The following is a 47876-nucleotide window of genomic DNA, read 5'->3' on the forward strand; positions in this document are numbered from 1 at the left end:
GTGCTGAAGTGGTCGACGACGGTTGGAGAGACTGAGTCAAAGCTTGCGGGGCTTACAAGGAATATAGAGGATATCCAGTACAAGTGGACGGAGTATTTCGAACCGTATCTGCCGAAGTCTGAGAATGCGGGAGTTGCTGAAAATACAGATGGTGCAGGCGTGGCTGCTGCGGCATGGCAGGACGGAATACCGGAGGAATACAAGGAGACTTTGGACATTTCAGATGAACGGCTTGAACAGGAATTTATGGCTATGCTGGCGGTTTCAAAGGAGCATGCGCCGGATCTTGAGGACAAGAAGAAGCTCATGGATGCGCTGAAGAAGTCAATGGACAGAATACAGAAGACCATAGAGAAGAGAGGCTTTGACATGGCGGTATTTGCCGGGGCAGGAGAGCTCTATCCGACGTCTGAGGACAATCTCAGGGAGATGGACGATGAGCTGGCAAGGCTCACGTTGATAGAGGCGTCGCTGATGCAGCAGCAGAAGGCTGACCAGAAGGCGTATAGCAAGCTTGAGGGAAGCATAGAGTATGCGATAGAGAACATCAACCGCACATACGGCGATGGCAGCTATGTACGTGAGGAGGTATCTGCAGCCGATGCAGATACAGCCATAGCCAATGGAGATGCGGTGCTTGCGGATATGAACCGCATATTCAAAGAAGCTGAGAAGGCGTACAGCGATTACTATAAGCAGTATGGTTTCATGGTGGATCTGTACAAGGATGTAAAGAGAATAGTCGATACAAATGACATAGATGTGTCCGGTGGAAATGTACTGGATGAAGACATGGATACCCTCAGACAGTTATTTGAGACAAGTCTCATGAAGTACGACAGGAGCATGAAAGCCCTTGACCGCGCGAAGAATGAAATCATGAGATTCAAGGGACAGACGGCGGATACACTAGTGGAGATGGGTGTATTCGAGATGGCCAATACGATCAGACAGGATGTGCAGGTTCCGGATACCTACAGTCAGACAAAGGAACTTCTGGCAAATCTTCTTCAGATTATTGAGTTCATCAAGCTGGAGAAGGAGCGCGTTGAGAAGGGTATCGAGGATATGGTTGCCATCAAGGAGAACTTCGAGAATCAGTGTGTACAGAGATGTATGGATGTGAAGACTGAGCTTGAGAAGCTTCCAAAGCTGTCACGTATCACGGTGGGCGATGATGTTATCAAGATGGTCGATCTCACCATACCTTACGTGAAGGATGAATTTGTAAAGCAGAGGATGTCTGATTATATAGATGACATAGTGAAGGGTGCGGATGCCTACGAGGATGAACGAAAGAGGATCAAGTACATCCGTGACTGTCTGGGACTCAAGAAGCTGTTCGGTGTCATGGTCACAGATATGAATGCCATCAGACTCAATCTCTACAAGAGGGAGAGGATAAAGGAGCAGAGCCGGTATCTAAGGTATGAGGAAGCTGTTGGAAGTACAGGACAGTCCCAGGGTATCTACATCCAGTTCCTGGTTGCTGTCATCAACTATATTGCAGGAATGTACAGCCTGGCACCGGAGGAGTCGGTACAGTCTAAAACAATATTTATTGACAACCCGTTTGGTGCGGCGAAGGATATATACATATGGGAGCCTATATTTGCCATGCTGGCAGCCAACCATGTGCAGCTCATCGTACCTGCCCGTGGCGCGACCCCGGCCATCACAGGACGCTTTGATGTGAACTATATCCTGGGACAGCAGATGGTGGGCGGAAAGCAGCAGACGGTAGTGGTGGACTACACCAGTAAGACGGATCAGGAAGAACTGGAATATCAGGAACTTTCCTATGAGCAGGCGACCTTCGACTTCATCTAGGGGGATTCAGGTTATGAGTTTCACAGTTTGCCTGAGTGATGTGACATTAAAAATGCGGTATATAGACGTAAGATGATAACATTTAAAATTCTATAAGGGAGAATGTATTATAATGACTTGGAACAGGAAACAGCTTAGAAAAGGAGCGTGGAACACGGTATTTAAGCGGGGACTTATGGCTTGGATGGCTATGGTCGCTGTGTGTTTTATTTTCTCTTATCTTGGGGTAGATGATTCTTCCCAGACAAAATTCGTGAAGGGAATAGATCAGGTGCTTGGACAGGAGACCGAGCATGAGGCTGACAATGTGACCATACTCAAGGAGTATGTAAAGAATATGCCGATGATTGAGCATATGTCGGAGAAAAAAGCCGAGACAGTAGCCCGTGTGATAGACTCGGTGACGGCGAAGCAGACCTGGATCATCAAGCTTTTAGGCGCCAACACGGCATATGTGGAGAGAAATCCCGGCGAGGTCATAGTGATGCTCCTGATATCTGCTCTTATCATGGCTGTTGTCCATTTCTTTATACAGAGTGCGGCGATAGTGGGCAAATGCCGTTATGCCATGGAGTGCAGATACAGTGACAAGGTGTCCGTCAACCGGATGTTTGCACCTTTCCACAGACATTATTTACTCAGACTTATGTGGGTCATGTTCTGTTACAATGTTGTTATGACACTCTGGTGGCTCACGATAATCGGTGGTGTGTACAAGTATTATCAGTATAGGATGGTTCCATATCTCCTGGCGGAGAATCCAAGACTCAAGTGGAGAGATGCGAAGAACATGTCAAGGGAGATGACGAGAGGCTATAAGTGGAAAATGTTCCTGACGGATCTGTCATGCATCCACGTGTGGATGATCAAGGCTATACCGGTTGCAGGACTTCTGGTAGCATTACCGTTTCAGATGGAGCTTGATGTGGAGATGTACTTCTGGTTCAGACAGAATATAGGTGTGGAAAATTTTGTCGAGGAAGCATTCAATGCTGCACCATATAACAAAAAAGCTATCGAGGCTGCTTATCAGTCGGCAGGAGACGCGGGAGTTGCTGAGGTATGGACTAAACCGGCCTATATTCTCCAGGATGTCGCGGTCGAGGTGCCTGAGGGAATGAAGGTGAAGAGTGAATACAGTCTCAGGGACTTCATTTTCTTCTTCTTCGTGTTCTGTTTTATAGGATGGCTTTGGGAGGTCTTGCTCTATATAGTTATGGATCATGTTCTTGTAAACCGTGGGACCATGTATGGACCGTGGCTGCCTGTGTACGGAGTCGGCGGCGTTGCTATTATATTCCTGCTTGACCGCTTCAAGGCAGATAAAGCAAAGCTGTTTGCTATGGCTATGGTGGTATGTGGAATCATAGAATTTATAGCGAGCTGGGCACTGGATTTCTTCTTTAACTCACAGTATTGGGACTACAAGAACGAGTTTCTTAATGTAAATGGAAGAATATGTCTGGTGGGACTTCTTGCATTTGGTTTGGGCAGCCTGTTTGGAGTGTATATAGCGGCACCGAAGCTCAGTGAATTTCTGAATTCCAAGAGCAAAAAAGTGCAGAACATTATATGTATCACATTGTCGGTATTGTTTATCATAGATCTGATATGCTGTGCCATCTTCGGATTTAACAAGGGCGAAGGAGTTGGCGGCACATTATAAAGAGAAGGAACCAATATGACGAAGTCATATAAAAAGGAGGAACCAATATGACGGATATACAGAATGGTAAAATGATTGATCCGGGGAAAAAGTCCTGGAATATAAAGGCAGGAGTATTCAGCTCCTGTATGCTGCATATCATTGCGATGACATGCATGCTCAGTGATCACATGTGGGCAACGTTGTTTCCGTATGTGGATATACTTACGTGCATAGGAAGAATAGCATTTCCGATATTTGCGTTCATGATAGTTGAGGGATTTTACCATACCAGTAATTTCCGCAGATATCTGTGCAGAATGCTGATATTTGCGGTGATATCTGAAGTTCCATTTGATCTTGTGTCCGGAGACAGTGTCCTGTATCTGTTTCATCAGAATGTACTTTGGACATTTCTCATAGGATTACTGCTGATAGCATTGATAGACAAGGTAAGGAAAACGGGCAAGGTATGGCTGTGGATCCCGGTTGCGATTGTTGTGACTCTTGTGGGATATGTGATAGGAACGATCACCATGGTTGATTTCTATGGAGCGGGAGTTGTCATGGTTATAATGTTCTATCTGTTCCGGGGCAAGGAACCATGGAAATTGATAGCACAGCTCGTGTGTATGTATTATATCAATGCACAGCTGCTTAGTGGATATTGTTATACATTTAGTATAGCGGGACATAGCTTTGAATTCCCGCAGCAGGCGTTTGCGCTCATCGCATTGCCGGTGATATGGCTATACAATGGAAAACTGGGATACCATAAGAAGTGGTTTAAATACTTCTGTTATGCATTTTATCCGGGACACTTGCTTGTATTGTACATAATCTGGCAGATGGTGATGTAGACATGGTATGAGCAGAGAATCGGTGGTTTTTGCAGATATTGGGGAAAAGGAGAAATAAGATGAATGCAGCTCATAAGATAGTGGTTTTGGTTGGCAGTATATTCCTTGCTGTCGGTGTTTTCGTGGGAATTATATTTGCAATTGTGGCGGAGCCTGGCAAATTCCCCCTGGCTATGCTGAGCCTTCCGGGAAGTTTCTTACTGATCGGTGGGGGAATGGACATAGTGGTGGCGATATTGGTTCACAACAAGAAGATGATAGTGAAAAAGGGCGTGAGGTATCCTGCAAAGATATATGGATACACGGAGAATACTTCTGTCAGGGTGAACAATACATATATGATGGACACAATCGTGCATTATTTTGACAGCTACCATGTTGAGCGGGAGGCTATAATACCAACTGGATTCACAAGGGGTGCCGGCATGTACCCGATAGGTCTGACGATAGATATATTTGAGTACAACGGCAAATACGGCTATGATCCGGATTCAGTAAGGGATGAGAGGCTTCCTGGTGAGGAAGAGCTCATGGACGACAAGCCGGTGGCACCGGATAAGCTGAGACTTGTGGCGGTCAGATGCCCGAATTGTGGTTCGAGTTTCCGTGCAGCGACTGGATATTCCAGCAAATGTCCTTATTGTGGAAATTACTTGAATGTGAATATGTAAGCCTGAAAAGAGCGTGGGTGAGTCGAACCCACGCTCTTTTTTGCTTGCGTGGATTACTGTACATGACCATGTTTTAGCATGAATTGCTCATCGCCATAAATGTGCAGTGACGCGAGAGGCTTGTGTTATGCTGTATGTGCTATGCGTTGCAAGTGTTATTGTGTCATGTACTATTGCGGTATGTGCGGTTGTGGCATGCGTTATTGTAACATGTGCTGTTGAAACATGTACTGTTGTGTCATGTGCTATGTGAGGAAGGCAGCTTGCTTTTATGACTATACGTAAAAGAGCACAAAATTGTATCTTTTTCCTTAAAATAAGTTTATTAGATACAAAAATTCTAAAACTTGTATCTATTTGCATATTCTAAGTTAAAGAGGGATAATTTTATGCGCAAAACAGATGGAAAACAACCAAAAGATAAAAACAAGCTGTTATAGGAAGTGCCACTAAAACGCCGCTAAGCCACCGTATAGAATATGTTATCACAGACCATTCCGCCCTCCAAACTTGCCGGTGACAGGTGAAAATTGCCCAGTAAAGCAAGCTAAACCATCACTATTAAGTCAAAAATATCCTAATATATAACTATTAATCAACCGCTATTGGTAAAAATATCTATAAAAATTTTGATAAATCACAAAATTTTGCTAATTAATCCAAAAATATTCTATTCTTTCAAATCCCGTATCAACTTATAATGAGTACAGTCAATGAGGCAAGACGAAAAAATAAAACACACAAAGCCAAAGGATGTGTTAAGTTTCAGAAAACTTAACATGCAGCATCAGCCCTTGCCGAAGGCAATTACAAATGGGCTGATGTTCAAAGAACAGGAGGGAATGTAATATGAGAAAAAGAAGAATTTTAGCTGTAGCAGCAGCTGCAACACTTGCTTTATCAATGGTAGGATGTGGATCAGGCGGAAGCTCAAGTGGCGGAAGCTCAAGCAGTGGAGTAGCCAACAAGGACAAGCCACTTTGCTGGTTCAACCGTCAGCCATCTAACAGTTCAACAGGAGAGCTTGACAAGGACGCTCTTAGCTACAACAAGGACACATATTATGTAGGATTTGATGCTAATCAGGGTGCTGAGCTCCAGGGCCAGATGGTTCTTGATTACATCAAGGCAAATGCAGCAACGATCGATCGTAACGGTGATGGAGTCATCGGATATGTACTTGCAATCGGTGATATCGGACACAATGATTCAATCGCACGTACAAGAGGTGTTCGTTCAGCACTTGGCACAGGCGTTGATGCAAGCGGAGCAGTTGATTCAACACCAGCCGGAACAAACGTAGATGGTAAGGCAACAGTAGTACAGGATGCTAAGCTTGATGTTGATGGCAAGACATATACGATCAGAGAGCTTGCATCACAGGAGATGAAGAACTCAGCAGGAGCTACATGGGATGCAGCTACAGCTGGTAATGCAATAGGAACATGGACAGCATCATTTGGTGATCAGATCGATGTAGTTGTTTCAAATAACGATGGTATGGGAATGTCAATGTTCAATGCCTGGGCAAAGGACAACAAGGTTCCTACATTTGGATACGATGCTAACAGCGATGCAGTTGCAGCAATTGCAGAGGGCTACGGCGGAACAATTTCACAGCATGCAGATGTTCAGGCTTACCTGACACTGAGAGTTCTCCGTAACGCACTTGATGGTGTAGATGTTGATACTGGTATCGGTACAGCAGACGAGGCTGGAAACCAGCTTGAGGAAGGTGTTGACTACAGATACAGCGCAGACGAGAGATCATACTACGCACTGAATGTGGCAGTAACAGCAGACAACTATCAGGATTTCACAGATTCAACAAAGGTTTATGACAAGGTTTCAAAGCAGCTTGACTCAAGCAAGAGCCCAAGCAAGAAGGTATGGCTTGATATCTACAACGCTTCAGATAACTTCCTGAGCTCAACATACCAGCCACTTCTTCAGAACTACGATGACCTTCTTAACCTGAATGTAGATTACATCGGTGGTGATGGACAGACAGAGTCTAACATCACAAACCGTCTTGGTAACCCAGGCGAGTACGATGCATTTGCAATCAACATGGTTAAGACAGACAATGCAGCATCATACACATCAATTCTCTCTAAGTAATATAAGTTACCTGGATGATTGATCAATAGGAAATGATTTAACTCAGAGGGGTGTCAGACTAAACATTTGATACCCTTCTTTTACGAAGAAAAGGAAGTAGAGATATGGCAGAAGATAAGAATAAATACATCTTATCGATTCAAGGCATGAGCAAATCATTCGGCAGAAACAAGGTCCTTAACCATATTAATTTGAATGTTAAACCTGGTTCGATCATGGGACTTATGGGTGAGAATGGTGCCGGTAAATCGACAATGATGAAGTGTCTCTTCGGAACCTATCAGAAGGACGAAGGCACAATAATATTAGATGGAAAAGAAGTAAATTTCTCTGGCCCTAAGGATGCACTCGAGAATGGAGTTGCGATGGTTCATCAGGAATTAAATCAGTGTCTTGAGAGAAGCGTTGTTGACAACCTGTTCCTTGGACGTTATCCAAAGAACTCTCTTGGAGTCATCGATGAGGGCCGTATGAAGAAGGAAGCTTCAGACTTGTTCAGAAAGCTGGGTATAACGGTCAATCTTACACAGCCGATGAAGAGAATGTCAGTTTCCCAGAGACAGATGTGTGAGATCGCAAAGGCTATCTCGTACAATTCCAAGGTAATCGTACTTGATGAGCCTACATCATCGCTGACAGCACCTGAGGTTGCAAAGCTTTTCAAGATGATGAGACAGCTCAAGGAGCAGGGAATTTCCCTGATCTACATCTCACATAAGATGGATGAGATATTCGAGATCTGTGATCAGATATCAGTTCTCCGAGACGGTAGTCTGGTCATGACAAAGGACAGCAAGGACACCAACATGAATGAGCTTATATCAGCCATGGTTGGTCGTTCACTTGATAACAGATTCCCACCGGTCGACAATACGCCGGGTGAGACGATCCTCTCAGTACAGGGACTCTCCACAAAGTATGCACCGAAGCTCCAGAACATCACATTTGATGTGAAGAAGGGTGAGATATTCGGTCTCTATGGTCTGGTTGGCGCAGGTCGTACAGAGCTCCTGGAAACTATATTTGGTATTCGTACAAGAGCAGCAGGAAATGTAATGTATGGTGGCAAGATCATGAACTTCACCGGTCCAAAGGATGCTATGGATCACGGATTTGCCCTCATCACTGAGGAGAGAAAGGCAAATGGTCTCTTCCTCAAGGCAGATATCACCTTCAATACCACCATTGCAAATATGAACCACTACAAGAGCGGCGTGGCACTGTCACATGACAGCATGGTTCGTGCCACAGCTGAGGAGATCAAGGTCATGCACACCAAGTGTATGGGACCTGACGATATGATCGCCAACCTGTCCGGTGGTAATCAGCAGAAGGTTATCTTCGGAAAATGGCTTGAGCGTTCACCAAATGTATTCATGATGGATGATCCTACAAGAGGTATCGATGTAGGAGCCAAGTATGAAATATATGAGCTTATAATCAACATGGCAAAGCAGGGCAAGACTATCATAGTTGTCTCCTCTGAGATGCCGGAGATCCTGGGTATCACAAACCGTATAGGTGTTATGTCAAATGGACACCTTGCCGGAATTGTAAATACCAAGGAGACTAATCAGGAAGAATTGTTAAGACTTAGTGCTAAATATTTGTAATAGAGAGGAGCATGGATATGGCAGATAAAAATATGATCCTTTCGGCTGATGCAGAGGAAAAACTCCTTAAGCCGATTGATGAATATGTTGGAAAGATACAGGCTCAGATCGATGAACTTCGAGTTGATGGATCTGACAAGGTTCGTAGTTTGAAGAACCATATAGCTATCGCAAAGGAAGATAAGAATTTATCAAAGGAAGAAAAGGATAGCATAATCGCAAAGGATAAGGCAGCCCTGGAGAAGGCAAAGGCAGTTGAGGCAGCCAATAAGGATAAGGTTGCAAAGCTTATCGCTGACGCAGAGGGATACCTTAAGGAGCATTATGACAGCGAGTACTACAGCAAAGTAGTGGCAAGCTGCGAGACTGAGAAGGCAGCAGAAAATGAGTCCTATGAGAGAGTAAAGGCAACACTCAAGACAGAGCATGAGCAGACACTTGCAAAACTCTCTGATCCGGAAGAGATCAAGGACGAGAAATATGTATACAAGAACAAGCTCTTTGATGCACAGATGACACATGAGTCAAGACTTCAGGAGATTAAGGACAGAAAGCATGATGCATTTTCACACAAGTATCATCTGATAGATCTCCTTAGAATGTCCAAGTACACATTCATGCAGAGCAGAGCACAGAAATTTGAGAATTACAAGTACACATTCAACACAACACAGTTCCTTTACAAGAACGGTCTGTATATAGTAATCGTGTTGATATTCATTGCACTTTGTATCATCACTCCAATTGTGAAGAACACACAGCTCCTCACAGTTACCAATATACTGAACATACTTCAGCAGGCATCACCTAGAATGTTCCTGGCACTCGGCGTTGCGGGACTTATCCTCCTGACCGGTACCGATCTTTCGATTGGACGTATGGTTGGTATGGGTATGGTTACAGCTACCATTATCATGCACAATGGTGCAAATACAGGTGGTGTGTTTGGACACATATTTGATTTCTCAAGTATGCCGGTTGTAGGAAAAGCATTATTTGCACTTGTTGCATGTATTATCCTCACAACAGTATTTTCAAGTATTGCAGGTTTCTTCATGGCGAAGTACAAGATGCATCCGTTCATTTCAACAATGGCGAACATGCTGATCATCTTCGGACTTGTAACATATGCGACAAAGGGTGTTTCATTTGGTGCTATTGATTCAGCAATACCAAATATGTTCATCCCAACAATAGGAAACTTCCCAACTATTATCATTTGGGCAGTAGTTGCAATCGTAGTAGTATGGTTCATCTGGAACAAGACTACATTTGGTAAGAATCTGTACGCTGTAGGTGGAAACCCAGAGGCAGCAGCAGTTTCAGGTATATCAGTTTTCAAGGTAACACTTGGCGCATTCATCCTTGCCGGTATCCTTTACGGATTCGGATCATGGCTTGAGTGTAACAGAATGGTTGGTTCAGGTAGTGCAGCTTATGGACAGGGCTGGGATATGGACGCCATAGCAGCCTGCGTTGTTGGTGGTGTTTCATTCACAGGTGGTATCGGTAAGATCTCCGGTGTTGTAACTGGTGTTCTTATCTTCACATCACTTACCTACTCACTTACCATTCTTGGTATTGATACAAACCTTCAGTTCATATTCGAAGGTATCATCATCCTTGCCGCTGTAACTCTTGACTGTCTCAAGTATGTACAGAAGAAGTAAGGAACAACAAATTTAACTCTCACAAAACCTTTATATAAAAAGCCGCTCGGATCGTCTACAGGATGGATTGAGCGGTTTTTTTCATAAGGAGGGGCCCGCATAAGCGGGAGGATTCCTTGTGAAGTGCACGAAGTGCACGCATGACGCAAGGCATGTGGATTGATGGACGCTGTATCTGCCCGGCTGATGATGTCTGCATTTATATACTGTGGCATCACGTTCCCCTTCCCTCACTTCAGCTTGCTTTTATCTGCACACTGCTTTGACCGCGATAAGGGCAATGCGGTCTCCGCAGTGGCAAAAAGCGCTGAAGCTCAGTCGTGTTCACTATCGATGTCGCAGTATATAAATGCAGCCATGCATGCAGCCGGGCAGATACAGCTGTTCGTGGTGGAAGGAGAAGAAATTATCAGTCGCGTCTAGCTATCGATTAGGTGGTATGCATAAAAGTGGCAGGCGCATGCAAGGAAGGCTGGCCTGTGGAGATATTTATATATTGTGAATTTCTGGACGAGTGTTCCGCTTCCTTCGCTCTATTTTCCTGCAAGGGTTATATGTGGGGGAAGTTACAATTTTATCCTACAGCAGCTATTTTGTTGGAGATAGGGAAAATATTCCAGATTACGGGAGGGCAAGATGTTCAGCCATAAACAAGCTGGATCCTAAGCTGGAAACAGGCAAGGTTTCGAGTCACGGACAGGTGAGGAAAATTTCTTGACGGTATAGATGAAGAAATAATAATAAAAGTACAGATATTCTCTGCGGTATTTGATATAATTACACTGCTGGAAAAGACCGGTGAACCGGGTGGCATTTGATATATAGAAAGGATTTCTGTTAGATGGATAAATACAAGGTTATCCTTGTCGATGACGAGGAAGAGGTTATAGATGTTATAGAGAGAAAGATCCACTGGGATATGCTTGGGTTTGATGTTGTGGGAAGTGCCAACAATGGTGTGAAGGCTCTTGAACTGGTGGAGAAGCAGCAGCCGGATGTGGTCATAACGGACATCAAGATGCCGTATATGGACGGTCTTGAGCTATCTAGACGGCTCAACAATGATTATCAGAATATACACATCATCATATTCACAGGATTTGATGAGTTTGAGTATGCCAAGGAGGCGGTGCACCTTGAGATAGAGGAGTACATGCTCAAGCCTATAAATGCCTTAGAACTCTCGGACTGTCTGAAGAGGGTCAAGAACTCTCTGGACAAGGAGAGGGAGGAAAAACTGAATGTAGAAAAGCTTGCAAATTATTTCAATGCATCTCTGCCTGTTCTTCAGACAAATCTGTTTGTATCACTGATAGAGGGCAGAGTGAGCGAGTCGGATTATGAGAAATTTCTTGTAGCATACCAGATCGATATGAAGGGACCGCTTTATTGCTGCGCGGTTTTTCATACATCGGAGCATCACGTTCCAGATGGAATGAACCCGCTACTGTTGTCAATGTCGGTGGAACAGCAGATCAAGGACAGAATTGCTGATACATGGAAATGCAAGGTATTTACATATCTGGGCAACTCAGTGCTCATCATCGAAATAGCCTCAGAGGATGCCATGGCAGAGCTGACGGATGCCTGCGACAGATTCTGCAGATGGGCTTACCGAGTCATGGGTGCCGTGGTGACTGCCGGTATTGGCAGGGTGTGTGACAGTCTCCTGAATATCAATAATTCATATGAGGGTGCCAGGGAGGCGGTATCATACAGGGTCTTATACGGAACCCAGAGGGCTATAAATATTGCTGAGATCGCACCGAAGGAGCAGAAGGCCGCAGTACAGTATGAAGATGCAAATATGCATGAACTTATCAAGTCAATATATCTTGGCAAAAGAGATGCCATTGAGGGAGCGGTACATGATGAGATAGAGAAGCTGCACAGATCTGCACAGACCATGAACAGGTACAAGCTGACGCTCATGGAGATGGTAGGAACGTTCTACAGATTCTGCGCAAATAATTTTATAGATTTTGATAATTTTTCAGGTGGGATCAGCAACCCATACGAGAAGGTTCCTGAGATGGATGAAGTTACCCTCACAGCATGGCTCATAGACACATCGATGGCGATCGGCGAGGAATTGAAAAATGCCAGAAATAACACGTCCAGAAGAATGGTAACGGATGCCCAGAATATGGTAGTTGACAGGTATATGGAGCCCGATCTGTCGCTGGATACGGTGTGCTCAGAGCTTGGTGTGTCCAATTCGTATTTTTCATCAGTGTTCAAGAAGGAGACAGGCAAGTCATTTATCTCGTATCTGACGGATTACAGGATGGATCACGCAGCCAATCTCATACTTGAGACAAATGAGAAGAGCTATAAGATAGCAGAGCAGGTGGGATATCAGGATGCAAATTATTTCAGCTATGTGTTCAAGAAGAGATTTGGAATGTCGCCATCAAAGTACAGAACTGAACATACGGGGAATAAGTAGAGCAGAGAAAGTATAAGGGGAGTAGAATTGTTTTGAAGATTAGAGAGAAAAAGGATGCTCAGGGCAAAATGCAGAAAAATAAATATTCTCTGCGCACGAGGCTGCGAGGCTGGTTTCATCATGGCAGATTTATAGGATTTGACATACAGTCAATAATAATGGCGGTGCTCACAGGACTGACGATAACCACAACTGTTGTTATGGGATTTCTTATTTACAATAGATTCAAGCTTGCGATAAAGCAGACTGCAGTGTCAAATGCAGAAAGCATGATAGAGAGTACTGTGGATAAAGTGGATACAGACCTGGCAGGCATTAGACAGATATCTAATGGAGTGAATTATAACATTATCCAGGAATATGACATCTCCAGTCAGGAGTTCAGCAGACAGTTCAGCCTTTTATATGAGGTGAATGTTGACAAAGTGCAGAGTATGGCGTTGTACGACAATTCCGGGAAGCTTGTTGCTGCGGAGCCGGTTGCAGTGCAGAAGGATAAGGTTAATGTCGAGGAACAGGAATGGTACAAGAATGCATCTGAAGATATAGAGAATATGCACTTTTCTACACCTCATATACAAGATCTGTTTCAAGATGGCGCCAATAGGTATTATTGGGTCATATCCCTCAGCCGTTCTGTTGATATCAATGATGGAGATAAGCCGGTAAACGGCGTGCTTCTGATAGATATGAAGTATTCCGTGATCGAGGAGGCTCTTTCAAGGATCAATGATTCTTCAAGTGAAACTTATTATTATCTGTGCAACCGTGACGGAGATATCATATACCATCCGCGAAGAGCAGAGATAGACAGAGGCTTTTTCACAGAGGAAAGTACAGAGGCAGCGGTATACGATGACGGTACATATGAGATCAAGATGACGGATGGCACAGAAAATGTTGTTGTCAGCAGTATAGCCTACACTGGATGGAAGATCATAGGAGTTGTCCCGGAAAGTGTTCAGACTGCTAGCATCAATCAGTACAGATATTACATCATAACTACGGTTGTAATATTGCTTATGATGCTCTTGTGGGTGAACAGGATCATAACAAAGAAAATCTCAAAGCCTATACTTAAGCTGAATGAATCAGTAAAGTCATATGAGACAGGTGGAACCACGGATATATATATTGGAGGATCTTCCGAGATAAGACATCTGGGATATTCGGTCAAGAAATCCTATGAGCAGATAGAGATTCTGATGCAGGAGATAATCAGACAGCAGAATGAGCGGAGAAAGAGTGAGATGGATGCGCTCCAGAGTCAGATCAATCCGCATTTCCTGTATAATACACTGGAGTCCATAACATGGATGGTGGAGGCGAACAGAAATACAGATGCAGTATTTATGATATCTGAGCTTGCAAAGCTGCTGAGGATAAGTCTGTCAAAGGGCAGAACTGTCATAAGGATAGCGGACGAGATCCAGCACAGCACGAGTTACATGAACATACAGAAGGTAAGATATAAAGAAAGATTTGCTACAGAATTTATCATAGACGAAGAGATAAATGACTATTGTACAGTTAAACTTATCGTGCAGCCGATCCTGGAAAATGCAATATACTATGGTGTGGGCAACATGGATGAGGACGATGGCGGCAAGATAACTGTCCGCGGTGAGAAGAAGGGCGACGACATATACATTTCAGTTGAGGATAATGGTATGGGTATGTCGGAGGATATTGCCCGGAACATCCTTGTGGACAACAATAAGGTGCCAAAGCATGGCTCCGGAGTGGGTGTTATCAATGTTCACTCCAGGATAAAGCTGATGTTTGGCAGCGAATATGGATTAAAGGTTTACAGTGAGCCGGACGAGGGAACAAAGGTTGTCATTCACATTCCAGCCATTCCTTACACGGAGGAGAACAGAGAGAGACTTGAGAGGCAGGATTTTGGAAGGGGGATGGCGACAGATGAAGAAGAGTAAGATAACATTCCTGATCGCGGAGCTGTTTCTGGTGGTTATAGCCGGATTCTTTATACATCAGATATTCCGGGAAAATGTGCCTCAGAAAAGAGTAGCGGTCATACTTTCAAATTCCGGTGATAAGAGGTGGGATGGACTTATAAATGGACTAAAACAATCAGCAAATGTCAATGATGTCCATCTTATCATATGCAACACCGATGATATCGAGTCAGCCCAGGATGAGAAGGAGCTCATAGATGAACAGCTTGAAAATGATGTAGATGCATTCATAATTTGTCCTGCACCGGGCGAGGATACATCGGATATGCTGGGACAGCTTGGCGATGTACCATTTGTACTTATAACCCAGGATGCATACAGTGAAGATGGCGCCTCGGGATTTGTCACAATAAAACCTGATAACTACAAGATAGGATATACCCTTGGAGAACAGATCAGGGCAAATGATGCGGACGGACTCCGTGGCAAAAGCATAGGCATTATAACCGGATATTCCCAGACAGAGGGAAGTGTGAGCGGAAAAGCAGGACTTATGGATGCGATAGAAGAAACCGGATGCGAGGTGAGCTGGGCGTACAGCCGATGTGGCAATCAGAACATATGTGACATTGTGGATATTCTGGGAAAGGTGGACTACATGGTTGTGATGGACACATATGCGATTGATGAGATAGGAGAGAATGCGGATAACGGTATGTACAATGGCGCCCAGATATATGGAATGGGGACCAGCGTAAAATCTGTGGCGCTGCTTGATGCGGGCAAGATAAAGTGCCTTGTTATTCCGGATGGATACGGTGTTGGCTATGCCAGTGTGACAGAGGTAGTAAAGGGTCTGAATAGCAGATTGTATACGATGAAGAGTCGGGAGGAGGGCATAAAGATAATATACAGTGACGATTTGTTCTCCGATGATGTAGAGAGGTTTTTATATTCATATGAGTAGACAGAAACGAAGAAAAATATATGTGCTTTTGCTGGCAGCTGCGATGATAGTCTCGCTTATGGGCTGCGGCAGCAGCAATAAAAAATCAAACAAAACCATGAGAGTCGGGGTGGTCACTTATACAGCAGATGATCCATTCATAAATGCCATGATTGAAAAGGTGAAATCTCAGCTTAAGACTATGGAGACCACAAACATGAATGTGATAGTATCGGTGAGAAGTGGTGATAATGATCAGCGTGAGCAGGATGAGATAGTTGATGAGATGATAGATGCAGGCTGCGATGTGCTGTGTGTAAATCTTGTAGACAGAACCGCACCGGCAAATATTATCAAGTCAGCAAGGCAGAGTGATATACCAGTGATCTTTTTCAACAGAGAGCCGGTGCGTGATGACCTGATGCAGTGGGAAAAGCTCTACTATGTTGGCTGTGACGCAAAAGAATCCGGTGATATGCAGGGGGAGATTGCGGCAAATTATATAAAGAAGCACAGCGAAGTGGATCGCAACGGTGATGGCAAGATACAGTATGTTCTTCTGGAGGGGGAGGCCGGACATCAGGATGCCATAAGCAGAACCGACTGTTCGGTGAAGACCATCATGGATAAGGGAGTGGATCTTGAGAAGCTCAGTTATCAGTTTGCAGACTGGAACAGAGGTCAGGCGGAGAACAGAATGACTCAGCTTATAAGTCAGTATGGCAGTCAGATAGAGCTTGTCATATCCAACAATGATGAGATGGCACTGGGCGCAGTTGAGGCGTACGATAACTCAAGTATAAGCCGGGACAAATGGCCTGTGATCTTTGGAATAGACGGACTTGATGATGCTCTCCAGGCGATAAAGCAGGGAAACATGCAGGGAACAGTTTACAATGACAAGGAGGCCCAGGCGGGAGAGATAGCGCGGTTGGCAGTTGATCTCTTCAAGGGAAACAGCCTTGATGGTCATAATCTTGACGAGGGCAAATATTACGTGTCGCCTTACTGGAAGGTCGATGTTGACAGCGTGGATGATTTCCTGCTCAGATAAGTACAGGAGCGTTAAAATAAGAGCCTGAAATAATGAACTAAAATAGCTGACTAAAGTTACAAACTGATACATGAGTAAACAATCGTGAATTAAAAGCATATATAATTGGAGAAGATCTGTCTGGAAAAATTATCAAGAATTGATGTAGAGATATAGATCCAATTATATATTCGGGAAGGATGCATATGGAAAATAGCTGGATAGAAGAATTTTACGGAGAGACGGATGCAGATAAGAGACTTGAACTGCTGGAAAATAACAGCACGGATATGGATGGTGACAGCGCCGGTTCGTCTACTGTCTTCCGTCAGAGATTGTGGACGGCGAGATATGGCAAGAGAAAGCCGAAGAATGATGCATTTGTGGGTTGCCTTATGGAGCTCAAATACATATCGGAGGGCGGTTCTGTTGACATCGGAGGTCAGAAAAAGAAACAGGCTGTGGAGATCATAAGCAAGCTCTGCCTGTTCGACGCAGACAGGAGAAGTGCCGAGGAACAGGAGATACTGCTATATGAACTCAAGAATGCGTTCCTCAAGTTCATCGAGGTGAGCAGAGGCGGCAGAGGCTTCACATCCATAGCATTTGGCATGGGACAGCTCTCAGACGAGGGCGTGGCGAAGAAGATCGCAGATCAGATAAGCTCCATCGCATTTGACGCGCCGCACATGCTGCACATGGACAAGGAATTTGCCATACTTCAGAGTGCCGCACTGGCGGCATTCAGGCAGGAGTATCCTAACAGGGAGCATTTCTTAAGAAAATGATAGCATAGACGGAATGGCTATGCGTGAACAGATCAAAAGACCATCATGTATTTAGTGTTAAAATGCATGATGGTCTTATCTATTGTACCTGTTTTGGCATTATCTCATGAATGTATGGATTCGAAGATAGAATATGTATCATCAGAATCCCTGGTGTTCAGAAATATCACTTCGTCCCTCGTCTTTATCATGATTATGGGATAGCTGTCTGCGTATACATACATTTCACATTTGCCGTAGGTGCTGCTCTTGAAATGGCCGATCAGGTATTCATCGGTGGCACCTCCGTTTGTGCGAACAAAATCGTCGTCTGGCAGTTCATTCAGAAGCTGAACCTCCTCGATGGCATCAAAATATATCTCCGATGAGTATATGGCAGCAGACACTGTGAGTTTGTTGGAGTCAAGATGAGTGTCAATATGCACGTTTATGAATGGCACAAGCACGCCTATCGTCCAGACAATGCAGGCGGTGATAAGGATATATGTAAGTCCTGTAAAAATCTTTGCGCTCCTGGTGGCATAGTTAAATGTATAATTTCCACTTTGCAATCTGTTCTGAACCAGCACATGCGGGTCGGAAGGATTGTAGTAATATCCGGTTTTCCAGTATTCGTCGTCATCCACGTAGAGAGGCTGGGTGTCGGCTGCCAAGAGTTCACGTTTTCTGCTCTGAGCCATGAGTAGAGGCGTAAACAATCCGATGGCTGCGAGAGTCTGGATAAATATATAGACATAGAGTGCGGAGCTGCACAGCGAGACATCGACAATCGCACCCTTGAAATTTAGGATATCAGAAAGCGAAATTTGCCGGGACTTATTGGCTGATGATATGCAATGAATCAGGGTGTCAATAGCGATATATACCCATGCGACAGCATTTGTTGCCGAAAGAATCAGCATTGCAAGTCCCTTGTATATCTTCATGGTTCTGTTGACGGTCTGGTTGAGCTGGGTATCCGAGCTGTACACAGTTCGCTCGTGCCGGTTTACATATATGTGGAATATCATGGGTGTAAGTGACATCAGGACGGAGCAGAGTCCCATTATTATCATTGTGGTTGATATGACCGCACTTTTCCCTATCACAAATGGCAGCAGGCAAATGAGTTCTACAAGGATTATTATTCCATGATAATTGAAACTGATCTCACTTTTGCCGATCTGGGTTGACACATTTGTATCAATGTAACGTTTTCTTCTTTGATCAGGGACCACCCAGTCATTTTTCATCTTTAGGGCATACATTTTCCTGTGCGCGGAGTTGTTTGCATATGTTATCCAGAAACAGAATGCGATCATCCAGACAGTGTATGCCAGTATGAATATAATGATCTCCCAGAACACGACAAAGCACAGGGCTGTTCCAAGTATGAGATTTATCCAGATAATCCGGTTCATCTTACGTTTGGCTGCAGCAACAATATTCAGGACGGTTTCGTCTTCAATGTGTTCCTTTGGAATGTGGACACCCAGGAGCATTCCTTCGGTATACGAATAATTACTTGTATATACGAACTTCATTATGAGCAGTATGAAGAAGTTCATAAACAGGAATATGATAAATAATGCTATGCTCATATGTTGCTCCTTTCTAGTAATTTAAGTGGATATTTGGATTGGAGAAGACTTCATTTTGGAATATATTTCATCGCACAACTTGAGGAAATCATCCCGGTTCATTCCGGTTATGCTTGCCTCGGCGGACAGAAGTTCCAACTCTGACTCCAGCTTGTCACGGAACTCGGCGTCCATATTGATATTTTCTGATACAAATGCTCCAAGCCTTCTGTCAGTTCTGATATATCCCTCATTTTTTAGTATCTGGTATGTCTTATTCACAGTCATTGTGTTCACGCCGGCATCCGCCGCAAGCTGTCTTACAGTGGGAAGCTTTTCGCCTGGCTGTATCTCGCCTTTGCCGATTCCCTTTACTATCTGATTGCGCAGCTGTACGTATATGGGTGTGTCACTGCTCATGTCAAGCTCTATGATCATGTGGTGACCCTCCTTCTTGTATTATCTGTATTATAATATATAATACAGATTCCGCAATAAGTCAACTATGAAAAACCGCCGTATAAATAAAAATCATCCGTGAGCAAGTTGATTACCCACAGATGATCCTTATATCTTGTTAAATTTTATTTTTGTGTAGCTGATTTTTGCAGTTCCAATAAACGTTCATTTGAAATGGTATGAAAATACGAGTTCAATACTTTTGAATAGTTTATAGTTATTTAATTGTATTTCTAAAATCAGCGTGTTATATTTCGTTTATCATGTTATGTGTAATTCCGAAATTGATCTTTGCAGTACTTCACTGCGATTATCACAAAATAATTCAAATTAATATGGAGACGGTAGAGGTGTGTTGCCGCTCAGGTTTTGCTATAGTATAATTATAAAAAATATGGCTATAAATTCATGCAACTATCCTCTATTGGTTTCTTTACTTTTCATAGAAACAAGAGGAGGAAGGTTTGTATGGGAGAAAAGGATATAACAGAAAAGATACTGGCAGATTATAATGATGTATTTGCAGATATAGTAAATGTATTGTTGTTCGGTGGAAAAACAATTGTTGACGAGGTGTTAAAGCTCATGAGCGTATTGACGCAGGACGAAAGATTTGAACAGGCGCAGGCTAACGGAAATAAAGGAGGTTTAAAAAATATGTGTGAAGTACTTGATAGGGCGGAAGCCAGAGGAGAAGAGAGAGGAATATCTATAGGCGAGGCGCGAGGAGAATTAAAGGGTGCAGTGAGGGCATATTTGGATGTGAAGGTTCCTATAGAAGAGATAGCGAAGAAACTGAACATATCAGTGGAGGAAGTCCAGAAGATAGCCGACACACTATAGGAGATGAAAAACATGCAGGTACACACACTTATATCTTCGGAAAATGGTCCGATCATCCTCTGGGTCATGTACCCACACAGGGGAGATGAACTGGAGCACACAGCGGATTCTATCAGAGAACTGGTGGGAGAAGAACAGTTTACACTTGTTGCGATACAGATAGATGACTGGAACAGGGATCTCTCACCGTGGAGATCGGATGAGGTCGATGGATCATTTGCCGGAGAGGCAGGACGGACACTGGATTATATAGAGCAGCAGGTCGTACCGCAGTTGGATATTCAAAGCCGGGCGAACAGACCTCTTTATATCATGGGATATTCGCTTGCCGGGCTTTTTGCACTTTGGGCAATGTATCAGACTGATATATTTGCCGGGTGTGCCACATGTTCAGGTTCAATGTGGTATCCGGGATTTGTGGAATATGTAAACAGCCAGCCAACACTAGCGAATAAACAAATATACATCAGCCTCGGCGGCAAGGAATCGCGGACATCCGACAGGCTGATGTCAACTGTTGCGGATCGGACAAAGGAGATTTGCGACCTGCTGAAGAAGGACAACGATGTGATATATGAGATAAATCCAGGTGGGCATTTTGCCGATTCCGGGAAGAGGCTGGCGAAGGCTGTGAAGTGGATAGAGAAGGCAAAAGGATAACAAAAAGCACAGGAGAGCACATATATACAATCGTTCACTGGCAGAACGATACGAGGCATAACATATACCGGATAGATATATATTTTTATCGGAATAGATGATAATATATGGGGCAGACATATGGAGTAGATAGATTAATGGCAGACACGATCCGGTAAGTATATGCAGCGAAAAATCAGATCGTGGTAAGCTGGAAAGAAGGGCAACATGGGTAAACAGACAAAGAAAAAGAAAAGCACAGGAGCAGCAAAGGAGATATTTGCAAAGCCCCCAGGAAGGCTCGGCAAATGGAATGCGATAGCATTTGCAGTGCTTGTTGTGGGAGAGCTTATATACTATTATGCGGCAACACCGGCGATCAATATACAGAGTACAAGTTTCTGGGTATGGATGGTCATTTCAGTTGCGCTTGTTGGCTTTTGTACGCTTGATTTCACGGTGGAGAGTAATGATACCAGAAGTGTCGCAACGAAAGCAACGAAACCGGCAGCATGGATAGTAGTAATAATGATAGCGGTCGGACTCATTATGGTGGCGGCGTCATCCAAACTGTTTTGTGCATCAAAGTATGCAAGTCTCATCAATATAGAGGATGGAGATTTCCAGACAGATATCCCGGAGAGCAGGCAGATAAATGACATTGCGCTGATGGATACAAGCACAGCGAGGATCATAGGTGAGAGAGCCGTCGGTTCACTCTCGGATGTGGTCAGCCAGTACGAGGTCAGCGGCAATTACAGCACTATAGATTATAATGGCGCGCCGATGAAAGTCGCAGCACTCAATTATGCGGGCTTCATCAAATATATGAACAACAGGAAGAACGGAATCCCGGGTTATGTTCTTGTCGATCCGGTAAAGAATGAGGCACACTATATACAGACTGAAAAGCCTATAGTGTATTCACCTTCAGCGTATTTCAACAAGAACCTGTACAGACATGTCCAGATGGCTTATCCGACATATATATTTGAAGGTTTCTATCTGGAGCTCAGTGACGATGGCAATCCATATTACATCTGTCCGGTTCTTGAGTCGCATGCAGGACTCTTCGGTGCAAAGGATGTAAAGGGCGTGGTTATATGCGATCCGTGTACGGGCGATACAGAGTATCATGAAGTCAGTGATGTTCCACACTGGGTGGACCGTGTATATGATGGCGACCTGGTGTGCCAGAAATACGACTGGTACGGCGAACTCTCAGGCGGCTACTGGAACAGCGTATTTGGCAATAAGGGCTGCAAGAGGACTACGGATGATTATGGTTACAAGGTTATGGACGGCGATGTGTGGGTATATACAGGTGTCACATCGGTAAATGGTGACGAGTCCAACATAGGATTTGCTCTGATGAATCTCCGGACAGGAGAGAGCAAATATTATAAGGTGGCAGGTGCAGAGGAATACTCAGCCATGTCATCGGCAGAGGGACAGGTACAGCATCTTGGTTATAAGGCATCCTTCCCATCACTCATCAATATCAGCGGAATACCAACCTACATCATGGTCTTAAAGGACAACGGTGGCCTGGTAAAGATGTATGCACTTGTCGATGTGGAGAAGTACAATATTGTAGCTACAGGCACTACCCAGAAGGACGCACTTGCGGCATACAACAAGCTGCTGGCAGAGAACGGACTTAAGAGTACGCAGAGCATGACGGACGATATACCAAACAGACAGATCACGGTAGCTGATATCAAATATATCAACATGGATGAGACGACATATGTGTATATCACGGATGAAAATGGCAATGTATACAAGCAGGATTTCTCAGAGAACGAGGAACTGATATTTATACAGAGCGGGGATAAAATAAAAGTATTTTATCAGGAATCAGACAACGGCATAAATGACATAATATCTGTTGAGAGATAGATTTATTCACTAAATAAAAGCTCTCCCTGTGATAAACAGGGGGAGCTTTTTGCATGATAATGTGGTATTATAGAAATATCTTATTGAGAATAAATCTATATAACTGATTAATTATGATTGACAAGGAGGTTATTATCATGGATAAAAAGGCGATCTACAGTTTATCATACGGGATTTTCATGTTGTCCACAAAGCTGGGCGACAAGGCAAATGGCTGCATCATCAACACCTGTATACAGGTGGCGAACAATCCAACGCGGGTTGCGATATCGGTTCTCAACACGAATTACACATGTGATCTGCTCAAGGAGAGTGGTGTGTTTGCCCTTAGTGTACTTGACGAGCAGTGTACATTTGACTCGATAAAGCACTTCGGTTTCCAGTCGGGAAGAGACGTGGACAAATTCGAAGGAATAAAGATGCCGGAGGATATCAACGGAATCCCATACATGGGCTGGTATGCCTGCGCGGTCATCAGTGGCAGGGTGGTTGAGCGTCATGACCTTGGAACACACACGTTGTTCATCGCGGAGGTGGTAGACGCAAAGACATTGTCAGACAAGGCGCCTCTCACATATGCTGATTATCAGGCACATGTAAAGCCAAAGGCAGACAAACCTCCTAAGACAGATAAGAAGATAGTGGGATGGCGCTGCAAGATATGTAACTATGTATATGAAGGAAGTGAGCTCCCGGCAGATTATGTATGTCCTCTGTGTGGACACGGAGCAGACGACTTTGAACCTATATATGAGTAATGTAAGATATGCCGTTATCGGCAAGAAATGAACGGCTTCAAATCTTGAAAAAGTTGATTTCTTGCCGGTAACGGCATATACTATCTATATACAAAACACTGTGCAGATGATAAAAGCCCATTGCGTAAAAGGAGGGATTTTCATGGGTTATATTTCAGTTGCAGAGACTGCAAAAAAATGGAATGTGTCAGAACGAACCGTTAGAAATTACTGCGCTCATGATAAGATTCCTGGGGCTTTTCTGACGGGAAAGACGTGGAATATACCGGATTCTGCGCAGAAACCAATGCGTCAATCTGCGGGAGAAGAGAACCGGGATCTGCTGACTGTGCTGAGAGAAGAGAAAAAAAATGGAATTAAAGGTGGTATTTATCATAAGATACAGGTGGATCTAACTTACAATTCCAATCATATAGAGGGCAGCAGGCTCAGTCATGATCAGACACGGTATATATATGAGACAAATACTATAGGCGTGAGTGATCAGGCGATAAATGTTGACGATATAGTCGAGACGACCAATCATTTCAGGTGTATAGATCTGGTGATCGATGATGCAAAGAACTTATTAAGTGAGAAAATGATAAAGGAATTGCATTTGATTCTCAAGAATGGAACTCAGGACTCACGAAAAGAATGGTTTGCGGTGGGAGATTACAAGAAAGTTCCGAATGAGGTGGGCGGTCATGATACGGCTTTGCCGGAAGAAGTTCCAGAGAAAATGAAAAATCTCCTTGCAAGATACCGCAAGCTCAATGAAAAGACACTAGATGATATTCTGGATTTTCACCATGAATTTGAAAGTATTCATCCGTTTCAAGATGGCAATGGCAGGGTTGGCAGGCTGATATTGTTCAAGGAGTGTCTGAAATATGATATAGTTCCATTTATCATAGATGAAGATCTCAAATGGTATTACTATAGAGGACTTTCAGAATGGAATAGAGAAAGAGGATATCTGCGGGATACCTGCCTTACTGCGCAGGATAAGTTTAAAAAGTACCTGGACTATTTCAGGATACAGCACAGAGATTAAAATAATGGAGGAAATTATGGACAGAGAAAGAATGATGAAGAACGTAGCAGAGATATTCAGCCGCGGTGCGGTGGAGAAGAATCTTCCGGCATGGGTAAATATGCGCCACGCCTGGAAAGCAAGTGATGCGGCGAGAGACAGAGGGCTTGAATATCCGGCAAATGTTGTACAGATAAAGAATCTGGATTACAAAAAGGAGCTTGATGAGGTCCGTTTCAATGAGCTGATTGAAACATGGGACAAAGGTGTAGAGAGGAACATTATATTCTTTGCCGATTCCGGGGATGCCGCAGACGTGGATTCTGCAAGCTATACATCCAACAGCTACATGGATATCTGCGTTCCAATATCGTATATGACAGATGAAAACAGAAAATATCCGGTGATAGTGAGCGTGCATGGCGGAGGTTGGTTCTATGGTGATAAGGAACTGTACAGCCACTATTGCTGCCTTCTTGCGGAGCACGGGTACGTGGTGGTGAACTTTAACTATAGATTGTCACCGCAGAACAAATATCCTGCGGCCATAGAGGATGTGGCGTATCTCATTCGGTATATCCATGAGAATGCGCAGACACTTGGAATAGACATTGATAATTTCTATATGGTCGGTGATTCGGCGGGGGCACAGCTCACGGCAAATTATTGCATCATAGCATCAAACAGCGATTACAGGGCAAAGCTTGATTTCTTCACATATGATCTACTGCCTAAGAAGGTATGCCTTAACTGTGGTGCATACAAGATGGCAGAAAGAAATGACAATATATCCGCATGGTATCTGAGAAATGATGTGGATGATGACCAGAATAGTGACGGAAAAACAAGTTCACACGACAAAGCTGAAAAATGTGAAAGTAAGAAAATAAGCCAGGCATATGCTGTGACTGAGGAACAATACAAGCTGTTTATGGATCAGCTTGATTATATAAATGCTGATTTCCCGGAGGCGTACCTCATGTACAGTGTAAATGATGATCTGGCATCACATACAAAAGCGGTGGATGAGGTGCTGAACAAAGTTGGAGTTGCACATATCACAAAAGCGTATGGACAGAACAATCCTGACAGCGGCCATATATTCCATATGAATATGTACAATCCAGAGGGAATACTCTGTAACGAGGATGAGTGTGCATTTATGAAATAAAAAAACTGTTTGACAACACGACATCAGAATGCTATCCTAAAAATCAGATAAAGGCAAAGACAGGAAGGAGTACTTAAGTCACTGTCACTTCAGAGAGTAGGCGTTTGGTGCGAGCCTATAGGACACCTTAAGGAAGCAGTCCCCGAGCTGTGACCGCGAAAGTTTTCCGGGTAGTGGTCAACGGAAGGTTCCACGTTATAGGAACAACGATAGTGATGGCTGTCGGCTGAGAGCAGGAACAAGTTCCTGAATTTAGGTGGTAACACGGACAAGAAAGTTCGCCCTAAGCATATTATAAGTATGCTTAGGGCTTTTATTTTGCGTTTTCAGGGTGACAAGCGGCTGCGATGCGCGAGCTTGCTCGCGGGCATCGGCAGATGCGGAGTAATCTCGAAGAAAACGCAAGTTAAAACCAACAATCAGCAAACACAGACAACAAGGGATCAAGAGATATAAAGGAGTGTGTATCATGAGAAAATTCGAAAAATCATCAAAGCTTGACAATGTGTGTTACGACATAAGAGGTCCTGTTATGGACGAGGCAAACAGAATGGTGGCTGAAGGGGTAAATGTCCTCAAACTGAACATAGGAAATCCTGCACCGCACGGACTTATGGCACCTGATGAAGTTGTAAGGGATATGGCATATAACCTCAGAGATACTGAGGGATATTCAGATTCAAAGGGACTTTTCTCTGCAAGAAAGGCGATCATGCAGTACTGCCAGCTGAAGAATATTCCAAATGTGGGAATCGATGACATATATACAGGAAATGGAGTCAGCGAGCTTATCACCATGTCCATGCAGGGACTGCTTGATTCGGGAGATGAGATACTTGTCCCGATGCCTGACTATCCGTTGTGGACGGCTTCTGTTAACCTGGCAGGAGGAACAGCGGTTCATTATCTTTGTGATGAGCAGTCCAACTGGTATCCGGATATAGAAGATATCAAGAAGAAGATAACCTCAAGAACAAAAGGAATCGTAGTCATCAACCCTAACAACCCGACAGGAGCTCTCTATCCAAAGGAGGTTCTTGAGCAGATAGTTCAGGTTGCAAGGGAGAATGAGCTTATCCTTTTTGCCGATGAGATATATGACAGACTTGTCATGGATGATAAAGAGCATGTGGCTCTGGCTTCACTGGCACCTGACCTTTTCACCATAAGCTTTAACGGACTGAGCAAGTCACACCGAGTTGCAGGTTACAGAGTTGGCTGGATGTGTCTGTGCGGAAACAAGAGCAATGTGAAGGGATACATAGAGGGACTTAACCTCCTGTCATCCATGAGACTTTGCTCGAATGTTCCTGCTCAGAGTATAGTTCAGACCTGTCTTGGAGGCTACCAGAGTGCAGATGAGCTGCTCTTGCCGGGAGGAAGGATCTATGATCAGAGGGAGTATATATACAAAGCACTCTGCGATATACCGGGAATAAGTGTGGTTAAGCCGGAGGCAGCGTTCTACATATTCCCGAAACTTGACAAGGAGAAGTTCAACATCACAAATGATGAACAGTTCGCTCTTGATCTTTTGAGGGATAAGCACATCCTCGTCACATGTGGAACGGGATTTAACTGGAAGGATCCGGATCACTTCAGAATAGTATATCTTCCGAATATGGAGATACTCAAGGCAGCAACAGCAAAGCTGGCTGATTTCCTGAGCTATTATCATCAGTAAAATATAAATATATGGGAAATAATAGGTAGGCTGAGATTTCAGTCTGCCTATTATTTTTTTATTCCCAAAATATGACAAATGTTATAAAATTAACATAATAGATAAACTATACCAGGGGGCACAAATGTATAAGATAGCAATTTGCGATGATGAAAGATATTTTAGGAATGAAATATACAGGAGACTTGAGGACTATTTGAAAAGAAAAAATATAGAATACGAGATAGATATATATACGACGGGAGAGGAATTGTGTGAGTTAGGTGAGAAGATCGTAAATTATTTAATTGTATTTTTAGATATCAATATGAAGGGCATGAATGGAGTTGATGTTGCGCAAAGGATAAGATTATATAGTGAAAAAATATTTATAGTATTTATCACAGCATATATAGACTATTCAATTGATGGATATAAGGTTGGAGCGGTTAGATATTTATTAAAAAACAATGAGAATTTTCAATTTGCTATTGAAGAATGTATGGATGCAATTGACAAAAAGATCAATACTTCAAGGGAGATAAGACGATTTATATTCACAGAGGGTCCGCTAGAAATAATGGTTGAAAAGATAATATATGTCGAGAGTAGTCTTCATAGATTGGAGTTTCACATAAGTGGAGAAAGTGGCGTAAAAAACATGTATGGACGACTTGATGAATTAGAAGAAGAATTTAAAGAAAATAGATTTATCAGGGTTCATCAGAGTTTTTTGGTTAATTTAATGTTTGTCAAAAAGGTTTCCAGGTATAGTGTTTTACTACTTACAGGAGAGTCGATACCCATACCAAGGGCAAGGTATAGGGCGGTGGAAGAAAAGTATATTGCATTTAAGGGGAGAATGTAGATGTTTGAATATATTGGAAGTTTATTTATTGTTATATTTGAGACGTTTTGTTGCAATTTATTTTTTCAGAGCTTTGTATATAGAAGAGATAAATTAAAAGAATGGCAAAAAATTACGCTATTTGTTGTTATGGTAATATGTTTTTTTGCCAGCGGATTATTACTATCATCTGTCCAAATAATAAAACTGATAGTTGCAATAATAAGTATCTCAACAATAATGTTTTTGACTTATCAAATAAGTATATGGCGTTCAGTAATTTTAGCCATGTTATTTTTGGCTATGGCGTGGGGGATAGATTATGTAGTTTATGTAGGAAATTCCCATATATTGTCGCAAGCGGGAGATGTAAAAAGTAAATATGAGATGCAGGGGGTGCTGTTGATAGTAATAGACAAGATGGTATTATTTCTGATTATCTTATTTATAAAGCGTTTCTTTTATCGGAAAAAAACAGAGATGCTTAGGGATTCAGAGTGGTTAAAGTTTATTGTATTTCCTATATTCACTATTATGGTTATAGCTGGAATGATAGCGGCTTTTTCTGATATAGATAGTCCAAAACAGATAGGGGTTGCTTATATGATAGCATTTGGCATGATAGGAATGAATTTAATCGTATATGTAATTTTGAATAGTGTGATTGATAACGCTATAGAGCAACACGAAAAAGAAGTTCTTGAAATACAAGTAAAAAATCAATTGAACCTGTATGATTCGATATCAAAAAATTATCAGAGACAGAAGCGTATTTCACATGAGTTCAAAAATCATATTTTATGTATTTCTGCATTGGTAGATAACCATCAGTATATTGATTTGGAAAATTATATAAATAAGATGAAAAACAAAATTAGGTCTGACGAAATATGTATAGACACGAATCATGTTATTGTAAATTCAATACTTAATGAAAAATATAATGAAGCGACTGAAAAAGGGATCTTATTTGTAGTTAAAGTGAATGATTTAAAAAATCTCAATATAGAAAATGAAGACTTGGTAGTATTGTTGGCAAATTTACTTAATAATGCAATTGAAGCCTGTGAAAAATGTGATAGTAAAAAAATTATTATGTTTAGATTCACCGTAGAGGATAATGAGACAGTTTTGTCTGTTGAGAACTCATACAATAGAAAATATTTATCATACCGGGGAAAGGAGATTGTCACAAATAAAAGAGATATATTCGATGAACATGGAGTAGGTATAAAAAATGTTGTAAGTATAATAGATAAATATAATGGAACATATACGATTGGATGTGAAGATAATAAGTTTTATTTTTCAATTGTATTATGATAAATTGCCTGAGAAATTCTTAATCAAACAATTTCCCGGGCAATTTTGTTGTTTTCTGCAAGATAATGTCATTTTCTGCAAGACATATTGCTATTGGGTAATTTCGTTACTATATTACAAATATGGGGGCGCAATATGGTTGCAAAACTTGCAGAGAGTATAGTTGATACATTGGAAAAAGAAAAAATAATTACTGCACAATTAAGAGAACATTATATATATGCCTGCATAACATTGATCGAAAGAATTGTAACAATATTGTCTCTACTGTGTATAAGCATAGGAATGGGAAATATAGCAAAGATTATATATCCGCCTGCTGAAGGGAGCACAGGTACTTCACTTTCAACAACTTTTGGAGTAAGCAAAGGAAAAACATATTATTTTTATACTGAACCGACTGGCGCAAATTATAGGACTGCAGGATCGTTCAGGGTAAGATGCTGATATTATAAAGAATGTGCTAAAAATATAGAAATATAGCTTCGTCATAATTTGACGGGGCTAATTGTGTATAGCGGGGGGACATATGAAAACAAACTTATTTCTGATAACAAAATACTGGAGATATCATAAAAAGCAGTTTGCGAGCATGCTTACCTCGATAGTGATATTAACGGCTTTCCTGTTGATTGCACTTTTGATGGAGAGAACAGAATGTAGACGGCAGTATGATGACAAGCTGCGGGGAAGTAGTAAGACATTTTATCTGTATAGCAATCTTGGCAGTGATGCCTATGAGGAGATGTCAGAAGACAAAAGGGTCAGCATGATCGGGCGTACGGCTATATGTGGAAAGCTGGGAAATGACAAAACACAGTATACATATGGTACATATATTGACGATGCGGCAGAGGATCTTGAATATGTAAAGCTTTCGTCGGGAAGATTCCCTGAAAAAACCGGGGAGGCAGCAGTGTACGATTATGTGTTGGAGGATATGTTTTTTACTGTTGATCCTGACTCGTATGTTGGAAAGGAAGTAACATTTGACAGTTATGATTTGGATGATACATATCTGTTGAGAACAGGTAGACATGTGGGACAGATTACGTTTACTATCACAGGTGTATTGTGTACAGACAGCAGAAGAGATCTTAAGGAGAACAGAGTAGACTGGGGATCTGACCTTTCGGAAGTACAGATGCCAACTATATATCTGTGGCGGGATGACTGTGATTTGGATGAGAATACATTCGTATATACTGCTGTCTCACTGTATGGTGATGACGAGATAACAGAGCAGTCGGAGAGCGCTATGGAAGAGTTTGCGCAGGATTATTATGACAAAACTGGAATATGGCCAAGATCCGGCCGCAGCAGATCGGCTGCAGAAGATATCTGCAACATTACCCTTGGAAACGAGAAGCTTAACAGCGAAAGTTATCTGTCGGACTCTGTCCAGGGGATACTATATTTCAGTGTCATTGCTGTGATCTTGTCGGCTATATCCCTGTTTGGCGTGATGATAACTGTTATGAGCGAGAGACAGAAATCCCTGGATATCGTGAGAGATATAGGAGCCAGCCGGATGAAAGTGGCTTGGATACATATATTGGAATGGGGAATCCTGTTGGTTTCTGGAGTGGTATGCGGCGGAGTCGTTGGAATCACTGTATATGAAGTCATACTTGAGATTCAAAGTCGTTTTCTGGGGTTGCCTAAATTGCGCGGTTATACAGTGGAGTGGTGTGTACAGCAGATTACAGAAAATCCATTTGTAATCTCTGTTGTGTGTGCAACAGGTACATTTACTCTTGGATATTTACTTTTTTATATATACCTTCATATAAAATCAAGAAGACTTATAAGAAGAGATCGTGTGAGATCATTCGGGAGAATCAAATCGGTGGTTTCCGGTATTCCATTTGCAAATACAATGCAGATGTTGTCTGTTGCCCTGATCCTGTTTGCGGCGGTGATGTGCTACGCATTCTGCTCTATGGACGGCAAGGGAAAAGGATATTTTCACAATGATGATCTGGACAGAGACACATATTATACATATGGACAATTGGATATGGAAACCAGTGATGTAGATATATGCCTTTATGATCAGGGGTCGGGGATTACTGGTGGAGTATTGCTTACAGATACAGGACTTACTGAGGATGGGCGCAAGAGCATTGCGGATATGAACGAAGTAAAGTCAATAGAGAGTTTCTCCACAAACGATGGCTTTGATATATTTTATGATAGAAATGACGAGGATATTCCGGATGGATTGTGGCAGGCGGAGGTCCAGTTTCCGGAAGATACAGAAGAATTCTATCATGCAGACGATAGATTTTATTTCAACGTTCCAGCGATATGGCTGGATGATAACGGAATGAGAAAGCTGGATAAATATGTAAAAGAGGGGTCAATAGGTACCCATGAAAATGGTGTGGCGTGTGTTGAATATGAATATGACGGAATGACCGCGGAGTCGCCATATAAGATAGGCGATGTAATGCATACAATGACAGTGAACGGAAAAGGCGAATACAAGGAGACTGTTGAAATCGTGGATGCGATAATTGTGATTCCGGAGACCACAAAGGAGAGCGATCCGATATTGTATGCAGGTCTTGGCAGAGCTTCACAGTATGGATATGCAATAGTGGCCTCACAGGACACAGCAGTCAGTATTGGGATGTTTAAGACATGTTATGACGTTACATATATATCTCTAAGCAACAGGGGAGATATTGATAGAGTTGTATCCAGGTTTGCTGACATATTGGACTCTTCAATGGAACTCAGGATACGAACGATAGATGAGTGTGATAAGGAGTATCGTGAGGCATATATATCACAGTATGCGAGCACAATATGTCTGTTCTTTATTCTTCTTATCATGGCGGCATGGGGATATTGGGAACTTGTCACCATGCGTTACCAGAATGGCAGGCGGAACGTGGCGATCATGCGGGCTCTTGGAATGGAGAAGCACTCATGGAACATGACGTTTATATGGCATAACATAAGAAATGCCCTGGTATCATGTGCTGTCGGAGCCGGTATGGTGTATGGCATGAGATGGCTTTTGCGCTACAAGTACGAACAGGCGCTAAACATGTTCAACTGGCCGGAGACAGATTTATGGAACGTCGATGCAGATGTTATAAAAGAGGTAACGAGACTCCAGCATGTATTTCTGTTCGACAGCGAGATATTTGTTGTCCCTATGGGAAGAGCGTTGGTACTGATAGGAACATTCCTTGTTGTGATTTCGACGATTATTACGGTGCTGGTCATTCATAAGAAGAAATCGGAAGAGATAATTGATGATCTGGCTGAAAAAGAGTAAGGGGGACGATGCATATGATTCAGATAAAGGATTTAAATAAGACGTATGGTGAAGGAACAAATGCTGTTCATGCACTTCGCAACTGTAACGTGGAATTTGAGTATGGAAAATTTACGGCGATTATAGGAACATCAGGCAGTGGAAAGTCAACATTGCTGCATCTGATGGGCGGACTGGATACAAAGGCAGAAGGAGAGATATTCTATGATGATGAAGATATACTCAGATATTCAGATGCACAGCTTGCAAAATTCCGCAGAAAAAATATAGGTTTCGTATTCCAGTTCTTCAATCTGGTGCCAGAGCTGACAGCAAAGGAAAATATATTCCTGCCAATGATGATAGATAAGGTTAAGGTAGATGAGGAGTACTTTGATAAGCTTACTGAAAAACTTGGAATTTCAGAGAGACTGACACATTATCCGTCACAGTTGTCCGGTGGACAGCAGCAGAGGGTTGCGATAGCCAGAGCGCTCATACACAAACCAAAAGTGTTGCTCTGCGATGAACCTACCGGAAATCTGGACTCTCAATCAGGAAAAGAAGTCCTGAGACTGCTTAGAGAACTGCAGAGTGAAGATGGACAGACTATAATTATGGTTACTCACGATGGAAATATAGCAGATCAGGCCGATCGTATCGTAAGGATAGAAGATGGACAGATAAAATGTGTATAATATTCACACAATTATATACATAAAAGACAATTTGATAATAAAACGCAACAACAATGACAATAAAATTGATAAATTGTCAAAAAATATGTTGACGATTTGCCTTGCATCATGTATAATAAAGGTACATTAAAGAACGGCCATTTGAAAAAGATACAGATGGCACACCATAGATTGTCACCCGTGACACGTAACATGTACGAAGTTATCTCAGAGATTTATAGAATCGTGAAAAAGACTTTACACATGGTGCGCAGGAAACAGAGATCCGTGGTACAAGTTCACGAAAGGAGGAGGTTCCGTTGGAGACAATTGAAGAACATTTTTATCATGATGGTAACTCAGAACTGGGAAGTTGTTTCCACACGAGATGCCTTTAAGATAAATCTTGAATCAGTCCACATGTAGATGCTGTATATAGCATGATTGAAGTGCCAGGACGCAGGTATTTGATACCAGATTTGATCCATCGTGATTGTTCAAAACACAAGATATGAGTGGTGTTTCAAGGGCATCAGGTCATATCACATACCGCAAGACCAGTGCTTATAAGAGGTTGGTACATATACAAGTTCATGCAGTGCATGTTATGAGTAGATGCAATTCGTACCCTGATAGTTTATATTCCGGTAAGTTTAATCTCTAGGCACAACGAATTTTTTCATAGATATTTATAATATAGTGGAAGAATCAATGGCATGTGTGGAAGCATTCAGATATTTTGATTAGATACTTCAATATTTGAAAAATGAATAAACTAATATAAAGCCAGTTGGTATTATGCCAGCTGGCTTTTTTATGTATTAATTACAACGTGTGTTAAACCACTGATTGCCCGCTCTGCGAGCTGTAACAATCCGTGCGGTAACAAGAAACTAATATTAATTGCAAATAACTTAAATTATTGACTAATATGGCGTGCAAAAGCAATAAAAAACAACTTAAATATTCGGTAATTAATGACATGTTCAACAATTAAAAAATGAGTTAATATAAGTATATGTATAAATATTAATCACGAATTAGGCTGTTCGTGGTGAGTAAAGTGGAGGAATATCACAAAAAAGAAAGGGTAAGGAAATATGGTGAGATTTAGAACAAGACTTGTTGCTGTGACATGTGCAGTTGCAATGGTTGGCTCATTCTGGGGAAGTGCAGGGGCAATAGTCTCAGCTGATGCAGCAGAGCCGTCTGCGGAAATGGCGTGGAGCATCACTACAGACAAACTGGTATTTGACACTGGCGCAGATGCCAAGTGGACAGATAAAATTTATGCCAGCAATGATGAAGGTACATACCCAGAGTTAGGCAGGATCGATGATGTGTCTGTGGGTAAAAAGGCTGTGCTCACGGCAAATGTAACACTTAATGGAGATTTTTCAGGATTGGATGGTGCGGAGGCTGCTGACGGAACGTATAATGCGATCCAGCTTTCCTGTGCAATCAAGACTGGCGATGGATGGACATACACCAAGTCTGATGATTATCCATTCCTTAAAGCGGAAAATTTTACAGATGGCAAGACACAGGTATCATTTGCATTTGATGTGGAGGATACAGGAGCTGCGAACGAGATAATATTCCAGTACAATTCAAACTCTGCATATACTGGAACAATATCAATATCTGATGTAGAGATTCAGAGTGATGATTCAGGAGAGGAGCCAGGTGGCGGATCATCAGCAACAGGAAATGTGACAGGTGTGGCAGCACCTTCGATCACAGACAATACAGTATGGAGCAGTTCAGATGCAGTTCTCACATTTGACGCTGCTTCAGATACGACATGGAAGGATAAGGCGTACGCCAGCAATGACAGCGATACATATGCTGATATGGCGAGAATAGAGGGTGCAACTGTAGGTGAAAAGGCGAAACTCACAGCTACGGTTTCACTTGATGGCGATATATCAGGCCTTGACGGTGCTGAGGCGTCAGACGGATCATATAATGCGATCCAGCTTGCTTGCGCTATCAAGGCAGGCGACAGCTGGACATATGTCAAGTCAGATGACTATCCATTCTTAAAGAGTGAGAACTTTACAGATGGCAAGTGCAGCGTAGAGTTCAACTTTAACGGAGTGGATGCAGGCGATGTTCAGGAGATCGTATTCCAGTACAATGCAAACTCAGCATTTACAGGAAAGGTTCTCATCGGCGGCGTTGCAGTTGACAAGGTAGAGAGTGGCAAGAAGCCGACTACAACTGAGACAGAGGCTGGAAACTTCGCAGATGCAAGCCTTGTATTTGACACAGCGAGCGATGCAAAGTGGACAGACAAGGCATTTGCCAGCAATGATACAGAAAGCTATACAGATCTTCCTACAGTAGACAATGTCAAAGTTGGAGCAAAGGCAAAGCTCACAGCTACGGTTTCACTTGATGGCGATATATCAGGCCTTGACGGCGCTGAGGCATCAGACGGATCATACAATGCGATCCAGCTTGCATGTGCCATGAAGACAGGCGACAGCTGGGATTACGCCAAGTCAGGCGACTATCCGTTCATCAAGGCTGAGAACTTTGTAGATGGCAAGTGCGATATATCATTTGCATTTGATGTATCAGAGGTGGGAAATGTACAGGAGATCGTATTCCAGTACAATTCAAACTCAGCATATGCCGGCAAGATCACAATAAGCAACGTTAAGGTACTTGATGTTAAGGAGAGCAGCGGCGGACTTGAGCAGAGAGATCCTGCTGTGATCTCAGATCTCTCATCGGCTGAGGATTATGACAAGTGGAGCACAGAGGCCGGATATGCATACAAGCACGGCGATGCAGCCAACAAGGCCGGTAATGCCACACCTGACATATCATATGACAGTGCAAATGAGAGACTTAAGGTTTCTGTTGACTACTCAGCAGATTCAACTTCCTCATGGAGTGAGGCAAAGGTTAAGTGTGTTCCTACAGAGGCTATGGATGTGAGCCAGTACAACCAGCTCAGTGTGGATATAATCTACCCGGCAAAGCTCAAGGGAAGTAAGATCAAGTTTTTTGCAGATGGAATAATAAATAAAGATACAACCATCGACGATGATGCAGAGGATATCGGAGATGGATTAAAGAAGGTTACAGTTACTATGGGATTTACTCCTACAGATAAACTACTCAGAGATGTGACAATAGGAATCATAGGAAGCAGCACAAGCTTTAAGGGAAATGTATATCTTGATAATCTTGTTCTGTCACAGGCAGATACAACAAAGGATTTTGTCGAGATAACAGAGACTCCTGGCGCTGGTTCACCAGCGGATCTTTCACAGATGCCATCATCAGTTAGAGTGAGCGATGCGAATGCAGCAGACAGTGCAAAGGCACTTGCGGCATACCTGAATACGCTCATGAATAGTGATCAGGTTCTGTTCGGACATCAGAATGATGTGAGCAGAAGCGTAAATCCACAGGCGTCACTCGGTGATGTATATGATGTGACTGGACAGGTCAGCGGTGTGTTCGGAATCGACTCACTGGCAGTTACAGGCTCGGAGGCAGGCGGTTCAGACGCGGCTTCGGCACTGGCAAACTCAGTGGCATACAGCAAGACTGCAGCGGCAAATGGTGCGATCGTGTCATTGTCAATGCATATGCCAAACTTCTCCAGCTCCAAGATAGTGAAGAACTCGGATGGAACATACAGTTTCTACGGATGTGATTTCTCAGAGTCCAAGGATCTGTCAAATGACATAGTAAAGCAGATTCTCCCAGGTGGAGAGTACAATGAGGTATTTACATCTTACCTCGATGTGATCGCAGACTACGCATCACAGCTTCAGGCTGCCGGAATACCTATCATGATCAGACCATTCCACGAGAATACAGGAAGCTGGTTCTGGTGGGGATCAATGAACACAGCTGAGACATACAAGTCTCTCTACAGATATACCAAGGATTACATGGAGCAGAGCGGTGTACACAACCTTCTCTGGGTATACTCGCCAAACGGACCTGTAACATCAGAGGCAGCTTACGTGTCATACTATCCAGGCGATGAGTATGTAGATATCCTTGCATTTGACTATTACAACGATTACAATTCGTACCCTGCAGCAGCAGACAACTCTTTCTTTGACAGTCTTGATACAACATGTAATATCGTGTCATCAATAGCTGCAAAGAGAGGCAAGATACCAGCCATCGCTGAGTGCGGTGTCAGAGTCATGAAGAAGGACGGTTCAGACAACGAGGGACTTCTCGTAAAGGGTAATCCGGTTGGAACAGAGGCTTCAGGAAAGAACTGGTATCAGGAAGTCAACGACATTGCGAAGAAGAACAACATGCCATACTACCTCGTATGGGCCAACTTCGGAGACAGCAACTTCTATGTACCATACAAGTATGATGCTACACATGGACAGGAGCTTATCAATGACTTCATAAAGTATTATAACGACGACTCATCAATATTTGGTGGAGACACAGGATTCTACAACAACATGGGAACCCTTGCAGGAGTATCTGCAAATACATACACGGGCCAGATGGGTTACATGGTATATCCATTTGACAGAGATACCATCCTCAAGGCGACAACACTCAAGGCTGGTGTTAAGAATGCATCAAAGGTTCAGTTCATTATCAACAATCCTGATACAGGTGTTAAGCTTACACTCAACGCTGAGGCTGGAGCCGAGATTGCCGCTGCAGGATCAGAGCCAACACTTTACACGGCTGATCTTACAGAGAAGAATCTCAGCAAGCTTGGAAAGACAGATACAGCAACCATCACACTCTTGGCAGATGGCGAGCAGCTCGCACAGCTGTCACACATAAGCCTTGGAAAGGCCAAGGATAAGGCTCCTGCAAATGTCATCGAGGACTTCGAGTACTATTCAGGAAGCGACGGACTTCTGGATTCCACATACACATCTAACTCAGCCGCAGGATGCAGCTCAAGCTTTGTTCTTAACAAGACACATAAGAACGGTGGCACATACGGCGGTGCGTTCAAGTATAAGCTTGAGACAAATGGATCAGAGGTGTGGACAGGAAGGATTAAGTCAGAGCTTACAAACAATGATTTCTCAAAGTATAATGCGCTTGAGATGTGGGTACAGCCGGACGGTATGGGACAGAAACTTGTGATCCAGATCACAGATGGAAGCGGCGAGGAATTTGAGGTATACCTCACAGATTTCGTAAAGGGAACAAAGGCACAGTATGTTACTATTCCATTCAGCTCATTCAAGGGTAAGAAGGGTGGTACACTCGATGCATCGGATATAGTCAAATTTGCTGTATGGTGCAACTCGATCGTGCCGGAGGATCACACTGGCAAGTGGACAGTTGACTCAACTATCTATTTTGATGGAATCCAGGCAGTGAAGCTCACAGATGATATGCTCAAGAAGAATCCAGTGGACAAGAATGGACTTATCATAACAGACAAGTCACTGGTAAATAAGGATGAGGCAGATCCGGGTAAGGACGATCCAACAACAGAAGATCCAACCACAGAGGATCCAACCACAGAGGATCAGACTACCGAGGCTCCAACAACTGAGAAGCCTGGCAATGACGACAAGACAACTGAGGCTACCACAGCAGCAACAACGGATGGAAGCACAGGTGGAAATGGACAGAACGTGGTAAATACAGGAGATAAGTCACCTGTAGACGTAATGTTTGCGATAATGATAGCATCACTTATCATGGCTGGTGCAGGCTATATCGTTATCAAAAAGGATAAGAAGTAATACTCATTTTAGCCATACAAAGAGCCCCACTGTCGGCGGTGATGAAGACCATCGGCAGTGGGGCTTTATTTGTTGGTTTATATTTGTATGCAATATCAGTTTGCAGCACGTCTCTTCTCAACAAGCTTCTCCACAGGGGTTGTGAGATACATTATGGAGAGCATCAGTGTACAGCAGAACCAGATGATAGGCTCTGTGATGGTAACTCCGAGATATCCAAGTCTTGGAGTGAGGATCATAACCGCAAGTACCTTGCCGATTAGCTCTATAGTGGATGACATGACCGGAACGATCTTCCTGCCCATTCCCTGCATTGCACATCTCAGGACGAACAGAGGACCAAGTACATAGAAGCACGTCACGCCGATCCTTACATATCTCACGGCCGGATCTATGATGGCACTGGCAGATGTACCTGCAACCAGCTTTATAAGTGCCGGGCTGAGCAGCCAGCCGAATATTATCATGACAGTGGTTATGATCGTGTTTATGATGATCGCAGCCCTCACACCCTGATGTACCCGGTCGTACCTGCCTGCGCCCATATTCTGGCTTACATATGTCGTCACGGCATTTCCTACTATATATAACATGAACATGAGGATATCAAATATCTTTCTTGCCGCTGTGTGGGCGGTTACTATATCAGTTCCGAGTCCATTGATGGCTCTCTGGAGTATGACCGTTCCGATGTTCACTATACAGCTCATAAATCCCATGGCAAGTGCGGACTGTATGAGGTCTGACCGGTCACTCTTCTCTACGGAGTATTCATCCTTCTCCGGAATCAGATGCTTTGCCTTCACAAGTATATAGATCAAGGCAAGTATGCCCGCCAGCGCCTGTGATATATCGGTGGCGATGGCTGCACCCCGTACTCCCATGTCAAATGCCCTTATAAACATAAGATCCAGAACGATATTGAGTACAACTGATATACCGAGGAATATAAGAGGCGTCTTGCTGTCTCCGACTGCACGCAGTATGTTGGCGCACAGATTATATAATGAACAGAATATGATTCCAACGATTATGATTATAACGTAGCTTGCTGCCATATCCAATATGTCGTCTGGTGTTTTGAGAAGTACCAGGATAGGCCTTATAAATATTAGACTCAGAACGGTCAGGACAATGGATGCCAGCAGTGTCATGATGGCCGATGCACCGATACATCTTCTCATATTGTGATAGTCCTTTGCACCATAGTATTTGGCTATAGGAATGGCAAGTCCCATGGTTCCGCTGTTGAGGAAGCCTATTATCATATTCGAAATGACTGAGGTTGCGCCAACCGCGGCGAGTGCCTGTGAGCTTACGTAGTTGCCCACGATGGCTGAGTCTGTAAAACTGTATAACTGCTGTGCGATCTGTCCCAGTATCATAGGAACAGCAAATAACCATATGACTTTCATTGGCTTTCCGACTGTCAGATCTTTCATATATAATAAACCTCCTTAATTTTTTTCGCCTGATATTCGATTGTACAACAGTTCGCGATAAAGTCAATGTGGTTTTTGCTTAATTTTAAAGAAAAATGTTTTATTTTGTTATATAAAATGTTATGTTAAAGTGTAACGATTAAAAATGGCTTGATTGTGCATACTAACATTTGACATATATTATAGAAAGAAATGGAAAATATGGAAAAGAATAACAGACAAAAAAATAAGCGTAACAGGAAGAGACATGCGGAGCTCGAGAGAATTGCGTTATACGCAGTGGGAGTCATTCTGCTTGGACTGGTCATAGGCCTTGCTGTGAAAAACTATAGACTTAAGAGCAAACTGGATAATCATAATGAAAAGGACTCGGTTGCCACAGGAACATCGGCGGACAGTGATAATACGAATGGCGATGCTTCAGCAGCAACAACAGAAAAGGTTGCGGAACTCAAGGTTCAGGGAACTGTGGAATGTACGGTCATAGCGGTTCCGGCGACTGAGCAGGAAGAGAATTATAATGGCGAGGATCTGGCGGACAATGGCTGTCCATACGCCATCAAGATAAACAGACAGGAAAATATAGTTACTATATACAAGCTGGACGCTGCTGGATATTACACTGTTCCGGTAAAGGCAATGCGCTGTTCGGTATCACCGGTGGGAGAGACTCCTGTCGGACTGTTCAACATACAGCTCAAGTGGGACTGGCTTGCACTGTTTGACAACTGTTATGGACAGTATGTGTCACAGATAGATGGCGACACCCTGTTCCATTCCGTGCCTTATCTGGACACCACAAAGGATTCGCTTGAGACATGGGAATTCAACAAGCTTGGAACCGGGGCATCACTGGGATGCGTCAGACTGTGCGTTGCAGATACCAAATGGATATATGAGAACTGCGAGTCTGGAACATATGTTGATATATTTGACAGTGACTATTATGGCCCGCTGGGAAGACCTGTGCCGGTGACCAGACTGGATAACACTGATGAGACCGGATGGGATCCGACAGACATGGTTGAGGAGAATCCGACCGCAGGAACAGCCGTGATATACGGTGCGGAGAGCCACAGCATAAACCAGGGCGAGAACTATGACACAATGGCGGGAATATGGGCCTTCAATTCACAGCGTGAGGATGTAACGGATCAGTTGAAGGTTGAGGGAACCGTGGACAATATGAAGCTGGGAAAATATACAGTAAAGTACAGCTTTACAGATCAGGGCAGTGAGATATGTAAGAGTATCGAGATAACAGTGGAGGATGATGAAGCTCCTGTTATAACAAGGGTTCCTGTGGAGATAAAGCTGGAGAGTTACAATGGACAGGCTGATGAGCTTGCAGATCTTGTTGCATCTTATGTGAACGCACAGGATGGTGATACACTGATAAGGACAGGAGTGGCCACAGATGGCAATGGCAAGACTCTGGATGGACAGGCACTCACAAGTCTTGGACAGGACGTTATATGTGTGGCTGTTAACAAAATGGAGTCCAAGGCGGGCAGCTATACAGTTGTGTGCTGTGCGCAGGACAGCAGCGGCAACAGATCATCCTATCACACAGTCACAGTCACCGTTGAAAAGTAGAGGTGGATCATGGCAGACAGGAAAAGTACAATTTATGATCTCGAAGCAGAGAAGATAAAAGAAAAGATAATCATATTTGCCGCCGATACAGGTGGATATACACAGAAAGAGGTCTCCTTGGAGATTCAGGCATCCCTGGACGAGCTCACGGAGCTCATAGACACAGCCGGAGCCGAGGTCGTGGGACGGCTGGTGCAGAACAGGGACCGCATTGCAAATGACTTGTATCTGGGAAGAGGAAAGGTTGAGGAGCTCAGGGAGATGATATATGAGCTGGGCGCCACAGGAGTGTGCTGTGATGACGAGCTGTCACCGGCACAGTTGATGAACCTTCAGGACGCACTGGACATAAAGGTTATGGACAGGACAATGGTCATTCTCGATATATTTGCAGCACATGCTGGAAGCTACGAGGGCAAGCTGCAGGTGGAACTTGCACAGCTTAAGTTCAGAGCCACCAGACTCGTTGGTATGAGAGATTCATTGTCGAGACTTGGCGGTGGAATCGGAACGAGAGGACCGGGAGAGAAGAAGCTGGAGATAGACAGACGAGTCATAAGGGACAGGATCTCCAGACTGAAGGCGGAGCTCAGGAACGTTGAATCCCAGAGAAGCCAGCAGAGAAAGCAGAGACAGAGGAGCGCTGTGCCGGTTGTGGGCATAGTCGGATACACAAATGCGGGCAAGTCGACCCTGCTGAATGCACTCACGGGGGCAGGAGTATTACAGGAAGACAAATTATTTGCGACCCTTGATCCTAAGACAAGAGGATACAAGCTGCCGGGCGGACAGAACATACTGCTCACCGATACGGTCGGTTTTATAAGGAAGCTGCCGCATCATCTGGTCGAGGCCTTTGGCTCCACTTTGGAGGAGGCAAAATACTGTGATGTCATCCTTCATGTTGTGGACGCATCGGATGAAAACTGGGATAAGAACATAGAGACGGTGTACGGCACATTAAAGCAGCTCAAGATAGATGAGAATTCGGGAAAACCTGTGATAACTGTATTCAACAAGATAGACAGAATATCGAAGGATGACCTGGTGGGTGTGCGCGATCTGAGAGCGGACAAGACTCTGTATATCTCGGCTGCCACGGGACAGGGACTCTCGGAGCTTGCCAGTGCGATAGAGGAAATACTTAGAAATCAGAAGTCATATATAAGGCATACATTTGCATATTCTGAAGCAGGGCTCACAGGACTTATACACAAATACGGTGAGATCCAGACAGAGGAATATCTGGACGATGGCATATTTATAGAAGCTTATGTTCCAAAGTCAATACTTGGAAAACTTGGACTCAGTTTCGACGATGAAGCTGATTTTTAGTGCCAGCAATGTGGCGTATCAGGCGTTAACGTGCCATTTCACATTGCTTACATAATATGAAGAGATAATAAAAAATGTTTACATTTTATAAGTATTTGTGTAAATTTACAGAGGAAGGATAATGGTTATTCACACAGAAAGGGAGATATTATGAGTGATAATAACATGAATCAGATGCCGGACGGAATGAATCCTAACGGCGCCGATGGTCCACAGCCATCACAGAATCAGCAGGGTGATGCGGGTCAGCAGTATAGCGCAGACCAGCAGTATGCAGGACAGTATGGTCAGCAGCAGTACGGAGCAAACCAGCAGTACGCAGCGAATCAGCAGTATGCAGGACAGTACGGCCAGCAGCAGTACGGAGCAAACCAGCAGTACGCAGCGAATCAGCAGTATGCAGGACAGTACGGCCAGCAGCAGTATGGAGCAAACCAGCAGTACGCAGCGAATCAGCAGTATGGAGCAAACCAGCAGTACGCAGGACAGTACGGCCAGCAGCAGTATGCAGGACAGTATGGCCAGCAGCAGTACGATGCAAATCAGCAGTTTGCAGATCAATACGGTCAGCAGATGAATGCACAGCAGAGTGTATATGATCAGACCGTGAACATGTATGGTGATCAGGCGCACAAGCCTGAGTCTCCAAAGAAGAGAAAGGGTATCAAGATAGCCATAATAGCAGTTGTGGCAGCGCTTGTTATCATAGCAGCATTTGTTGTTGTATTCTTCGTGTTCATCAAGAAGAGTCCTAAGGATGCGGTTAAGGACGCGATGGAGAACACAGCAAAGGAACTTGAGAACAATAATATTGTGGGTATCGTCGGAGCAGATGACATAGATGTCGACAAGCTGGACGTTCAGTCAGATTTTACCATCGACAAGGTTGCCGGAGATGGTAAGCTCGACGGTTCAACATTTACATTTGACGCAAGCACAGCCAAGAGCAACGGACAGAACAGCTTCAAGCTTGATTCTTCCATGACACTGGCAGGCGAGACAGTCAGTGCGGATGTTGTAATGATCGGTCAGACGCTCTATATGTCATGTCCTGATCTCTTTACCAAGACATTTTCATTTGACATGAACAGTGTTATGGCAGAGCTCGACAGCAAGGATGCGGGAGCCGGCGGTTCAGTTGACAGCGAGGCTCTTCAGAAGATCATAGATGAGGATCTCAAGCCGGCTGCAGATAAGCTTGCAGAGTCCATAACATATGAGAAGGTCGGCAAGGATGAGTTTACAAATGCAAATGGCAAGACTATCAAGGCAGACCACTACACAGTGACAATCACAACAGACGCTATAGATGAGTTCTCACAGGCACTGGTTGACTGTCTGAACAAGTACATGGACAGCAATCTGTCAGATGATATGATGGATCAGATGGGTGTTACAAAGGATCAGCTCAAGCAGTCCATCGGCACTATTCCATCTCTGGTCAGCGCAGTAATGACAAAGGATGCCGTTGCAAATGTATACGTAGAAAACGACAAGGTGATCCGTGTTGACTGGGATTATGATCTTGCAGCAGCAGGCGTTAAGATTTCATTCACAGCAGATTACATGGGTGACGGAAATGTCACATCAGATGCTGTAACAAAGATAGCACTTACATACGGTTCAGATGTAAATATAGAGCTCAAGAGTGAGTCAAAGACTGACACATCAGGAGATAAGATATCAACTGACAAGAAGTACACATTATCAGCAATGAGCGGCGGAGAGAGCCAGGAGTTCACAGGAAATGTGACATCAGACTATGACAAGAACAGCGGTAAGATGAGTGGAAGCATATCTGTTGATGTACAGGGTGAGACTGCTCAGGCTGCATTTGAGGGTGTCCTTGCAGATGTCAAGAAGGGCGAGTCATTCAGCATAAATGATGCAAAGCTCACAGTTACAGTATCAGGCGAGGATGTTCTTCAGTGCTCAGGAAATCTCAAGGTAGCAGAGAAGGACAACAAGATAGAGGCTCCTGCAGCAGGAGATGTGGTTGATTACTCAGTTCTCAACAGTGATGATGTAGATCAGTACATCAACATGGATAAGATGGAAAAGATCGTATCAGCATGGAGCGAGATATTTGACTCAGTAAGTGTTGACAGCAGACTTGACGGAAAGTTCGGCACCGACTCAAAGGATACTGAGGAGGAAGAGCCTGAGACAACAGAGGCAGCTACAACAGAGGAAGCAACCACAGAGAAGTCAAATGACAGCACAGAGGAGGAAGACCTTTCAAAGGTTACATTAAGCCTTGGCGATAAGTCAGTAAAGATCAATGATCCAAAGGGATACGAGAGAAGCTATGCTTCAGAGTATACCATATCTTATAATGATGAGAAGGGCGATGTATATGCAAGCTATTCTACATATACACACTATTCAGCAAGTGATCTTGTGAAGAACATGAAGGATACTTACACAGAGTATTACAACGATGAGAACTCCAAGGTCAACGAGATGACAGATGGCACAGTGAAGGCAAAGGATGGCACAGAGGTAACATATCTTGTGATACAGCTCACATCATATGATATGGACAGAACAGAGGTGCTGTTGGTATATCCTACAGGCGAGGATGTAGTTACATGTTCTATCAGCTACTGGGATAAGGTCGACAAGGTTGACGCGCAGAAGCTGTGTGAGACATTCATGGATGCAATTGAGATAAAGTAATAGCTGTACAGCGTGCAGGGAAAATGTGAAAAGGGCAGGAGGCAGTGATGAAGGTCGTTAATGTGAAGAATGTGGCGATAGGAGAGGGAATGACTAAGATCTGTGTACCTCTGGTAGCTCCGACGGATTATGATGTGGACTATCAGTTGAGGATCATAGCGAAGTCGGAACCAGACATGGTGGAATTCAGAGCGGATATGTACGAGAAGTGCTTTGACAGAGAGGCACTTATGAAGACTCTGGCGAAGATCCATGATAAGCTGGGGCAGTTTCCTATTATATTTACATTCCGAACAAAGGGCGAGGGTGGCTGCATGGAGGCAACACTCAGCCAGTATCACGACCTTCTTATTGACGCTATAGACAGTGGATATATAGACATCGTGGATATAGAATATTTCTCCGACATGGAGATTGTGGATGAAGTCATAGCGGAGGCTCATTCCAAGGGCGTGTATGTCATAGTGTCCAATCACGATTTCAAGACTACTATACCTATGGAACAGATAGTTGACAGATTTAAGTCCATCATATTCACAGGTGCAGATATAGCCAAGATAGCCATGATGCCTGAGGAGGGATCGCAGGTCGTAGATATGATGCAGGCTGCAAAGGAACTGCAGGATAGTGGAAATCAGACCCCTCTCATAGTTATATCCATGGGTGAACTTGGTGTGGAGACAAGAACCACAGGAGAGATGTATGGCAATACGATATCATTTGCCACAGCGGGCATACCTTCCGCCCCTGGACAGATATCTGTGGATGCACTCAGGAGCCAGCTCACCATGATACATCACATTATAGCTGGTAAATAATAATAATTATATGATGCTATTATTCTGGAAGTCACGGATGAATGCCGTGGCTTCCATTTTTTTAGTGTTGTGTGGCTTGTTTCGCAGATATATGGTATTATGACATAAATGTTCCGGGGCCTTGTATGGCAGACGGCGGCTAAGGAGATAAGAATATATGGAAGAAAAGATACACAAGAGGAGAGTGCACTACAGTGGCACCCATCCGAAGAGGTTTGAGGAGAAATACAAGGAGCACGATCCTGAAAAATATGCGGATACGATAGAGAAAGTCATAAGTAAGGGAAGTACCCCGGCAGGGATGCACATTTCAATATGTGTAAATGAGATACTGGATTTCCTTCAGATACAGCCGGGACAGCAGGGGCTTGATGCGACACTGGGCTATGGTGGACACACAAGGCGTATGCTTGAGCAGCTCCATGGAGAGGGGCATATGTATGCTCTGGATGTTGATCCTATAGAGATAGTGAAGACGAAGCAGAGACTGGCGGAGGCCGGCTACGGTGAGGATATACTCACGATAAAGCAGACAAATTTCAGGAATATCGACCAGGTGGCAGAGGAGGCCGGGGGATTTGATTTTATCCTTGCGGATCTCGGAGTGTCTTCCATGC

Annotated in this window: 32 protein-coding genes, 1 pseudogene and 1 other annotated feature; of the genes and pseudogenes, 30 read left to right on the forward strand and 3 right to left on the reverse strand. The window is 43.5% G+C overall.

What is annotated here, in order from left to right:
- The 12 genes and pseudogenes from AB5150_RS12945 to AB5150_RS13000 form a co-directional block, all read left to right on the forward strand.
- Positions 1-1830 (forward strand): annotated as a pseudogene (locus AB5150_RS12945) (hypothetical protein); the annotation flags it as partial.
- Positions 1831-1942: 112 nt separating this feature from the next.
- The gene (locus tag AB5150_RS12950; protein ID WP_368291994.1) at positions 1943-3496 is read left to right on the forward strand and encodes a DUF975 family protein; all 1554 of its coding nucleotides are present in this window, start codon (positions 1943-1945) and stop codon (positions 3494-3496) included.
- A 47-nt stretch (positions 3497-3543) separates the two neighbouring features.
- The gene (locus AB5150_RS12955; RefSeq protein ID WP_368291996.1) at positions 3544-4335 is read left to right on the forward strand and encodes a TraX family protein; all 792 of its coding nucleotides are present in this window, start codon (positions 3544-3546) and stop codon (positions 4333-4335) included.
- A gap of 59 nt (positions 4336-4394) precedes the next feature.
- Positions 4395-5006: a zinc-ribbon domain-containing protein gene (locus tag AB5150_RS12960; RefSeq protein WP_015534396.1), complete on the forward strand. Its 612-nt coding sequence runs from the start codon at positions 4395-4397 to the stop codon at positions 5004-5006.
- Positions 5007-5855: 849 nt separating this feature from the next.
- Positions 5856-7127: a substrate-binding domain-containing protein gene (locus AB5150_RS12965; protein WP_022217414.1), complete on the forward strand. Its 1272-nt coding sequence runs from the start codon at positions 5856-5858 to the stop codon at positions 7125-7127.
- A gap of 104 nt (positions 7128-7231) precedes the next feature.
- Positions 7232-8740, forward strand: coding sequence for a sugar ABC transporter ATP-binding protein (locus tag AB5150_RS12970; RefSeq protein ID WP_015534393.1), 1509 nt, complete (start codon positions 7232-7234; stop codon positions 8738-8740).
- Positions 8741-8757: 17 nt separating this feature from the next.
- A complete protein-coding gene (locus AB5150_RS12975) occupies positions 8758-10410 on the forward strand; it encodes a branched-chain amino acid ABC transporter permease (RefSeq protein WP_022217415.1) in 1653 nt (550 codons plus the stop codon).
- Positions 10411-11251: 841 nt separating this feature from the next.
- Positions 11252-12859, forward strand: coding sequence for a response regulator (locus AB5150_RS12980; protein WP_368291998.1), 1608 nt, complete (start codon positions 11252-11254; stop codon positions 12857-12859).
- A gap of 68 nt (positions 12860-12927) precedes the next feature.
- Complete coding sequence (locus tag AB5150_RS12985; RefSeq protein WP_082419722.1) at positions 12928-14796, forward strand: sensor histidine kinase; 1869 nt, start codon at positions 12928-12930, stop codon at positions 14794-14796.
- Positions 14783-15745, forward strand: a complete 963-nt coding sequence (locus tag AB5150_RS12990) for a substrate-binding domain-containing protein (protein WP_368292000.1) — start codon at positions 14783-14785, stop codon at positions 15743-15745. The genes AB5150_RS12985 and AB5150_RS12990 overlap by 14 nt, the downstream gene beginning before the upstream one ends.
- Positions 15738-16778 carry a galactose ABC transporter substrate-binding protein gene (locus tag AB5150_RS12995; protein ID WP_022217418.1) on the forward strand — a complete coding sequence of 347 codons (1041 nt, stop codon included), beginning with the start codon at positions 15738-15740 and terminating at the stop codon, positions 16776-16778. The genes AB5150_RS12990 and AB5150_RS12995 overlap by 8 nt, the downstream gene beginning before the upstream one ends.
- A 185-nt stretch (positions 16779-16963) precedes the next feature.
- The gene (locus AB5150_RS13000; protein WP_022217419.1) at positions 16964-17545 is read left to right on the forward strand and encodes a DUF6553 family protein; all 582 of its coding nucleotides are present in this window, start codon (positions 16964-16966) and stop codon (positions 17543-17545) included.
- 104 nt (positions 17546-17649) lie between these two features.
- Here the strand turns inward: AB5150_RS13000 and AB5150_RS13005 are convergent, their stop codons facing one another.
- Both AB5150_RS13005 and AB5150_RS13010 read right to left on the reverse strand, forming a co-directional pair.
- Positions 17650-19125, reverse strand: coding sequence for a PH domain-containing protein (locus AB5150_RS13005; RefSeq protein WP_368292001.1), 1476 nt, complete (start codon positions 19123-19125; stop codon positions 17650-17652).
- 21 nt (positions 19126-19146) lie between these two features.
- On the reverse strand, positions 19147-19542 hold the full coding sequence (locus AB5150_RS13010; RefSeq protein ID WP_368292002.1) for a GntR family transcriptional regulator: 396 nt from the start codon (positions 19540-19542) through the stop codon (positions 19147-19149).
- Between the two features lie 489 nt (positions 19543-20031).
- On the opposite strand from AB5150_RS13010, the gene AB5150_RS13015 reads away from it, so the two are divergent.
- The 13 genes from AB5150_RS13015 to AB5150_RS13075 all read left to right on the forward strand — a co-directional run bounded on the left by AB5150_RS13015 (position 20032) and on the right by AB5150_RS13075 (position 39389).
- Complete coding sequence (locus tag AB5150_RS13015; RefSeq protein WP_022217422.1) at positions 20032-20406, forward strand: hypothetical protein; 375 nt, start codon at positions 20032-20034, stop codon at positions 20404-20406.
- A 12-nt stretch (positions 20407-20418) separates the two neighbouring features.
- A complete protein-coding gene (locus AB5150_RS13020; protein WP_368292004.1) occupies positions 20419-21066 on the forward strand; it encodes an alpha/beta hydrolase-fold protein in 648 nt (215 codons plus the stop codon).
- Between the two features lie 207 nt (positions 21067-21273).
- A complete protein-coding gene (locus tag AB5150_RS13025; RefSeq protein WP_022217424.1) occupies positions 21274-22947 on the forward strand; it encodes a hypothetical protein in 1674 nt (557 codons plus the stop codon).
- A gap of 137 nt (positions 22948-23084) precedes the next feature.
- Positions 23085-23705 (forward strand): flavin reductase, encoded by a 621-nt coding sequence (locus AB5150_RS13030; protein WP_022217425.1) that lies wholly within the window; start codon positions 23085-23087, stop codon positions 23703-23705.
- Between the two features lie 142 nt (positions 23706-23847).
- Positions 23848-24741: a Fic family protein gene (locus AB5150_RS13035; RefSeq protein ID WP_022217426.1), complete on the forward strand. Its 894-nt coding sequence runs from the start codon at positions 23848-23850 to the stop codon at positions 24739-24741.
- 16 nt (positions 24742-24757) lie between these two features.
- Positions 24758-25891, forward strand: a complete 1134-nt coding sequence (locus tag AB5150_RS13040) for an alpha/beta hydrolase (protein ID WP_368292005.1) — start codon at positions 24758-24760, stop codon at positions 25889-25891.
- A gap of 47 nt (positions 25892-25938) precedes the next feature.
- Positions 25939-26180, forward strand: a binding site (T-box leader).
- Positions 26181-26360: 180 nt separating this feature from the next.
- Positions 26361-27575, forward strand: a complete 1215-nt coding sequence (locus AB5150_RS13045) for an aminotransferase class I/II-fold pyridoxal phosphate-dependent enzyme (protein ID WP_055146066.1) — start codon at positions 26361-26363, stop codon at positions 27573-27575.
- Positions 27576-27699: 124 nt separating this feature from the next.
- Positions 27700-28422, forward strand: coding sequence for a LytTR family DNA-binding domain-containing protein (locus tag AB5150_RS13050; protein WP_055271997.1), 723 nt, complete (start codon positions 27700-27702; stop codon positions 28420-28422).
- On the forward strand, positions 28423-29724 hold the full coding sequence (locus tag AB5150_RS13055; protein ID WP_368292006.1) for a GHKL domain-containing protein: 1302 nt from the start codon (positions 28423-28425) through the stop codon (positions 29722-29724).
- Positions 29725-29859: 135 nt separating this feature from the next.
- Positions 29860-30171: a hypothetical protein gene (locus AB5150_RS13060; protein WP_368292007.1), complete on the forward strand. Its 312-nt coding sequence runs from the start codon at positions 29860-29862 to the stop codon at positions 30169-30171.
- A gap of 82 nt (positions 30172-30253) precedes the next feature.
- A complete protein-coding gene (locus tag AB5150_RS13065) occupies positions 30254-33016 on the forward strand; it encodes an FtsX-like permease family protein (protein ID WP_368292009.1) in 2763 nt (920 codons plus the stop codon).
- An 8-nt stretch (positions 33017-33024) separates the two neighbouring features.
- Positions 33025-33693 (forward strand): ABC transporter ATP-binding protein, encoded by a 669-nt coding sequence (locus AB5150_RS13070; protein WP_055271992.1) that lies wholly within the window; start codon positions 33025-33027, stop codon positions 33691-33693.
- 1079 nt (positions 33694-34772) lie between these two features.
- Positions 34773-39389: a glycosyl hydrolase gene (locus AB5150_RS13075; protein WP_368292011.1), complete on the forward strand. Its 4617-nt coding sequence runs from the start codon at positions 34773-34775 to the stop codon at positions 39387-39389.
- 95 nt (positions 39390-39484) lie between these two features.
- On the opposite strand, the gene AB5150_RS13080 is transcribed toward AB5150_RS13075, so the two are convergent.
- Positions 39485-40831, reverse strand: coding sequence for an MATE family efflux transporter (locus AB5150_RS13080; protein WP_015534375.1), 1347 nt, complete (start codon positions 40829-40831; stop codon positions 39485-39487).
- A 201-nt stretch (positions 40832-41032) separates the two neighbouring features.
- Here AB5150_RS13080 and AB5150_RS13085 point away from each other — a divergent pair, with 201 nt between their 5' ends.
- The 5 genes from AB5150_RS13085 to mraW all read left to right on the forward strand — a co-directional run.
- Positions 41033-42427, forward strand: a complete 1395-nt coding sequence (locus AB5150_RS13085; protein ID WP_368292012.1) for an immunoglobulin-like domain-containing protein — start codon at positions 41033-41035, stop codon at positions 42425-42427.
- A 9-nt stretch (positions 42428-42436) separates the two neighbouring features.
- Complete coding sequence (gene hflX / locus AB5150_RS13090; protein WP_368292013.1) at positions 42437-43762, forward strand: GTPase HflX; 1326 nt, start codon at positions 42437-42439, stop codon at positions 43760-43762.
- 150 nt (positions 43763-43912) lie between these two features.
- Positions 43913-46441, forward strand: coding sequence for a hypothetical protein (locus AB5150_RS13095; protein WP_368292014.1), 2529 nt, complete (start codon positions 43913-43915; stop codon positions 46439-46441).
- 47 nt (positions 46442-46488) lie between these two features.
- Positions 46489-47259 (forward strand): type I 3-dehydroquinate dehydratase, encoded by a 771-nt coding sequence (gene aroD, locus AB5150_RS13100; RefSeq protein WP_022217433.1) that lies wholly within the window; start codon positions 46489-46491, stop codon positions 47257-47259.
- A 157-nt stretch (positions 47260-47416) separates the two neighbouring features.
- The coding region (gene mraW / locus AB5150_RS13105; protein WP_368292015.1) for a 16S rRNA (cytosine(1402)-N(4))-methyltransferase at positions 47417-47876 on the forward strand (460 nt) is incomplete at its 3' end.

The sequence above is a fragment of the Coprococcus sp. RTP21281st1_F1_RTP21281_210402 genome (assembly GCF_040915325.1).
In the GTDB taxonomy this organism is placed as follows: domain Bacteria; phylum Bacillota; class Clostridia; order Lachnospirales; family Lachnospiraceae; genus Coprococcus; species Coprococcus aceti.

What these genes read in the sequence shown, in the direction of transcription:
- AB5150_RS12950 (WP_368291994.1), top strand. Translation starts at nt 1,943, where the DNA reads ATGACTTGGAACAGGAAACAGCTTAGAAAAGGAGCGTGGAACACGGTA.
- AB5150_RS12955 (WP_368291996.1), top strand. Translation starts at nt 3,544, where the DNA reads ATGACGGATATACAGAATGGTAAAATGATTGATCCGGGGAAAAAGTCC.
- AB5150_RS12960 (WP_015534396.1), top strand. Translation starts at nt 4,395, where the DNA reads ATGAATGCAGCTCATAAGATAGTGGTTTTGGTTGGCAGTATATTCCTT.
- AB5150_RS12965 (WP_022217414.1), top strand. Translation starts at nt 5,856, where the DNA reads ATGAGAAAAAGAAGAATTTTAGCTGTAGCAGCAGCTGCAACACTTGCT.
- AB5150_RS12970 (WP_015534393.1), top strand. Translation starts at nt 7,232, where the DNA reads ATGGCAGAAGATAAGAATAAATACATCTTATCGATTCAAGGCATGAGC.
- AB5150_RS12975 (WP_022217415.1), top strand. Translation starts at nt 8,758, where the DNA reads ATGGCAGATAAAAATATGATCCTTTCGGCTGATGCAGAGGAAAAACTC.
- AB5150_RS12980 (WP_368291998.1), top strand. Translation starts at nt 11,252, where the DNA reads ATGGATAAATACAAGGTTATCCTTGTCGATGACGAGGAAGAGGTTATA.
- AB5150_RS12985 (WP_082419722.1), top strand. Translation starts at nt 12,928, where the DNA reads ATGCAGAAAAATAAATATTCTCTGCGCACGAGGCTGCGAGGCTGGTTT.
- AB5150_RS12990 (WP_368292000.1), top strand. Translation starts at nt 14,783, where the DNA reads ATGAAGAAGAGTAAGATAACATTCCTGATCGCGGAGCTGTTTCTGGTG.
- AB5150_RS12995 (WP_022217418.1), top strand. Translation starts at nt 15,738, where the DNA reads ATGAGTAGACAGAAACGAAGAAAAATATATGTGCTTTTGCTGGCAGCT.
- AB5150_RS13000 (WP_022217419.1), top strand. Translation starts at nt 16,964, where the DNA reads ATGGAAAATAGCTGGATAGAAGAATTTTACGGAGAGACGGATGCAGAT.
- AB5150_RS13005 (WP_368292001.1), bottom strand. Translation starts at nt 19,125, where the DNA reads ATGAGCATAGCATTATTTATCATATTCCTGTTTATGAACTTCTTCATA.
- AB5150_RS13010 (WP_368292002.1), bottom strand. Translation starts at nt 19,542, where the DNA reads ATGATCATAGAGCTTGACATGAGCAGTGACACACCCATATACGTACAG.
- AB5150_RS13015 (WP_022217422.1), top strand. Translation starts at nt 20,032, where the DNA reads ATGGGAGAAAAGGATATAACAGAAAAGATACTGGCAGATTATAATGAT.
- AB5150_RS13020 (WP_368292004.1), top strand. Translation starts at nt 20,419, where the DNA reads ATGCAGGTACACACACTTATATCTTCGGAAAATGGTCCGATCATCCTC.
- AB5150_RS13025 (WP_022217424.1), top strand. Translation starts at nt 21,274, where the DNA reads ATGGGTAAACAGACAAAGAAAAAGAAAAGCACAGGAGCAGCAAAGGAG.
- AB5150_RS13030 (WP_022217425.1), top strand. Translation starts at nt 23,085, where the DNA reads ATGGATAAAAAGGCGATCTACAGTTTATCATACGGGATTTTCATGTTG.
- AB5150_RS13035 (WP_022217426.1), top strand. Translation starts at nt 23,848, where the DNA reads ATGGGTTATATTTCAGTTGCAGAGACTGCAAAAAAATGGAATGTGTCA.
- AB5150_RS13040 (WP_368292005.1), top strand. Translation starts at nt 24,758, where the DNA reads ATGGACAGAGAAAGAATGATGAAGAACGTAGCAGAGATATTCAGCCGC.
- AB5150_RS13045 (WP_055146066.1), top strand. Translation starts at nt 26,361, where the DNA reads ATGAGAAAATTCGAAAAATCATCAAAGCTTGACAATGTGTGTTACGAC.
- AB5150_RS13050 (WP_055271997.1), top strand. Translation starts at nt 27,700, where the DNA reads ATGTATAAGATAGCAATTTGCGATGATGAAAGATATTTTAGGAATGAA.
- AB5150_RS13055 (WP_368292006.1), top strand. Translation starts at nt 28,423, where the DNA reads ATGTTTGAATATATTGGAAGTTTATTTATTGTTATATTTGAGACGTTT.
- AB5150_RS13060 (WP_368292007.1), top strand. Translation starts at nt 29,860, where the DNA reads ATGGTTGCAAAACTTGCAGAGAGTATAGTTGATACATTGGAAAAAGAA.
- AB5150_RS13065 (WP_368292009.1), top strand. Translation starts at nt 30,254, where the DNA reads ATGAAAACAAACTTATTTCTGATAACAAAATACTGGAGATATCATAAA.
- AB5150_RS13070 (WP_055271992.1), top strand. Translation starts at nt 33,025, where the DNA reads ATGCATATGATTCAGATAAAGGATTTAAATAAGACGTATGGTGAAGGA.
- AB5150_RS13075 (WP_368292011.1), top strand. Translation starts at nt 34,773, where the DNA reads ATGGTGAGATTTAGAACAAGACTTGTTGCTGTGACATGTGCAGTTGCA.
- AB5150_RS13080 (WP_015534375.1), bottom strand. Translation starts at nt 40,831, where the DNA reads ATGAAAGATCTGACAGTCGGAAAGCCAATGAAAGTCATATGGTTATTT.
- AB5150_RS13085 (WP_368292012.1), top strand. Translation starts at nt 41,033, where the DNA reads ATGGAAAAGAATAACAGACAAAAAAATAAGCGTAACAGGAAGAGACAT.
- hflX (WP_368292013.1), top strand. Translation starts at nt 42,437, where the DNA reads ATGGCAGACAGGAAAAGTACAATTTATGATCTCGAAGCAGAGAAGATA.
- AB5150_RS13095 (WP_368292014.1), top strand. Translation starts at nt 43,913, where the DNA reads ATGAGTGATAATAACATGAATCAGATGCCGGACGGAATGAATCCTAAC.
- aroD (WP_022217433.1), top strand. Translation starts at nt 46,489, where the DNA reads ATGAAGGTCGTTAATGTGAAGAATGTGGCGATAGGAGAGGGAATGACT.